The organism is Planktothricoides sp. SR001, assembly GCF_001276715.1.
GTDB lineage: Bacteria > Cyanobacteriota > Cyanobacteriia > Cyanobacteriales > Laspinemataceae > Planktothricoides > Planktothricoides raciborskii.
Genome location: NZ_LIUQ01000039.1, coordinates 1 through 57,671 on the forward strand (window position 1 = coordinate 1; position 57,671 = coordinate 57,671).

Sequence of the window (57,671 nt, forward strand, 5' to 3'; positions counted from 1 at the left end):
TCAATGGCTAATTCTTAGCTAATTTAACTAAATAAATAAAAAAACGCTCTCCTGAAAAGGGGGGCGTTTTTTTATTTTGGCAAGATTAGATAAAACTTATGTAAATAATTCGATTAGGCATATTTTCGGTGGATACAATTTGCCGGGGGATTTAGATTGAGATTCCGGCTGGTCAAAAATAATTTTATACTTTTATACTGAAATGATTGGTTTGCATCTCTCTAATTTCATCTATATATAGATATAGGATAAAATCTAGAATAAATTTTTGGGTTTTTTCCCCATATCCTGCAATCCAAAATCTTTCGACAGTAGAAAGACTTTCTTTTTCAAATTGATTGCTTTCCACTTCACCCACTGGAGCGTTGACTTTCTGTCAATATCGCAATCATTAATTTGCCATAAATTCGCCATTCAGGTTGGAAACCCTGGGGTCTGCTGGGGTCAGTCACCGATGACCAAATCCCTAAAATAAATTCACCCCAAAGCCCAGCATTTATGGGCTTTGGGGTGAATTGACGCCGAATGGTACAGGTCGGCTATGAATAACTGGAAATTAAGGCTTTGGACTGACTTAATGAGGTGTCTTCTTTTAACTGGAGGCGATCGCATGGAATGGTATCAGCCAGCACCGCACCCGCCATACAACTGGTATGAATTTCTAACACTGCCTGACTTGGGGCTTCAAACATCAGCCGTTGGGCAGGAAATACCACTCGTTCAAAATACCAATTAGAGATATTGGTAATTCGGGCTACTTGAATTTGACTTGTGGGATTCACATAGCAGCATAAACGTTTATCAGCGCAGTTGGTGGGTATTGGGTCGATGATTTGAGCCATGTTTAAATAACCTCTTATTATATCAGGTGTCGCCTTACGGATTTCCTTGTCTGCCAGTTAAATATTAACATTTCGTTACATTATCCGATAAAATCTTTAGATTTTGTTAATATTTCTCATTTTTTAGGTGAGAATTTTGTCAGCATTGTCAGCATTCAGAACGGCAGACCGGATCTATCACGGTTGTTCAGCCGATGTAGACCCTACAAGGGGATCATAACCGACTCAACTAGAATGCATCATTAAATTTCGGTCAAAAAAACAGCCCTGGGACTTATTCTGCACCGTAGGGATGTAGCAACAAAATCGATGAACTGCTACTACGGTGCGGCTTTTGGCGGCGATTACCTACCCTACGGGAAGGCGGAACGCCTACGGGATAGCTTCGCTTCACGCCAAATTCCCCGAAGTCTGGTAAAAAAGTTACATAATATGAAGAACGTCAACATATATCACTCTGGATCGAATCAGAGTCAAAGATCATGGGACTACTTGGATTATTTGGAAAAAAACTGACTCTACCCAGTAAGGAAAACGCTTTACCGGGGCGATCGCAGGCAATGCCCGTTCCTGAAAAGCATTTTGTGAACGGCAATCCCATGAAACCCCCTTATGCGGATGGGATGGAAACCGCCATGTTTGGCATGGGTTGCTTTTGGGGGGCAGAACGCAAATTCTGGCAGCAAAAGGGAATTTTTATTACAGCGGTTGGATATGCGGCTGGACTCACCCCAAATCCCACTTACCAAGAGGTCTGTACCGGGATGACGGGTCACAACGAGGTGGTCTATGTGGTGTTTGACCCCAAGGTGATTTCTTATGAAACCTTACTGAAAGTGTTTTGGGAAAATCACGACCCCACCCAAGGAATGCGTCAGGGTAATGACGTGGGCACCCAGTACCGTTCCGGCATTTATGTGTATTCCCCCGCACAACGGCAGCAAGCCGAACTCTCTCGTAACCTGTATCAACAAGCCCTCAGTCAAGCGGGTTATGGGGAAATTACCACAGAAATTCTGGATGCTCCAGAATTTTATTTTGCTGAAGAATATCATCAGCAATACCTGGCGAAAAATCCCAATGGCTATTGTGGATTAGGTGGCACCAAGGTGAGTTGTCCAGCAATGGTCACTTCTTTATAAAGGTAAGGCTACTGACCCCATCAAGTATTTCGCTGACCCGTCTAACCAGGATTTTGGAGTTGTCAAAACTCTCCGAAAGCCTGTGGCAAAGCTTGATTTATTACTTTTTCCTCTGCCTCTCAATGTCTTAAAATTTTTTACTTAAGATGCGAGTGCATTTCTCAACTGACTTTACAGATCAAAATCATTTTCCCAGCTAAAAGTATGTGTCCCTCATTTCCGAAAATTGCTAGCTAGTCCAAGTTGTCTTCTTGGGAACCATAAGTATAGCAAGTCGCGCTGGTCTATTTACAAATCCCGTAACTGAAACTGAGTCCAGGTGAGATGTTCATAAAAACAAAGTGTAACTAGACCAGCGCGAAGCGCTATACTTATCCCTTATCCCATCGTCGATTTCCTTCTATATTTATATACTTCTGGTAAATATTTATGCAGAAGTGTTGAATGTAAATAAAAAAGTGGTTAAAATAGCCACAATGATGTTCTAATAAGCGCGAAAAATTTAAATATTTAACTTTAAGCATGACTAAATATTCATTCTCTATGATTCTCAAAGACATCTTGAGAGACCTACCCAAAAATGACTATCCAGTATTAAAAAGCCGTCTATTTTTCGGGTGCTGGCTATCATTAGTAATGGATAACAGCTTAACCAGTATGCGCGATTTATTTAAAAGAATAAATAATAGGGGTTTTGGCGTAGATATCTCTACATTTTCCAAGGCAAGTTCTCACCGCGACTAAAAACATTTTCAACAAATTTATCAAAAATTAAATCGTAACTATTCAGGTGTCTGAAACACAGCCAGATCAAGGGTTTCAGAATTAATGTGAGGTCTAGACTAACAGATCATTCTCAATAAATACCAAAAAATAAGGGCTTTGGATTTTCTTGTTGATAATGGGTAAACAGGTAGAAAAATTTATAACCCATAATAAACGAGGCTTACAGCCGAACTATTACGACCTGAATGCTTACGTAAGCTTGATAGCTTATCTAATTTTACAGATTGTATCTATTCCCGAACAATGGGGAAATACACTATTAGATAAATTACGCTATTTACAATGTTGTATTTGTCAAAAAATTGGCGTTGCACACTTGTGGTATGCTAAGGATTAACATTAAAAGAAAACATGGCGATAATTTGTCCTGCATCCCAATCTACAAACATTAAGAAAAACGGCCATAAAAGAGGAAAACAAAATCATTATTGTAAGGATTCTGGTCGTCAATTTATTGATAGCTATTCTCCTAAAGGCTATCCAGATGATGTCAAGAAACATTGCCTTCATCTTTATGTTGAGGGAAATGGTCTTCGTCGCAACGATTAACTGGCGTTTGTCATAACACAGTTATTAATTGGATAAAAGCCGCCGCATTAAGCTTGCCAGAACAACCAGATTATCAGGAAATTCCCGAAGTGACTCAAATAGATGAATTACAGACTTATATAGGTAAAAAAAATCAAATCTGGCTGTCGAATGCGGTAAAGAAAGGGTTGGCAGTAATTTTAGCTTATGTAATAGGCGATCGTTCGGCGGCAACATTTGAACCATTATGGAAAATCCTTAAAGGATGGGAATCATTTTTTTATGTGACAGACGGTTATGTTGTTTATCCCCAATTTATTGACGAAGCCGCTCATATTATTAGTAAAACATATATGACTCGTGTGGAAGGGGAAAATACAAGACTAAGACATTACTTGGCTCGGTTACATAGAAAAACTCTGTGTTATTCTAAATCTCTCTTAATGTTGCAACTCTCAGTCAGATTAGTTATTTATTATTTAAGGCATAAAAATGTACCTATTCCATTGACTTACTCTAGAGAGCCATTGCCAACGCGGTCTCTATAGCATACCATCAGTGTGCAACGCCAGAAGAATGTCTTAGGCAGGAGCCACGCACCTACAACAGTAAACAACTGGCTAAAAAACTGGCGGCAGAACGGCAAGTTTACCTAAGTCCAGATCGCCTCAGACGGGTTCTAAAAAAAAGGGAATAATTTGGAAACGAACAAGAATCAGTCATAAAAGTAAGCAAGACCCAGAAGAAAAAAAGATAAAACAAGCCGATCTAGATATGCTGGAATTCGCCGCAGCAGCGGGAGAAATTGACTATCAAGTATTTAGACGAGTCGGGGTTTTGTTTATGGAGTTCAGTCGGTTATACCTATTTTCCGTCCAAGGAACAGAAACGTCAGGAACAAACGCCAAGACGAGGGAGAAGACTGAGCATTTTAGGAATAATGCAACCAAAAGTGAGCTTTAATTATGGCGTTGCCCATTCGTGGTATGCTAAGGATGAACATTAAAATAAAACATAGCGATGATTTGTCCTGTATGCCAATCTCAAAACATTAAGAAAAACGGCCATAAAAGAGAAAAACAAAATCATTATTGTAAAGATTGTGGTCGTCAATTTATTGATAGCTATTCTGTTAAAGGCTATCCAGATCATGTCAAGGAACATTGCCTTCATCTTTATGTTGAAGGTAATGGTCTTCGTCGCATAGAACGATTAACTGGTGTTTGTCATAACACAGTTATTAATTGGATAAAAGCAGCCGCATTAAGCTTGCCAGAGCAACCAGATTATCAGGAAATTCCCTCAGTCACTCAAATAGATGAATTACAGACTTATATAGGTAAAAAAAAATAAAATCTGGCTGTGGACTGCCGTCAACAAAGGGGTAGCCGGAATTTTAGCTTATGTAATAGGAGATCGTTCGGCGGCAACATTTAAACCATTATGGAAAATTCTTAAAGGATGGGAATCATTTTTTTATGTGACAGATGGTTATGTTGTTTATCCCCAATTTATTGACGAGGCCGATCATATTATTAGTAAAACATACATGACTCGTGTGGAAGGGGAAAATACAAGACTAAGACATTACTTGGCTCGGTTACATAGAAAAACTCTAAGAAGATTCTAAATCTCTCTTAATGTTGCAACTCTCAGTCAGATTAGTTATTTATTATTTAAGGCATAAAAATGTACCTATTCCATTGACTTACTCTAGAGAGCCATTGCCAACCCGGTCTCTATAGCATACCACCAGTGTGCAACGCCATTCTTCTACATAAGCTATATCAGCCTCTTTCCACTTCGGTTTGTTTCCGCGCCCCGGTTTGTCCCACAGTCCCCCTAGTCCCTTCTTCTCCCAACGATGCAGTGTGTCCCTGACTCTCTCAACAGACCAGTTAAAGTGACTCGCAATCTTTTCAACATACCATCCATCAGCATTCAACCGGACAACGGAGGCTCTATCTTTTACCCTTTGAGGTAGAGTGGTTGCCTTTCTAAGTTCAAACAAGGTTCGATCTTCTTCCGGGGTCAGAAATACTCTCAGACGAGCGCCCATAATTTTTTCCTCCAACGAGCTGACTGGTCTTTACTTATCTTTACATACTTTTGATTTTTTGTACCTACCTAATTAGTTATGTTCATTGGTTTGAGGAGATGACGTTTTTTTGAAAAATTTATGCTTCAAAGACATAAGTGTAAATTACAATGTAAACTTTTGTATCGAAATTCAACATTTCTGATATTTATGGTTGAATTAATTTTATCTAATAACTTGACATTTGATAGGCTCTTTAAGAGCCTATCAAATGTCAACACGGCATACAACCATCAACCCATTCATTACAATCAAGGGGTAAAAGATGACAGAAAATGTGAATTCTAATGGGCAGACGCTAGCGGAACAGTCGAGCCTGAGTACTCGGGCAGCGAAGCAGTTGGCCACAACCACCAAGACCGCTCCGCAGATGCAGGGCATCACCTCACGCTGGATCAGCAGCCTGCTGCCTTGGGTGCATCTGCGCGGCGGCTCTTATCGCGTCAACCGCCGCTTGACCTATGCGCTGGGTGATGGTCGCGTCACCTTTACGAACGTCGGGTCAACGATTCAGGTAATTCCCCAGGAGCTGCGCGAGCTGGCCTTTCTGCGCGACTTTGAAGACGAAACCGTCTTGAACGCGTTGGCCGACCGCTTTGTGCAGCAGGAGTTTCAACCCGGTGACATCCTGGTAGAGAAGGGAACCCCCGCCGACCAGATTGTGCTGATTGCTCACGGCAAAGTGAGCAAGATCGGTACGGGCAAGTATGGCGATGAGGTGGAATTGGGTGTGTTGATCGATGGCGACCACTTTACCTATCAGGCCATTCTTGAATCCGAAGATGTATGGGACTTCACCATCAAGGCGCTCACGCGCTGTACGGTCTTGGCGCTGACACAAAACTCTTTTGAAGAACTGGTCAACTCCTCAGAATCGCTTCAGGCGCACATCGAGGCGTTTCAAGCCCAACCCCCCAAGGACCAGGATCGGTACGGTCAGGCCGCCATCGATCTGGCCGCTGGCCACAGCGGCGAACCCGTGCTGCCCACGACCTTTGTCGATTACGAGACCTCTCCGCGTGAATACGAGTTGAGCCTGGTGCAGACGGTGCTGCGTGTTCACACCCGCGTTGCCGATCTCTACAACGATCCGATGAACCAGATTGCAGAACAACTCAAGCTAACGGTGCACGAGTTGCGCGAGCGCCAGGAGTACGAGTTGGTCAACAACCAAGAGTTCGGCCTGTTGCACAACGCCGACCTCAGCCAGCGCTTCTCCACCCGCAATGGCCCGCCCACGCCAGATGATTTTGATGAGCTGATCACCCGCCGCCGCAATGCCCAGTACATTTTTGCCCACCCGCGTGCCATTGCCGCCTTTGGCCGCGAGTGCAGCAAGCTGGGTCTCTACCCCGACAGCCATGATATGGGGGGCGAACGAGTCATGGCGTGGCGCAACATCCCGATTTTGCCCTGCAACAAGATTCCCATCAGCAACACCCAGACCACTTCCGTGATCGTTGTCCGTACCGGTGAGGACAATCAAGGTCTGATCGGTCTTCGACCCGCAGAGTTGCCCGATCAGCACGAGCCGGGGTTGAACGTGCGCTTTATGGGCATCAACGAGAAAGGCATCATCTCCTATCTCGTCAGCAACTACTTCTCCGCTGCCATCCTCGTACCCGATGCCGTCGGCGTGCTCGAAGATGTCGAGCTAGGACGCTAGTAAATCCCGGCAGAGGTACCTGAACAGTCAACTGTCAGCATCTTCACCATACACTCATTGAAACACCTATTGAGAAGTAACGCATTCTATAGCCATGCCCCAAAATATCACTGCCGACAATGTTTTGCGTAACGAATATCAAAAGTCGGTTGCCAACTATTGGAACCAAGAAAAAAATCCCGTTAATCTGCTGCTAGGCGACGTTGACGGCTATTACCACCACCACTACGGGATCGGCGATGTCGATTGGTCGGTGTTGGAGGCCCCCGAAGGTGAGCGCGACGATCGGATTATTCGCGAGTTGCACCGGCTCGAACACGCCCAGGCTGCGTTCCTGCTCGATCATCTGGGCGACGTCAAGCCTGATGACCGCGTGATGGACGGCGGTTCCGGTCGCGGCGGCACCAGCTTCATGGTCAATGAACGCTTTGGTTGTCAGGTCGATGGAGTGTCAATCTCAGAATCTCAGGTCGAGTTTGCCAACGACCAGGCGGCGCAGCGCGGCGTGACCGAAAAGGTCAAGTTCCACTTTCGCAATATGCTGGATACAGGCTTCGAGACGGGAGCCATGCGTAGCATTTGGACGAATGAGACCACCATGTATGTAGATTTGTTCAAGCTGTTCGCCGAGTTTGCACGCCTGTTGCAGGATGGTGGTCGCTACGCCTGCATCACGGGTTGCTACAACGACGTTACGGGGGGGCGCTCGCGGGCGGTCAGCCAAATCGATGCCCATTACATCTGTAACATCCATCCGCGCAGTCAATATTTCAAGGCACTGGCAGCGAACAACCTCGTCCCGATTACCGTCACCGACCTGACTCCCCTAACGATTCCCTACTGGGAACTGCGGGCCAAGTCTTCGCTCGTCACCGGGGTCGAGGATTACTTCCTTACGGCATACAAAGAGGGCAGCTTCCACTACCTGCTCATCGTCGCCGATCGGATCATTCGCTAAGGCTTATCCAAAACACAAATCGCATCATAGTGTGGTGCGTAGCGCGCATACCGCACACGCACCACACACCACCACTCTGATACAGGGATAAGACGATGAAAGATACCAACCTGGATAATACGAGTACCCCATTTTTATTCGGTCCGACTGGCCTCGGTACATCCGCCGCTCGCTTTGTGAGCGAGCTAGCCAAGGCTGCTCGTGCCGGTAACCTGGAACCACGGCTGCCCCAGGCAGACCTCGCCCCGGCGGGGGACCTCGATCCGGCCTATGCAGAGAGAGCCTGGGGCGATGGGACTGCCTCGCCGCTCTACTGCCCCATTACCGAGCGATTCAACGAGCCGCTGGCGGACGAGGTAGACGATCGGCTGGCGGCCTGGGCACTAGAGTGCGGGTTCGATGAGGACGAGGTGGAGAAGATTCGTAAGGTACGGTTCGGACGGCTGGTTATGCTGGCCCACCCGGACTGCGACGACCCAGATCGGCTGTTGATCGGTGCCAAGCTGAACATGGCCTGGTGGGCTGCCGACGACTACTACGCCGACGACAGCGATCTCGGTGCGGATCCAATGTTGCTGCCCCCACGTCTCGTCTTGGCGATGACCGCCTTGGACCCGCCACCCCCGGCGGGAGAATTTACCCCACCGGTGGAGGAAGCGATCGCCGAAGATCGGGTGCTGGTGGCCTTCAGTAAGGCCATCGACTACTTGGGCCAGTACGCCACGCCGGAGCAAGTCCAGCGCACCTGTTACGCCACCTTCTCTATGTTTGTCTCTTGGGGTGCCTATGCGGCATGGCGCTACACCGACGAGTACCCGCCAGCTTGGAAGTATCTAGCCGCGCGCCAGCACGACAGCTTCTACACCTCCATGACGCTAATCGACCCCATCGGAGGGTACGTCCTCCCAGGGGATCTTTTCTTCGAGCCGCGCGTCCGTCACGCAGCGTTCTTGGCCGGGATAGCCTCGCTCCTGGTCAACGATCTCCTTTCCGTCAATAAGGATCTGGCAGACGAGCAGCCACCGGTCAACATGGTGCTACAGATTGCGGCGGATCGGGGTTGCTCTATTAAAGAGGCGACAGAGATCACCGTCAAACTCCACAACGACCTGGTTCATGATTTTCAGGAGCGCCACCGGAAACTCCAGACCGTGCCCAACATGGAACTTCAACGCTTCCTGCGCGGGTTGCGCGGATGGATGGGCGGCGGGTTTGAATGGCACAACAGTAGCCCGCGGTATAAGACTAAAACGAGTGAAAAATAAAGGTGAATCATGGTAGAAGAAGTGAATCTTAACGGGCAGGCTATACCGATGCAGTCGAGCTTGAGTACAGATGCGGCGCGCAAGTTAGCCACAACCGCCAAGACTACTCCGCAGATGCAGGGCATCAGCTCGCGCTGGATCAGCCGCCGGTTGCCCTGGGTGGAACTGCGCGGCGGCTCCTACCGGGTCAACCAGCGTTTGACCTATGCGCTGGGCGATGGCCGAGTGACCTTTACCAATGTGGGGTCCACCATACGAGTGATCCCGCAAGAGTTGCGCGAAATGGCTCTGTTGCGCGAGTTTGACGAGGAAATGGTGTTGAACGCGCTGGCAGATCGCTTTGTGCAGCAGGAGTTTCAACCTGGTGATGTGCTGGTGGAAAAGGGAACCCCCGCCGACCAGATTGTGCTGATTGCCCGTGGCAAGGTCAGCAAAATCGGTACGGGCAAGTATGGCGATGAGGTGGAGCTTGCGGTGTTGACCGATGGCGATCACTTCACCTACCAGGCTATCATCGAATCCGGCGATCTCTGGGACTTCACCATGAAGGCGATTACGCGCTGCACGGTGTTGATGCTGACGCAGGGGGCGTTTGAAGAGGTGGTGGCTTCCTCTGAATCGCTGCGGGCCCACATCGAAGAATTCAAGGCCCGCCCGCCAAAAGCCCAAGATACACACGGTCAGGCCGCCATTGCGTTGGCTGCCGGTCATACAGGCGAACCCGTGCTGCCCACGACCTTTGTCGATTACGAGACCTCTCCGCGCGAATACGAGTTGAGCCTGGTGCAGACGGTGCTGCGTATCCATACCCGCGTTGCCGATCTCTACAACGAGCCTATGGACCAGATCGAACAACAGCTTAAATTGACTGTGCATGAGTTGCGCGAGCGCCAGGAGTACGAATTGGTTAATAATCAAGAGTTCGGCCTGCTGCACAACGCCGACCTCAGCCAACGCTTTCCCACCCGCAACGGCCCGCCTCACCCGGATGACATGGACGAGCTGATCGCTAGGCGGCGCAATTCACAGTACATTTTTGCCCACCCGCGTGCCATCGCCGCCTTTGCGCGTCAGTGCAACAGAATGGGTCTCTACCTGGAAAGTATCGATGTGGGTGGAAACCGCATTCCGGCCTGGCGTGGCATCCCCATCTATCCCTGTGGCAAAATCCCCATCAACAAAACGACCCGGACCACGTCGATCATCGTCATGCGTATCGGTGAGGACAATCAGGGCGTGGTGGGTCTTCGGCCTGCGGAGTTACCCGAGCAATATGAGCCAGGGTTGAACGTGCGCTTTATGGGCATCAACGAAAAGGCCATCATCTCCTATCTGGTCAGCAACTACTTCTCCGCCGCTATCCTTGTCCCCGACGCCGTCGGCATTCTCGAGGATGTCGAGATCGGGCGGTAAGAGGTCGGTAGGACAGAACGGGTGCGTTCCACTAAGTAGTTTGGTCTAATAAAGTGGTGATGAGAGAAACTTGTTGTGTCCGAAATCCTGGAATAGCAATATAGTCATTCGTGACAGGTTAAGAAAGTGAAGCGAATGTCAATGAGTGAATATGCTCAAATTAATAGGGAATAATTTTGAGAATATCACCTGGTCGGGGAGAGGGAAAAGGCAATCGCTGATTGCCTTTTCCCTCTCTGTATGATTATCATTATAGCAACCGCCAAGGCGGTTAGGACGTAAACTAAAGCAATATACAAGAATATAGAGAAGCAAAGAAATAGCTGTCCACGGGCTTTTGCCCGTGTTTATTCTCTGTTTAACTTGAAAATCTGTTTAACTTGGCAAAATTTCCCCATGATTCCTAATTTAAAGCAAAAACTGAAAACCCTGAAACGCCAAGAACGCAAATTTTTACAAGTTGTTTCTCTGGTGGGTTTTAGTTTGTCTTTGATTTGGTTAATTTATACGCTTTTTTCCTATGTAAATGGTACGCCATCACCGCCATTGCCTAGCCCGGAAATGGTGGGAAAAAATTATCCTGTTTCTGCGTTAGAAACATCGGTGATTCAGTCGGTAATTCAGTCAGAAAATAATTCGGAAAATATGGTTCAAAATCAGGGATGTGGCAGTCCCAAGGGCGGGTCAAAGGATAATCCGATCGCTACTCAATATGGCCAAAATACTTATCCTTGGACTAACCAAATTAAATGGAATTGTGTCTATAATATTCAAGATTTTTATGGGGCAAATATGAGCGATCGCTTATCGGCGGCGATCGCGGCGGCGGCTGGAGGAGGGGTGATTTATTTTCCTGCGGGAACTTATGAATTTAACGATCATATTTATCTCACTGATAGCGTAGTGTTACGGGGAGAAACCCCAAAGGTGACTGATGCTAAATCTGATAATTATGACCCACCGAGTAAATTAGTCTTTCCTCAATATCAACCCAGATTATCTGGCAATGGCACCCCTAACGATACGGCTTTTAAAAAAATCTTAACCCGTCAGAGCGATCAAGATAGTAATTTAGGCTTAGTCAATCTAGATATTAATCGGGCAGCGATTTCTATTGTCGGGAATTCTGAGACAGGAACTAATAAAAACTTGCTGGTTTTTGGCATTAAAAGCAACAATGTAGCAGCCCCAGACCCCCAGGTGCCGGATGTATCGTTTCAAGCCCCTTGGATGCGGTTTAGCGATCGCTTTGCCACGAATATTAAACTGCAAGCCAAAGAAAATATTTTAGTTGCCAATAATCGGATTAATGATAAGCCAACGGATACTTACGACCAGCCCGGATATCAAATCCAATCGCGAGATCAAAAATCAACGATCGCATTAGAAGATGGCCGCCAAGTTCCCTTTAGCTATACTGACCACTATGGTATTGTAGTGAATCGGTCAAAACCTGGGGGATTTCAATTAGCGGCCACCCCGGATAGTGAACCGGGACTATTTAGAAAAGGTATTGTCATTCGGGATAATTGGGTTTATCACACCATGCGAGTGGGGATTCAAGCATCTGGAGATGGTTTAGTAATTCAAGATAATCAAATTAAAGATAATCCCCGAAAACAAGCTTGGGTACATCCCACCGGACTGCGAGAACCCAGAGGCGCCGATACTTTTGAAAATCGGGCTATTGACTGGTCTGGTTGGAATGTCAAAATTCAGGGCAATCAATATGAAGTGTATCAGCATAGAATCCAGGATTCTAAATATTTTAGTACCGACGGGGAAGGGATTCTGATTCAAGAATGTTGTGGGGGCACCACCGTCAATGGTGCAGAGATTAAAAATAATCGGGGCAAGGGTTATATTGGCTTGTACAAAACTCAAGAGATTAAAAATGTGACCATTCAAGGAAATGAAGTGTTGCATAGTCCCACGAATAATACCCCGCTGATTTATCTTATGGCGGATACGAACAATCGCCCCTATTCTATGGGAGATGTCACCGTAGAAAATAATACCGTTCAGGGCAGTATTTTCCTCAAAGCTAGTGCCGGAGGATCCAGGAACGTGGTGCAAAATAATCAAGGAAGTAATCAGGGGGCGATCGAGGTTTCTTGCCATGTGCAAGTAACCGGAAACCAAGGCTTTGCAGCCAAACCTTGTTGGCGGTGAATTGGTTATTGGTTATTTGTTGTTGGTTATTTGTGGTTGGCGATCGCTCGTCATCAAAACCCATAACGAATAATCAATAACTAATAACAAAAATATTTATATGGTGTAAGATTTCTAGTAAGCTGTTAACTGGTCATGTAGATGACCGCGAAAAGGGACAAGACTTACACGGAAAAACAGGAGTTTGAGTCATGCCGATCACTTGTAGACTACGGGAAATGATGGCGGAGAAGAAATTAAAGCAGTTTGAGGTGGCGATCGCCACTAAACTCAGTCCGACCATTATTGGCAACCTTTATCACAACCAGTTTCGCCGAATTGACTGCAAAACCGCAGAAAAACTCTGTCATTATTTTGATTGTGAGTTAGGTGACTTGTTTCAACTGCTCGATCAGCCCTCAACTTCGTCCGTGGATTCGACCCCATCCAAATCCAGGACTTAAGTGAGGGCAGTGGAGCGATGGCTACTGAGTGTAATCACTTATAATCACTTATCAGGGAATATCAAGGAATATTTTGATTATTTTGAGTATTTTTACCTGCTCTCAAAGAGTTGTCAGGTGAAATTACTCATGGAGGTGGCGATCGCATCCCCCAGGTATCACCGCTCAAGCGTAACAATTCTTAATGAAATTTCTCAGCAAATCATTTTAATCTTATGAGTTAGTGGTTTTCATAAATCTAGCCGCCAGCCGTTTATTTTTTAAGTGTTGAAAAATCTGGATATGAGCAGTAATCTAGCGACTAAATTGCGTGAGGGAACCAAGAAGTCTCACACGATGGCCGAAAACGTTGGTTTTATCAAGTGCTTTTTAAAGGGCGTTGTAGAAAAAAATTCTTACCGCAAGTTAGTCGCCAACCTCTACTTTGTCTATTCGGCAATGGAAGAGGAGATGGAGAAACAGAAAGCACATCCAATTGTTTCTCAGATTTACTTCCCTGAACTGAACCGAAAAGGCAGTTTAGAGCAAGATTTGAGCTACTACTTTGGTAGTAACTGGCGCGATGAAGTGGTACTGTCTCCTGCCGGTGAAACTTATGTGCAAAGAATTAGAGAAATCTCTGCAACCGCACCAGAACTCTTGGTCGCCCATTCCTATACTCGGTATTTGGGTGATCTCTCTGGGGGTCAAATTCTCAAGAAAATTGCTCAAAATGCCATGAACCTGTCGGAAGGACAAGGGACCGCTTTCTATGAGTTTGCGGATATTGCGGATGAAAAGGAATTTAAGAATAAGTATCGTCAGGCGATGAACGACCTCCCGGTTGATGAAGCCAGCGCCAATCGGATTGTAGATGAAGCTAACGATGCTTTTGGCATGAACATGAAGATGTTTAATGAACTCGAAGGTAATCTGATTAAGGCGATCGGTGTGATGCTGTTTAATAGTGTGACTCGACGACGCACTCGTGGCAGCACAGACTTGGCTACCGCTGAAGTGGCCAACACCTAGGCTGTTTTCACGGATTAGGTTTCGCTCTCCGCTATGATAGAGGCGTGGAATTTCCTTCTGTGGGGGAAATTTCGCGCCTTTATCCGTTACCGGGTGATTTGTTACTGGGTGATTTTTTCCGGTGATTCCGGCCCGATAAGATATATTCCCCTTGGTTGACGGCATGATTGGTGGTGGTATTGAAGACTAAGCCGGGAGTTTGGGCATAAATAGCGATCGCCTCTGGTGGCAGACCTTCTTTATTAAAACTAAGTAGGGAATAAAGCAACTGTCCCGCTTTAACTACAGTTCCCAACTCCACCAAATTTTGCACCAATCCACCAGATCCAGCATAATATTCCTGGATTTCACTTTTGCGATGAAATTGGGTTTGATGGGCAGTGGTTTCCGGGAGGGGAAAACCCGGAATGTCTAACATCCTTTTGACCGCTAAGTAATTTTTAATTCCTCGGACGCCATTAGCTACGGACTCTGGCTGGATTTGCTGACCCCCTCCTAATTCTAATGTCCAGGATTCGACATCAAACTGGATTGGCTGACCTAATTCGGCTAAACATTTTTCCAAGGCTAACCACGGTTTGAGAAAGGCTTCATCAAAGGCATCCCAATCATAGTCATTCATTAAGACGGCATGAGGGAATAAAAACCCTTTAGCACTGTCTTCTCGACTGGAAAAACAATAGAGGTAATCTAAGGCTCGATCGGTGGCACTGTGGCAGTCAATGATGTAATTGGCATCGAGACATAAGGATTGTAATTGATATCGATAAAGAATCCGAAAAGGCACACTCAAGGGAGACTGAATTTGTTGATGTCGTTGGGGAAAACTCTGTTGAATTTTTTGTAAATATTGTCGCCGAATGGTTTCTGGGTGCTGATTCAGTTGCGATTGGGCAAAGGCGAAAATATTTTCTTTTTCTTTTTTATAGTCCCAAAAAATTCGATTCCAGTCTCGGCCATCATAAGGATTATATCGCCCGGTAGAAAAGTGATGATATCGCTGATTAATGCTCAGAGGATTACAGAGGGGGACTAAATAAATTTCTCCCATGAGTTGCTTTTGATCTATGCTGATTAAGAATTGAATTAACTCGTGAATTACGGCGTTACAGGAAATTTATGCCCCATGTAAATTGGCTTGAATATAGGCTTTTTTCCCCGGCTGACTGCCGGTGAAGCGATACACTTGTAGCCCTAAGCGATCGCCAGATGCCATTTGCAGTAGCGGCATTGTCAAAATCGTGAATTCCATAATTTTTTTCTCGATGAATTAAAATCAAATTACCATTTTTTATTGCCCTGATTGCCCATATGAAGGATAAGAAAATTCCGGGTAATTGAGGAATTGCCGATTAATTGCCCCCAGAATCGGCACAGGCGATCGCACAAATCTTGGTGAATCAAGGTTGGGGAAAATAATAGCCACTTTTGGCTTTGGTGAAAAGATTAAACATATTAATACGATCCTTAATGGTAGTCGGCCAAAATTTCTGGTCTAGAAACCGGGTTTCTGTATCTGGGAAGAAAACCTGTTTTATCACTCAGACTAGAAACCCGGTTTTTGGCATTATGCTTATAAAATAGAAAGTAATCCCCCCTTGCTGCCCCCCTTGATCCCTCCTTATCAAGGGGGGCAGCATTCAGATTGTCAGGAGATAGTGATGGAAAATCCCCAAAAAAAACATGGAGTGTTCCCCATGTTGCGCCGAAATTTTTTATTTTTTATGATCGTGGGGATGGCGACAGTTTCTAAAGATTTTGTGATCAATGGGTTTCAATTTTTTTGCCCAAAAGCGATCTCCCTATTAAATCGCCGATTAAATCGCCGTCAATTGTTATCAGAACCTCAAGCAGATATAGAAACGGTGACTCCAGGGATTTCCCCGCCAAAAACAGGGTTAACCGATGCCCCAGTCATTGCTGCCGATCCGCCAAAAGCGATCGCCACTATGACCACTTTGAACAAAAAACAACCGATCGCCCTTGAACACAAAACATTAAAAGATATTTCATTTTACCAAGTAACCATTGATTTAAACGATCCAGAAAATCTGCTGACGATTGGTTTAGCTAATAATGCCACGCAAGCGAATAATTCTCGGTCTACAAAAGGCGATGAACCCTTTGCAACAATGGTGGCTCGTTCTCGCGCTGCGGTGGTGGTCAATGGAACTTTTTTTAGCATAGATGCCCAAAAACAAGTGATGGGAAATATGGTAGCGGGAGGCAAATTTCTCAAATATCGACCGTGGGAAAATTATGGCACCACCTTGGGGGTGAAAGCCGGGAATCAACTAGAAATGAAGACTGCGAGAATCGAAGGAAGACCGCAATGGCAAGAACATTGGTTCTCGATTACCAGTGGGCCAAGATTGCTTAAAGATGGCAAGATTTGGTTGGCACCACAAAGTGAAGGGTTTAGAGATCCTAGTGTGTTGAATATTGCTTATCGGACAGCGATTGGATTTTCAACTCAGAAAAAGTTACTCTTTTTGGTGGCATTTTTGGTTCCGTTATCCTTACAAGAAGAAGCAACTATGATGCAGGAGATCGGCTGCGATCAAGCCATGAATTTAGATGGGGGAAGTTCAGAAGCATTAGCCTATCATGGAAATATTTTAATTGCTCCTGAGAGTTTGTTGACGAATGTGATTGTAGCTTACGATCGCAAATTTCCCGCCCCCAAAGCATTAAAAACCTCCTGGGAGCAGTTTCAAAGGGGCGATCAGTCTGAAATTCCCAAGTTTTAACCAGTTACTTTTTGTTGGCCATTAATTTCCAATCAAAAGTCAACCATCAACCATGGAATCCCTACCCATCAACAGTCAAAAGTCAACCATCAACCATAGAATCCCTACCCATCAACCATCAACAAATGAATTAATGAATTGCGGGATTAAGACATCGGAGGTTTAGCATCTCTTTGTAAATGTTGGCGACCATTTTGGATCACCCGCAGCATATCCGTAAGATTATGTTCGAGATTTTGCAAAACGCTATCGGCATATTCATCGGCATCAGATTCAATCGCTTCACATTCGGCGATCGCCTGACGGCGCATTTCTTCTATTTCCTGTTGGGTTTGTCGGCGCAACTGTTCGATTTCCGCAATAGTCTGCTGTTGGGCCGACTCACACTCGGATTGTACTTGTTTTCGCAGAGCTTCTGCTTCTTGTTTTGCCTGACGGACGATGCCAATTTCATCGAGAATTTGCATCGCTCGTTGTTCTGCCGCTTCAATAATTTCCTGAGCATATTGTTCTGCTTGCATCAGGATGTCTTCTTTCTGACGGACAATGTTTTCCGCTTCGGCAAATGCGGTAGGTAAATTCAGACGGATGAAATCGAGTTGATCGAGGAATTGGTCTTCATCCACAAAAAGGCGTCCCGAAAAAGGAATCCGGGGACTATAGACAATAATGTCCTCCAGGTGATTGAGTTCTCGTTGAATATCGAAATTGGTCGATGCATTAGTTGGTGCCTGTGGGGATAATTCCTCGTTAGAAGTTATTCCCTGGGTTTTGGCGTTGATTCGATCTGTGTCTTGGCGTAACATTTATAGATATCGATCGCGACATGTTCAGGAACAAGGTGGTTAATTGAGCCGCCAAATTTGGCGATCTCTTTGACTACGCTACTACTTAAAAAGCTATACTCGTTAGAGGTAGCCAGAAAAACGGTCTCAATTTCCCATGCAAGGGTTTTGTTGATATGAGCCATCTGTAGTTCCATCTCGAAGTCTGAGAGCACTCGCAGACCTCGCAGCAAAATTCTAGCTTGACGCATTTTGGCATAGTTGACCGTTAGACCATTGAAAGTGTCTACTTCCAAGTTATTCAGATGTTTGGTGCTTTGGCGAATCTGTTCGATGCGCTGTTCCACGGCAAACATCGGGTTTTTTTTCGGATTAAGCAAAACAGCTACAATCAGTCGATCAAAAAGCTTGGATCCTCGTTCTATCAGATCGAGGTGTCCTAATGTAATCGGATCAAAGCTGCCCGGATAGATGGCGATCGTAGACACAGGGTTGTCAGAGAATTGAGAGATAACTTACTTATAGAGTAGCTTTAATCCGGTAGTTCTGGCAACTCCTAGGCGGTTCTCGGTGAAAATAGCTGGAAATAGCTGCAAATAGGTGCAAATAGATGCAAGTATTTTAACATTTTCCGTAAAATTGGTATTATAGATCGCAGATTTTTTGGCAAAAAGGTTATATAAATTTTTGCTTTTCCCTTTTATCAGGATTTTTATAGGGGTTAATTTTTATGGTATTCAGAGTTATATCTAGGTAAATATTTGGCATTTTTGCTCGGTTAATCAAGATTTATTAACATTGATTACATTTTGTCTATTTTTAGGATAAATTAGCAGATAAAACATAAATTAATCAAATTTTTTGCTAATTTAAATCCGTTTAAGTTATTTTTATGATTTTCAGATTTTCTGATATTAACGAAAAATTAGCCTGCAAAAAATTAGCAAAAACTTAAGGAAAAAATTAAGATTGCTTCGTCCAGAGTTTAGTCCGGGGAAGATTTATGTTAGTTTATTTGAGAGTTTATTTTAAAAACTAATCTGTAGCACTCAAAGATAACCTCAAAGATAATACTTATGAATGATTGGTGGCACCACACATTATTAGGAGATCAGTCGATTCTGATAATTCTGTCAATTCTGATTGGCGCCCATGCATCTTATACAGCGTTGCAAGGCCAGAGAAAACTCCTTCCAGGGCGATGGTTGCCTAGCTTGGCGATGGGGCTGGGCATTTGGGCGATCGCCTTGACCGGGTTATTGGGAATTCAAGCACCGAGAGAATCGGAGTATTTATGGCTGATTATTTTATCCCTGGGGGTAGCGATCGCCGCTTCTGGTCTGGCTTTATCTCCATTGGCGGATCCATCCATAGAATCATCACCGATCCGGTTATTCCACCAGGGAATTTTTTGGACCGGTGCGATCGCCATTCCCCACTATTTAATTTTGGGGTTATCGGCGACATTAGCTGATTCAAACATTATTTATCAATGTAATCTTTGGCTTTTACTTTTGGGTCTGGGTTTAACCACCGGACTATCCGCCTTAAGTTTATCCCTTGGAGATGAAAAAATACCTTGGACAAGGGCTGGGTTGCTGACTGCGGCAATTCTAGGGGAACAAACCCTCACGAACGCGGCAATTCAAATATTGCCCAATCCAGTTTTGCCCAATCCAGCATTGGATCATCAGGTATTTTTTACCTTCACCCTTAAAGGATCCTGGGTGATTTCCCAACCTTTGGTCATAGAGGCGATCGCGGTTGCTACGGTAATCATCGTTTCTTTGATGCTGGCAACAGTCAAGGGTAACCCCATCAAATCTGGGCAAGATGAGGAAAGAAAAGAGGATAGAGGGGAAAGAAAAGAGGATAGAGGGGAGAGAATAGAGGATAGAGAGGAAAGAATAGAGGATAGAGAGGAAAGAAAAGAGGATAGAGGGGAGAGAATAGAGGATAGAGGGGAGAGAATAGAGGCTATAGGGGAGAGAATAGAGGCTATAGGGGAGAGAATAGAGAAAACAGGGGAATCAGAACCCTTACCGGGCAGCGATCGCTCATCACACCTACTGACTAAAAGTGTACAGTTAGAAAGCCGAATCGCTGCACAAACTGCCGAACTGGCTGCCGCCAAACTGAGTTTAGAAGTAGAAATTGCTCAACGTCAAAAGATGGAAGCGACGTTGCAGCAAACTCAACAGCATTATCAAACCTTAGCCCAGGTAGCACCTGTGGGAATTTTTCACACCAATGCCAAGGGTCAATGCTTATCCGTGAACGATCGCTGGTGCGAAATTGCCCGGATTACCAGCCAGGAAGCATTGGGGGATGGATGGATTAATGCGATTCATCCAGAAGATCGCGAGGCGGTTTTTGCGGAGTGGGATCGCGCCGCCCAAACCAATCAAGTCTTTAGATCCGAATATCGCTTTTTGCACGAAGATGGGACAGAAACCTGGGTTTTAGGGTGGATTGGGGCGCAACGCAATCCATCCGGGGAATTATTGGGTTATCTGGGTAGCATTACGGATATCAGCGATCTCCATCGCATCGAACAACAGCTACAGAAATCTCGACAAGAACTGGAACAACGGGTAGAACAGCGCACCACTGAACTGGCAAAAGCAACCGTAGCCCTTCGAGATAGTCAAGCGCGACTTGATGGTATTTTGGCCTCTCTCGATGATGTGGTTTGGTCTGTTTCCACGGAAACCTTTGAATATCTCTATCTCAGTCCGGCGCTGGAAGGGATTTATGGGCGTCCCGCATCGGACTTTTGGCAAAACCCTCAGTTATGGTTAGAGTTGATTCACCCCAAAGACCAAGCAGAAGTCGTCAAGGGATCGGAAGAGTTACTCAAAACCGGCAGTAAAGATGTCGAATATCGGATTTTACTGCCTAATGGGGAGGTGCGTTGGCTGCGCGATCGCGCTCGCATCTTTTACAACGATGAGGGCAAAGCTATTCGCATTGATGGCATCGCCACAGATATTACTAACCGAAAACTTATGGAAGAGACTTTGCAAGAAAGCGATGAACGATTCCGGAAAATTTTTCGGGAAGGCCCATTAGGAATGGCTTTGATCGGCTTGGATGATCAATTTATTCAGGTGAATGAACGCTTATGTGACATGGTGGGCTATCCCCAAGATGAACTGATCCGCTTGACATTTGCAGATATTACCTACCCAGACGATCTGGAACTCGATATTCAATTAGCCCAACGATTGTTCCGGGGAGAACTTCCTTATTACACTTTAGAAAAGCGCTATCTAAAGAAAAACCAGGAAATTGTCTGGATTAATCTCACCGCTTGTGTGATTCGGGACGAAGAAGAAACACCGGTCTATTATCTAGCAATTATTGAGGATATTAGCGATCGCAAACAATCCGCTGCCCGCCTAGAAAAAGAACACCAACAACTCCAACAAATTATTACCAATGCCCCAGTCGCAATGGTGATGTGCGATCGGGAATTAAAAGTCATTGCCCATAGCAATCAATGGCTCGCCGATTATCATCTCCACGGACAATCAATCATTGGCCAGACCCTAGAACAAATCTTGCCAGATATGCCCGTCCATTGGCAACGAATTCAGCAGCGAGCATTACAAGGAGAAATCATTAATAGTCCTGAAGAAGTCGTTCACCAGCAAAATTATCTAAAAATGTATCTACGCTTGGCCGTCAATCCTTGGTACAATCCAGAAGGAGAAATCGGTGGGATTGTCATCGCCACTAATCGAATTGACGAATTAGTGCAAGCCAGAGAAATTGCCTTAGATAATGCCCGAATGAAATCAGAATTTTTAGCCAACATGAGCCATGAAATTCGCACCCCAATGAACGGAGTTTTGGGCATGGCTGGTTTATTAGAACAAAGTCAACTAAATCCAGAGCAACAAGACTTTGTTCAAACCATTATTATTAGTGCAGAAAACTTACTCAATATCATCAATGACATTCTAGACTTTTCCAAGCTAGAAGCTGGGCAAATGCCTATAGAATTTATTGAATTTAATCTCCAACAATGCATAGAAGAAGTTACGGATCTAATCGCCGGTTCTGCTTATAAAAAACAATTAGAACTTGTAAGCTGGATCAGTCGAAAAATCCCCAAAAAACTGCGAGGCGATGCCGGTCGCTTACGGCAAATATTGCTGAACTTAGTCGGTAATGCAGTCAAATTTACCCAATCCGGTGAAGTGATAGTTCAAGCGTTTTTAGAAGCAGAAACCGAAACGGATATAATGGTGATGTTCTGTGTCAAAGATACAGGCATTGGCATTACTCCAGAAAAGCAGAAAAAATTGTTTCAGTCCTTTTCTCAACTAGATGCTTCCATCACTCGTGAATATGGAGGAACCGGCTTAGGTTTGGCAATTTGTCAGCAACTTGTCAAGCTAATGGATGGGGCAATTGGCGTATTCAGTTTAGGCAATTTTTACCCAGAACCGCCGAAAATTTTGCAGCAGATTGAATTCCATCATTGTTGGGAAAAATCCTGTGCAGAAAACATGGTGACTGTTCCTAAATTTTGTTCCGAAAATGGCTCAACATTTTGGTTTACAGCCCGGCTACAAAAAATATCTAATCCCGCAGAAAATTTAACGTCAATTTATCCAAAAAATAATTTAAATGGTTTGAGAATATTGGTGGTAGATGATAATGATACAAATCGCAAAATATTGCGCTGTCAAGCCCAAGAGTGGGGTATGCAGGTAGATGAAGTCAACAGTGGATTGGAAGCGATGAAACTTTTGGAACTCTCTGTAGAAAAACAGCAGCTTTATGATGTGGCAATTTTAGATATGCATATGCCCACAATGGATGGAGAAACCCTGGGGCGTCTAATTCATGCCAATCCCGATTTTGCGCCGATTAAGTTAATTATGATGACTTCGGTTAATTTGCCCAATGCTAAAGAGCGACTTGAGGCATCTGTATTTTCTAAATATTTAGTCAAACCCGTAAAAGAATCTCGGCTACGCGAGTGTTTAAATGAGCTATTTCCAGGAAAGACAACCGGGGCAGAAATTACCAGAAACTTAGAGAATAAACTATTAGAGAATAAAAGCTTAGAAAATAAAAGCTTAGAAAATAAAAGCTTAGAAAATAAAAGCTTAGAAAATAAAATCTTAGAAAATAAAAGCGCTGATCAAATAGGTAATAGGGAAGAATATCTCGAAAAGATAGAAGAAAAAAATAGCCGATATGACTTGGGTTTATCTCCGCTATCTTCAACCCCGCAATCCTCTGATTTAGGGGCTAATTTAGTAGGAGATATAGTAGGCGATATCCTTAGAGAAGATATTACCGGCATTTCTGAAGAATTTACCGAAAATTCAACTCAATTTGCTGAAAAATTTTCTCCCACAATATTAATGGTTGAAGATAATGCCATTAATCAAAAAGTCCTGCAAAATCAATTAAAACGCTTGGGGTACACCAATATAACGATCGCTGCCAATGGTCAAGAAGCACTGGATTTATTAGAAACCGTGAGTTATGATTTGGTACTAATGGATTGTCAGATGCCTGTTTTGGATGGATATCGAGCCACAGAGTTGATTCGGCAAAAAGAAGCCAACGGTGAGCATACCGTGATTATTGCGATGACAGCCCATGCGATGAAAGGCGATCGCGAAAAATGTTTGGCGGCAGGGATGGATGACTATTTAGCCAAACCTATAGATTTGGCTAAATTCGCCGCAATGTTGAAGCGATGGTCGGAATTTTTAGCCACTAATTCAAAGAACCAAAAGCAGAAGATCGTCCAAACTGAAAGTAAGCTAAATAATACCAGGGATATAAAAGATTTAATTAACTTAGCCCGATTAGAGGAAATTTCCGCTGGGGATTGGCAATTTCAAGAAGAACTTTTGCAAGCTTATCTAGAAGATATGGAAATATTGCAAGAAAAACTCCACTCCGCGATCGCCTCTCAGGATTTTACCGCCATTCGCTCTCATGCTCATACAATCAAAGGAGCGAGTAGCAATATTGGCTGCTTATTCGTGGAAGAAATCGCCAGTACCTTGGAGCAAAAATCTGTTCAAAAGGAATCTGCCTCTGTCCTGATGTCCCTCATGGATGAGCTAGAAAATCGTTTATCATACATTAACGATTTTTTTCTCAATAATTTCATCAAATAACGTAATCAAATAACTTAACCAAATCTCCACCGATGAATCCTAGCCCTAGGACGATTGCTCCCAGTAGCACTTTTATGCCACATTAATCCCATTCAACCAATCATCACCAATTCTAGATTATGCAACCACCAGCCCCAATACTCGCTTTAATCTTTGATGTCGATGGCACCTTAGCCGAAACCGAACGAGATGGTCATCGGGTCGCATTTAATCGCGCCTTTGCTGACGCGGGCTTAAATTGGGAATGGTCGATTAATTTATATGGAAAATTACTCAGGGTTGCCGGTGGCAAAGAACGCATCCGCTATTTTATCGATGAATATCTCCCAGATTTTGCCCCCCCTGATGACCTACCCGGATTTATTGCCCAACTCCACGCCCGAAAAACTCAATATTATGGGGAATTGTTAGCCGCTGGCAGCATTTCTTTACGTCCCGGAGTCCGCCGTTTGTTAACTGAAGCCAGAGACGCGGGGGTTAGATTAGCGATCGCCACCACCTCAGCCCCGGAAAACGCCGCAGCCCTGCTGGTTAGCAACTTGGGAAAAGACAGTCTGGCTTGGTTTGAAATCATTGCTGCTGGAGATATTGTTGCCGCCAAAAAACCCGCCCCAGATATCTATCAATATGTCTTAAACCAAATGGATCTATCCCCAAAAGATTGTCTGGCGATCGAAGACTCTCCCCAAGGTCTCGCAGCCGCGATCGCCTCTGGACTAAAAACCGTAATCACCGTCAACGACTACACTCAACACGATGATTTTACCGGCGCCACCCTAATCCTCAATCATCTCGGTGAACCCAACCAACCCTTTAGCGCGATCGCGGGTCACACCCACAACGCCACCTATTTCAACCTAGCCCTAGCCCAAAATTTAACAATTGTTGATTGTTGATTGTTGATTGTTGATTGTTAATTAAACAGACTGTAGGGGCAAAGCATTCGCGCCGAAATATTCCGGTTTAAACGACAATATCTCTGCGCGAATGCTTCGCCCTTACCAACCACCAACCATCAACCACCAACCACCAACCACCAACCACCAACCACCAACTAATAACAAATAACAAACAAATTATTATTTTTCCGAAAAAGTAAGTTATAATCGTCGATTGTGTCTAACCTCATCACGGAGAATTGCCATGTCACGCAAATGCCAACTAACCGGCAAAAAAGCCAACAACGCCATGTCGGTATCCCACTCACACCGACGCACCCACCGGCGCCAAGAAGTCAACCTTCAAGAAAAGCGCATTTGGTGGCCACAAGGCAACCGTTGGATCAAACTCCGCTTATCCACCACAGCCATCAAAACCCTAGACCGCAAAGGATTACAAGCCTTTGCCAAAGAAGCAGGCATTGACTTAAACAAGCTGTAAAGTCCCCTTCTCTTGACCTCTCCCCTTCCCCTCCCAGTCACCCTGGGAGATTTTTTTTACAACAGATCGCTTTTGATGAAAATCTGGGTAAGCTCAAAATATATAGGCTAAAATAATATAGGCTAAAATATATAGGCTAAAATATAAAATATATAGGCTAAAACTCGCATCAATATGCCGATGTAGGGTGGGCATTGCCCACCCTAATAACCATATTTCTGCTGAAGACGATCGGCAAAAATCACGCAAAAATCACATAAAATGCCCAGAATCAGCAGATTTACTGATGCGTTTTACTCCACTTAAACGTTATAACCAAAATAAGCACCCCCGTCTGCATCTACCATGAGGAGCAGCACCAATGGCGAGAAACAAATTCCTAACCACAATCGCAGGTCTCCTGACTAATTTTTCTAATCGTCGCAAATCCCAAATTAATCCGCCAACATCTGAAGGATATGTTCACCGTCAGAAAAGCGATGGTGAAAATGATTTGACTAGGTATTTGACCAAATACTTAAAGAATTTCCGCAATTTCTACCAATCTTTGCTGCCCTCAGCCGAAAGGCAAAACCGTCAAAACTCTTCACGACGGTGGCGCCGATTGATGCAGCATAAGTTGGGCAAAAGTTTTATTAATTTGCTGCAAACCATTGGTCAATTGGGGCGCTATTTGAGCGTTCCAGCTTTTTATCGTCTGTGGCGCAACTTTTTTGTCGCTTATCGTCAACGCACCCAAGCGGGTTTTGTCCTCCCCGTCACCATGCTGATGGTTGTGGTGATGTTGTTGGTGGTGACATCTTTGATGTTTAGAGCATTTCAACGCTCTGAGCAAGTGATTGGGGATTACCAGTTGCAACAAGTCAAGAATACCTCCACCCCGGCGATCGAACGAGCCAAAGCCAAGATCCAACTGCTGTTGGCTCCTGAAGCAGAAACCGAAGGAGCGTACTATAGTCAGAAATCAGGTATTCCCTCAGAATCGGAAATGGAGGAATTGCTGGCAGGGGATGCTGCTTACACCTGGACAGGAGAAACCAGACTAACACCGGCTAACCTGGGTATCACCGTAACTCCGGATGGGGGTAAGATTGCGGCTTGGAAATTTCAGTCAGACAGTGACGGGGATGGCACCAACGATACCATAACCGCTTATGCCATCTTGGTCAGAAGCGCCCGGAAAGTTGGCAATAAAACCAAAACAATAGATCACCGCTTGGCAGAAAGTAATCCCGCAACTCATGAAGTAATTCCTGATAATGATCCTGATAATGACAGAAGTAAATTATTTGTGGTCAGCAATGGTCCAATTGCTGCGACCAGTTCCGGTAGTACCTCTTGCCAGCCCAAATACCAGTCTGAAACAACCGGTGCCAGCAAGACCGATGCGGAGGGATGGTTCCAAATGGGGGGCGGTGATGCCGTACTGAAAAAAAATATTCAAGTTTATGCCGTTAGTTTGCCCATTGACAACAAAGGCAACCTGAGTAATCCAGTAATCTCTACAGCCCAATACCAGCAAGACCGCAGTGCCGACCGTGGGAATAAGTGGGGGGCTTGGTTCCGGACTGATATCGAAATCAACCCTGCGGCTAATTTTGATTGGAATGGCGCAATTCATACGGAAGGCAGTTTGTATATCATGGGTCAGAAAGATTTTAACGGGAAGTTAATTAGCGAGAAGGAATCTTGTTTCCTCAATCCCAAGCAAAATTCAGACATTACCATTGGTGGCCATTTGGTCAATTCTGAAATGACCAGAAATCAAACGTCTAGTGGAGCAGTCAAGTTTGAACTCTATCCTGATGCAAATCTCTTTCCCGTGACTAATGCCACTGACTCATCGAAGTACACGGGCAGTCCCATCGATCTTTCTATTAATCCTCAAGCAGTTCTGTTGCAAAACAAGTCAGTGGCGCGGGGGGGCGAAGGATTTTGGGAAAACCAGGTAAATTCGAGTTGGGTCAATAGTGATTTAGCCACTAAACGAGTTTCGATTTTACAAAGTGGTCAAGCGCCTCCGTATATTGATGATACTTATCGCGCCGATAACCGCTATGGGCCAAAAGTGGGCTACAGCAGCAAGGTGACAACTCCAGAATGTGTCCTGGGTAAGGCTGTGGGTGGCAGCGGCTGCAATACTGTTACTCCCAGTGTCGAGCAGGTGATTCGCAATGAACCACCGGATCCTGTGCTGCAACCGGATGATTATGGCTTGGATGGCTACTGGGAACGCCGCGCCAGAGGTCAAGGCACTCGAATTATTGTGGGACAGCGCCTGGAGTTGGGGAATGCTTTTGGTTGGGTACAAGATTTGTCAAGTCCCCCAAACGACATAATTACCGAGACTGAAGATAAAAAACGTGGGGATGATCCCCTGAATCCGCCCAGGAATCCGATCGCCAACACAAATATGAATAGTCGGCGGCATGAACTGCGCCAACGTCGGACGCAGTATGACAACTTGGCAGCCGTCCAATCTACTTTGGTCTATCACTACACCGATACAAGCAAAGGTTATGACCCGGTGGCGGCGGTGGCGACGACGGTTCACCCCGGAACAGAGAATACACTCAAAGAAAGCGCGAAGTTTGAAACCATTGCTTTTAAAGACAAGACTGGAACAGAACAAAAACCCATTGCGATCGACTTTTTTAATGGATATGGCACGAATGGCTGGGAATTTGCACCGCCAACTGTCACCAGCACCAGTCTGTCGTCTACCGCCCCTTTGGGCAAAGCATTAAGAAATTTGGCCTATTTTGCGGGCGACCCAGATGGAGCATTTCCACCCAAACAAGAGGCGGGTAAAGTGCATCCTTTACCCCAGTTAACTATGTGGGGGAATTTTTCCAATCTCCGGCGAATTTTTGATCAAAATACCAGTATTACTTTGCCCAAAGCGGGAACGCCTGGTAATATTAGCCTTGCGGATTTAACCACCCTGCAAACCGCATCCGCAAATTTAGGAATGTTGGCTTATAACATTGATTATTTGCAAAGTTATGACTATGCAAATAATCAAACCTATGGTTTAGGTGGCGGTATAGCAAAGCTAGGTGAGGCTCTTTGGAAGTTACAAGATCAGAATTCTACGAATGGTGAGGTGATCGATATTCCCTCGCCAGCGGCAATCAATTATAATCTACCTCCTGATGCTTATATCGCAGCCCTAGAAAGAGAGAAAACTAAGCTAAACATTACCGATGATGTGATTAAACTTGCTCGGTTGGTGATGACTAAGGAGCAAGTAGAACGCGATCGCACCTATGGGTTTAAACATAGTGACGCCAATCATCCTGAGAATCAAAAAGTCACTGGAATTAATCCCTACAAGCTTAGTTTAGTTGACAATCCGAGCCTATTTTATAATCAAACTGTAAACATTGCCTGTGATGTCACCAACTCCTCTACTGGCAACAACTTTTTTGGCATCGGCAAACCAACCATAAAGACTCAAGAACAGCAATTTATCGGCCTCTCTCGCCTTTGCTCCAATAAGCCTAAATTCCCATCCTTGTACTATATTTTCCCGAAAGTGAACCACGGTCACGCGGGAACAGGCGACCATGCACAACCAAATGACGAACCTTATATTAGGGATGCTGACATCACCACTATTAATAGTGGAAATGACCGATACAAAGCCTTAGATAATGCCGATATCGCTACCATTAAGATTAACCCGAAAAAGGCGGATCTGACCGATTGGGTTCTGCCTCAGAGTACCATAACTTTCACGAAGATTGAGGAGAGTCAGGCAGCACCAAACAATAGTCAGAGAGAAGTGATTCAAATTGTTAACGGTACAAACTCTACAAACCGCCGGGTAGCGATTAAAGATTCTGCCTTATTCAATGGTCGGGAAGAAATGAATGTGCGGGTACTCAACCTGGACGTGGATATGTTGCGGTCTGTTTCGCCCCCGAACGACAACACTGAAACTTGGCTCCCCAAGAGTGGGATTATGTATGTGTTCCGGGAAGATGCCGTCCGGGAAGATGCGATCGCCCGTCCAGGAGGATCGCAAATGAATGCTTCTACTCCCACAGACCCGACATTAGACGCCAATGGCATGAGTACCAAGGCGATCGACTACTACGCCGATCCGGATCGCCGTCCTTATGGCTTCCGCTTGAAAAATGGCCAAGACCTCCGACGTAAACCCGGTGGATCGCTGAATAAGTCAATTCTCCGAGGCTTAACTCTAGTCTCCGACAACCCAGTGTACATCCAGGGTGATTTTAACCTGCATACCTCCAACGGCAGTGACACCCTTACAGAGTTGACGGGTCTGTCAACAAAACGTGTCGTAGACTCCAACTTTGCCAACCCAGAGGTGGACTATTGGCGACCGACAGAAGTTCTTGGAGATGCGATTACTGTCATTTCTAATAACTTCTGTGATGGCAGCATTCAAGAAGGGTATTTAAACACTGGCCCGATGACCACTGTCATTGACGATGCTAATACTCAGAAGAAGTATGGTTGCCTAAACAATACACCCCAACGGACTTCATACTCCAACCAAAATCGCCCACGCCCAACAGTGCAATTATTCCCACAAAATTCCATTAGTACCCAATCTTGGGTGTTATCAAATCCCTGGGAAGCTCATCCAACCACCAGCAATTCTCCAAAATCTCCCATTGTGATTAACTGGAATGGTGAAGTTTTAATTACTGACAGGGTGACAAGCACCACCGGCCCCTATATCAAAAATCAGAAAGCATATGACCAGCAATATAATGCCTTTAGCGCTCGTGACTTTAATGCATCCAGCAGCTACATAGGCAGAGCGATCGACACGAAAGCAAATCTCACCATGGTTAATGGCGTGGTTCCGGCACAAACTAACCAAGGAAATGGCGGTTTAATTAACTTTCCCCGAATGCTGGAAAACTGGCGTGTAGATGGAGGAAGTCAAGATAAAACCCTGACAATTCGTGGGTCATTCATGCAATTAAACTTTAGTCAATATGCCACAGGGCCATTTGATCAAGACGCCTGGGAACCGGGAATCGCCTCGGATAGCAACGAACGCATTTTCTATTACCTCCGACCTAACCGGGTTTGGGGTTACGATGTGGGTTTGCAGTACCTTCCCGCCGGTCCGGTTGCTCGACGGATCCTCGTTCCCGGTAATGAACGCAGTGAATTTTACCGGGAACCGAAAGGGGATGACCCATACATTTGCCTACTCAGAACCGCCCTTGGTTTTGCTTGTAATTAATAGGAGGGCCAAATGTGCTTCCAGATGCACCGCTTAACCATCAAAAAAACCGGGTTTCTGCTGTTTGTTTCAAAAGTTATCTGTTTATCGCGAAAAAGAAACCCGGCTTCTTCTGAAAAAGGACTTACCCTCGTGGAATGCTTGGCGGCAATTGTGATCTTTGGTCTGTCCATTACCGCCATCACTTCACCCATCATGTTGGCCATGGCCACTCGTGTCCGGGCATACCGAGTACAACAGGCCATGCAAATTGCCCAAGGAGAAATCGATCGCGTCCGACTGATTCTCGAACGGGGGGATTTATCTCTCGCCCAACTAACCCCCTTGCTGCCGCCGAATGCGGGGGGTGGGGAAGCCGCAGCATTCGGGGCACCGACTGCCGAGGATACAGCCTGTAAAACCACCGCCAGCACCCCCAAACCAACGGCCAGCAACTCTAATCAATGGTGCCGAGTCACCCTGAAAAATGAGGAGTTTGCTGTGCAGACATTCCGTACCAAAACTACAGCATTAAAGGACATTTCACCAGACAGCAAAAGCCAAACCCCCATTGGCTTGATGATGGGGGTCCGGGTTTACCCCATTGCCGCCATAAATAGCAAACAAGCCCTAAGCAAAGAACCCATGTCTCTCGGATTTTCCGCCATCACCACCTCCAGCGCTGCCCCCCTGGTGGCCATTTACACTCCAATAGTTCGGAGTGATTTGGATGAGTCTGCCGAAGTTTACAAAGCGCTTTTAAAGTAAGTTACTGGTTGCTGGTTATTGGTTATTTGTTATTCATAATTGAGCAAGACAAACAACAAATAACCAACAACAAATAACCAACAACTAACAACAAATAACAAAGATAAGAATTATGAGTAAATTAAATCATATTCAAATTATTTACAAAAGATGTCGATCCTATCTAAGTCAAACCAAAGATAGCGGATTTACCCTGCTCGAAGTATTAATGGCGATCACGGTTTCTAGTGTCGTTGTCTATGCCATGCTTTCCTTAGTGGTCAGCTTATTGGAAACAGAAAAAAGAGAAACCGCCAAAACCCAAACTCAAATCGAAATCGGCCAAGCGATCGATTACATTGCTTCAGAAATTGAACAAGCCGCTTATATTTATGAAAGCTCATGCTTAGGCGGTGGGAGACAGTCTGATGGAAATCCCGTCAATGGAGATGAATCTTGTCCAGGATTAAGCAATATTATTACATTTCCCTCTGGGTTGACTCCTGTCCTGGCTTTTTGGAAATTAGAAGCCGTTCCTTATAATACTGCCACTAACAGCAATGAAGCATTGCCTGTATCATGTTTAAATATGCCTACTACGCCTATTAATTTACAAGAAGAATGTTATGGCATAAAAAATAGTCGAAGTAGCTACACCTTGGTCGTCTATGGACTCCGAACTGACACTAATGATACTTGGGATGGCCCAGCCAGAATCACCCGCTATCAAATGCGGAAATATAAAACCGATGATTTAAAAAATTTAACCAAAACCGCTGAATATCTCATCAATAACCAAGACCCGGAAACTACAACATTTCAAAAATGGCCTTGTACTAACTCACCTTGTTCCCCCAAAAAAATTACTCAATACAACGATGATGTACTCGTAGACTTAATCGATGACGATAAGAATCAAAGTACCGGAGGAACTCAGGCCATTTGTGATCAAAATAAATATGTGAACACTACATATAGCCTCAGTCCGGCTGCAAATACCCCTGATGGTTTCTACGCTTGTGTTTCCAGTCCCGGTGGTTCCGGTGGTTATCAAGATGCCGTAATCTTTATGCGGGGCAATGCCGCCGCCCGCGCTGGAGAAGAACCCAAGTCACAAAACCCTGCTTATTTACCAAGCATCAGCAGACGAGTCAAAGCGGGTACTTTATTAAACCGAACACCACCAGAGCCTTCAGAATAATTAATATGGTTATTGGTTATTTGTTATTTGTCCTTGGTCATTTGTTCTTGGCCATTTGTCCTTGGTCATTTGTCCAACAAACAACCCCCCCAACCCCCCCTCAAAGGGCGGGCAACAACCAACAACATGCATAATCCCTACCCAACAACAAACAACCAAAGAATCCCTACCCAATAACAAAAGAATCCCTACCCAATAACAAAAGAATCCCTACCCAATACTATGATTAATCTACCAACTAGGAAAAATTGGCTGAAGCACCACTCTAATACATCTGGCTTTACCCTATTAGAGTTATTAGTGGTCGTACTCATGATCGGAATTCTGGCTGCCCTGGGAATTCCCAGTTGGATCTCCCTAGTCAACAATAACAAAATTAGTAATGCTCAATCAGAAGTATTCCAAGCCATGCGGGATGCCCAAAGCAAAGCCAAGGTGAGAAAGACTACTTGGGAAGCGCGGTTTAAAAATGGCCAAAATGCCAATGGTAACCCTGCGATCCAGTGGTCAGTGAACTCAGCCAGTGGTAGCCCAATATGGCGAACTATTAGTAGTCCAGGAGTTCAAGTCGATACAGCACTGACAGATATGAATAAAATTGGCGAGTCATGGTCAGTCCAATTTGACTACAAAGGTGAAGTCAAGGTTACTGATCAAGGTAAAAAAATTACTGTAGTTATTGGCAATGGCGGTGGGCGGAAAAAATGTGTTTTTGTCAAGACTACTTTGGGCGCACTGAAAACCGCTGAGGGAGATAAGTGTAACAATTAGCTATTAGTTATTGGTTGTTGGGTAGGGATTCTTTGGGTAGGGATTCTTTGGGTAGGGATTCTTTGGGTAGGGATTCTTTGGTTATTGGTATTGCAACAGTGGGAACGAATACAGTGGCTTGGAATGGTAAAGAGGGCAATGGAAATGATGTTCAGCCAAGTGTTCTGGGCTATCGAGTCCAAGTAAAATACGGGGAAGTTCATTTTCCCTTGATTGATCCAGAGTCAAGTAATTATGTCTGATTTAACTAAACCATCAGAAAAGTTGCATTTACTGCGGCATTTAGCGGATTATCCCCCCTCGCTCCCCTTTGAAAGGGGGGAAAGATTAGGGAAAGTTTTCCGGTTAAGAAAAGCCGGAAAAATTTCTGATTCAGGATTTACCGATCGCCCAGATCGATGTAGGGGTGATTCGCGAATCACAGAAACCGGGTTTCTTCTTCGCATCCCACAGTTAACTGCTGATATTCATAGCAGAAACCCGGTTTCTTCTTGGAGAAATGCGAGCAATGCTAGAAATGGAGCGAATAATTTTCTTCCGTCCAGTGGCTTTACGCTTCTAGAGCTTTTGCTGGTGGTTTTTATTATCAGTCTTTTAGGCGCGATCGCGATTCCTAGTTGGCTATCATTGCTAAATACTACTCGAGTGAATAATGCTCAGAGTACCTTATATTCAGCAATGCTCCAAGCCAAGAGCAAAGCCACCGAACAAAAAGTGATTTATCAAGTCAGTTTTCGAGAGCAAAATAATACTGCACAATGGGCGGTTCATCCAGTGACGATAAACCCATTGGATGCGGGTTGGCATGATTTAAATCCCTCAGTAAAAATTGATGCAGCGGAGACGACTTTGTATAAGCATCCTGCCACAGGAGTTTGGCGAGTACAGTTTAATCATAAAGGTCATGCCAATGGTCAGTTAGGCAGAGTCACGGTGGCGCTGCGGGATAGTGGCAAGAAAAAACGGTGCGTTTTTGTGTCTACTTTGTTGGGGGCTTTGCGGCAAGGACAGGAAAATTCTAAGCCCAAAAATGGCCGGTATTGTTATTAGGATTAATAGGTGGGGAACTGTTGTTGGTTGTTGGTGGGTAGGGATTCTTTTGTTGGTTGTTAGGGATTCTTTTGTTGGTTGTTAGTTGTTGGGTAGGGATTCTTTTGTTGGTTGTTAGTTGTTGGGTAGGGATTCTTTGGGTAGGGATTCTTTGGGTAGGGATTCTTTGGGTAGGGATTCTTTGGTTGTTTGTTGTTTTAGGAAATTGTTGTTTGTTGTTTGTTGTTTGTTAATGGTTGACTGGTAGGGGCGAATGGCCATTCGCCCCTACAGACTGTTGACTGTTTCCACCCCCGCTCCTCCGCTCCCCTGCTCCTCCGCTCCCCACACCCCTGGTCAACGATTAACGCAACGCTTCGGGGCAATAGACCGCTAAAATAGAAGCGAATTATCGCTTAGTCGCAAATTGTTGGCCCATGACCACAGCTACACCAGTTAAAACGAAGTACGAAGCCATTATTGGTCTGGAAACTCACTGCCAGGTAAAGTCTGACACTAAGATTTTTTGTCATTGTTCTACGGAATTTGGCACTCCTCCCAACACGAATGTTTGTCCCGTGTGTATGGGAATGCCCGGAGTGTTGCCCGTACTCAATGAGCGAGTGCTGGAATATGCGGTGAAAACCGGATTAGCTCTTAACTGCCAGATTGCCAAGTACAGTAAATTTGACCGAAAACAGTATTTTTATCCCGATTTGCCGAAAAATTATCAAATTTCTCAGTATGACTTGCCGATCGCGGAACATGGTTATCTGGAAATTGAATTAATTGATGATGACGGCAATGCTGCCCGCAAGAAAATCGGCATTACTCGCTTACACATGGAAGAGGATGCGGGTAAGTTAGTGCATGGAGGGAGCGATCGCCTCGCGGGTTCGACTCACTCCTTGGTAGACTTCAACCGCACTGGGGTGCCGTTGATGGAAATTGTCTCGGAACCAGATATCCGTTCCGGGGCTGAAGCAGCGGAATATGGCCAAGAACTCCAGCGCATTGTCCGCTACCTGGGGGTCAGCGATGGCAATATGCAGGAAGGTTCTTTACGCTGTGATGTGAATATTTCCATTCGTCCCGTGGGACAAAAAGAGTTTGGCGTTAAGGTAGAAATCAAGAATATGAACTCCTTTAGCGCTATTCAACGGGCGATCGACTATGAAATCGAGCGGCAAATTGAAGCCCTAGAATCCGGGGAAAAGATTTTCCAAGAAACCCGTCTCTGGGAAGAAGGCAGTCAACGCACGATTAGTATGCGTTCCAAAGAGGGTTCTAGTGACTATCGTTATTTCCCCGAACCGGATCTCGGCCCAATCGAGATACCTGCATACCAGTTAGAAGAGTGGAAGTCCCAACTACCCGAACTTCCTGCGGCCAAACGGCATCGTTATGAGAATAATATCGGCCTTTCTGCTTACGATACTCGCGTGCTGACGGACGATCGCAGCGTTGCCGAATATTTTGAAGCCACTTTACAAGCTGGTGCCGATGCCAAACTAGCCGCTAACTGGATTATGGGCGATATCACCGGCTATTTGAAAAACGAGAAACTGACTATCGATCAAATTGCCCTGAAGCCTGCGGAACTCAGCGAACTGATTTCTTTAATTCAAGCAGGCACGATTAGCGGCAAAATTGCCAAGGATATTCTGCCAGAATTACTCACCGCTGGCGGTTCTCCGAAAGCCCTGGTGGAAAGTAAGGGATTAATCCAAATTTCTGATACCGGGGCTTTAGAAGTCATGATTGCTGAAGTTTTGGCCGCCCATCCTGATGAGTTGGCAAAATATCGTGGCGGCAAGAAGCAACTAAAAGGCTTTTTTGTCGGTCAAGTGATCAAGAAAAGTGGCGGACGGGCCGATCCGAAGTTAACCAATCAGTTGCTTTCCCAGCAGTTAGACGGTTAGTTAGAAACCCGGTTTCTTCAAGAAACCGGGTTTCTCTATTCTATTGCCTAGTTTTCACATATTGCGCTACCACCGGATTTAACGTAAAACAAGTTATTTTGCCCCGTTCTTCTGTTTCCACAATAAATCGCCTCACCAGCGATCGCACAGCATTGATTAACTCGGTAGGAGATAATGTTAATTCGTTTAACAGTTGCGATAATGCCACTGCTTCTGTTGAGTAGGCAAGCTGAGTAATTACCGCAATTTCGGATTCGGTTAATCGCTGAAATTGTTGTTCTAAGCGCCAGCGTAATGACTCATCTAACATGGGCATATCGTATTGCAAAAAATCAGCTACACTGCCGCCAAATAATTCGGCAATTAGAGTCGCCGTTATATTTAACCAGAGAGGATTGCCTTGATACAGATGAATCAGGGTTTCCCACATTGATTCATCGGATAACTGATGCCCGGTTAAAATATCTTTCGCCGCGATGCCTATACCGACTAAAACTAAGGAATGAATCGGATAGTTTGATTTTTCTAATTCGGCAATTTCTCTAGGTTGTTCGGCACTAATTAAAATGAAACAACTATGATGATTTACTTCGGCAACTTGTTGGAAAAATCGCTGATAATCTTCATAACCCGGTTTGTATTGTCCGGCAAGCTTACCTTCACTGAAAAGTGCCTCTACGTCATCGAATACGATTAAGCAACGATGCTGCCGTAAGTAGTTAAAAATTTGACTATTAGCGATTCCCTGCTTGCCCCAAACGGGCGGGGAATTTTCTGCTGATTCGGAGAAAATTTGTAGCAGGTTTGTCAGCATGGTTTCCAGGGGGGGTGAAAACCGGAGGCTGCGATAGATAACGTAATTAAATTGGGTTTTGATTCTGTCTATTAAGCGGATAGCCAAGGCAGTTTTGCCAATGCCACTCATGCCTAAAATTGCTACGAGTCTTGTGGGTATGTTAGGGATATCTCGACTTTTATAGCTATCATTTACGATCCATTGTTCTAGGGTGGCTAGTTCGGTGGTGCGTGAAGCGAAATCACCCCTAGGCGAATCGTAAAAGGTGAAGATTTCCGGTGCGTCACCTAAGTCTATATATAGTGGAGGAGGATTTGCTTGGTCAGGTTGAGTTTCTGTTGGGCTTCGCGCCCTTTCTGAACAATTATTGAGGTGATTATTAATTGTTACATTATCTCTAGCAATAGTTGTTGGTGAATAACTATTATAAAATATTGCCCTTTTCAGTATCGATCTCACATTAACTTTACTAACTTCTTCCCCTAATACGTCAGACAGTATTTTCCAGAGTTCTGCCGCAGCAACTCGAACATAACCTTCAGTGCGATCGCGCTCTTGAGCAATCTTGGCATACTTCTGTCCTTGGAGTGCTTCTGTTAAGATCCCCTCTTGCAAATCGTCCAGGTGTTTCCCGGTTTTGGCAAACACCTTTTCATCGACAAATCTTAAGACTTCCTGAAACTCCATAACTCATATCTGGGGTAATTTTTCCTAATTTTATCTAATTGTTGATCACATTTTACATAATTTTACATAACAAAATCTAACTTTTTGTAACAGACTCAAGGCAGCGGTTGGCCAAATGCAGGTATGGTAAGCTTTTCAGTAAGGTTGAGATCCCTAGACCTGACCGTGTTAAGCTGAAACGCATTTATCTGGCGCCTTAATCTGCTGACAAGGTTTGTCGCTACTGATTCACGAGGATTTCGTAGGACACTTTGAATACGTCCAAGCTTACATCTAGTGCAGTAGAGGATCCAGGCTAATTTTTAGGTGTGAGTTATCCAAATTGCACCATGACGAATATTGGATTTCAAAATACTGCAAAATATTCAAGATGCAATCGACGATCAGCTTCAAGTCTTTTTAATAAAATTTGAAGGAGTTAATATATATGATGATTAGTGAAAATGAAATTCCTCTGGTTAAAGGCAGAACTAGCGCTCAAAGTGAAAGTGTAGAAACAATTGTTGGACGCATGGATAGCGGAGATGTTTATATACCTGATTATCAAAGAGATTCAGATCAGTGGGATGAGCGAAAAAAATCACTATTTATCGAATCTCTATTAAATAATTTAACAATTCCAGCTTTCTTTTTATGTGAGCAAGAAGACTATCGGTATGAAGTGGTTGATGGTCAACAACGTTTAACAACTATTCTTGATTTTATAAAAGATAGATTTTCTTTAAGTCAAGATGAATCAATTGATTATTTATTGCCTCAATCAGTTCAATATAAAGGTAAAAATTTTAGTGATTTAGGTGACAAATTACAAAGAATTTTTAATGGTTATCCGTTGACAATCATCTATCTACCCTCAACTATGCCATTAAGCATAAAGCTTGAGGTTTTCCGAAGAATTAATGAAGGCGGTACTCCTTTAACAGGTCAAGATATTCGTTTAGCATATTACAGTCAGTCTGAAACTGTGACGTTCATCCGCTTGTGTGGACTTCACGCAGATAGTGAGTCTTCAAAGCGAATGATAGAAGCAGCAAAGAAAAGAGAACTTTCCAACCCTTGGCTTGATTTTCCAGAAGCACAAGAGGAATGGTCTTCTTGGTGGAGTGAAAGAGCACAAGCAAAAGGTCAAACTCCATCTTTAATGTTTCTTTGGTATCTTGTATGTCTAGAACGTAAAAAGCTACATAATCTGCTTACACCAGGAGGAACTCAGCATTTAAATATTGTTTTTAGAGGGACAACTGAAGAGGTACTAGACATTTATTGCGCTCAACTTAAATATCAGGAATCTCAACCAGAAAAAAGTAACGAATTTGTCTCCAACTTAAAAGTAATTTCTCAAGAGTATTTTCCTCCTTTTGCTGAGTGGATCAAGGAAATTTTAAGTTATGGACTTACTGGAGTTAGCGTTGATACTTACAAACAATTAGCTTTATTTATTGCCGGTGCTGTTGAATTGAAAGTTGAACCGAAAAATCTTTCTCATAACCAATGGACTTCAATCGGCAATTTTCTTCGCAGACCTCGGCAAGCTAGTAAAGATATTTTAAAAGTAGATGATGGATATCCTGAACCTAAAGGACGTTGGTTGGGTAAGAGAGGGCAGAACGAACAATGTAAGAAGGTTGTTGAAATTGTTAAAGCAATTATAGAAAATAATGACTAATGTTCCGAAAGGTTTAGAAGTCTGCGATCCTCGGCAAAGAAACTTTCCTGTTAGCTGGAAGGAAGCATATTTTAGAATGCACTTCAGAGATGATGTAAAAGGATACGTTTGTCCTCTATGTAAACAAGTGTTTAAAGGTTCTAAAGGCTTCGCTCAATTAAGAGGAGATCACATTCATCCATTTTCTAAAGGAGGATTGACGGTTTGGGAAAATCTTCAACTATTATGTGTTAGCTGTAACTCAAAAAAATACAACAAAGCCTAAAAAGCTATCAGGACTTAAGCATTCCTTATCGTAGTAGAGGCAATTTATGAATTGCTCCTACTACATTTAACGCTAAAGATCGCGCTTTGTTTGCAACTTAGTTCAGAACGTGGCTTGCCGCTTACCGTTGAAACGCATTAGAGGTCATGCTTTTCTCGATTGCCTCAAAACCCCGGTTTTTTCAAAAAAACCGGGGTTCTTTTATTCTAATACCATTTACAAAAATTCATGCAATTTGGGCGCGGGAGCACCCGGATTGGGATCGCCCCTACTGATGGCTAAATCAATCTCGTAATTGTAGCAATAATTTTTCAGGCTTGGTATAACTTCTCAGAGTTAAGTTAAATTGTTTCACCAAAGCCGAAAGGTTACGGTAAGCTTTCGCTATGCTTTTTGGGCTTATCGCCCTTTTTTTCTAATCCCAAGACGGAAAATGCGATCGCTTTAATATACCTCACTGCGATGAGCGATCGCAGTAACAATTACCTGCTTTGTCCCCTCGTCAATGCAATAGACAACTCGATAATCTCCAACGCGATAGCGATAGTATCCGGCTAAGTCTCCTTTGAGTGATTTAATGTTGGGATGACTGCGAGGATCGACTTTCAATCTCTCAAAACATCGGTCTAGCTTGCGTTGCAAAGACGCATCAGATTCTTCAAAAAAATCCCTAGCATCAAAACTTAGCAAAACTGAATAAAAATCAAGGTTTGCATCAGTATGATCGTTTGAGTTGGTCAACGGTCGTCACCTTCCCTGCTGCTACATTTTTTTTAGCTTGATTAAATACTTCTAGAAACCCTGGAATTTTCAATAATTCTTCTGTAGCATCGTTGCTTTCCCGTTCTGCTAAATAAGCTAAGAAATCAGCCGCAACCAGCAGCCGTTCAGGAGATAAGCGATCTATTTTTGATTTAAGTTCTTGATAAGCCATCCCAGAAGATTGTTCGGCTAAATTATCGGGCAAATCGGCTGCGGTTTCTGCGATTTCATCCGGCGGAATTATCTGATTATCCCCGTCTAATTTGCCTCCAAAATTCAGGAGATTATTGAGGTCTTTTAATAAGCGGATTTTATCCACTCTCGTTAGATTTTCAACTTGAGTAAGTACCTCGTTATATGTAGGCATAGACTCTCTGCTTAGTTCTTTTGTGGTTGACTCTATTATAAAGAGAGGAAAAAATTTTGGCAATCAGGTTGGCGGATTGATGAGCGATCGCTCATCTGTTATATCGCATTCCCCCAAAAACCCCCCAAAAACCCCCCGTAGGGACACCGCATTGCTGTGTCCTTTGTGTCCTAAACCTGGGAAAATATTAAGAATGCGATGATATGCGATTCCCCACTACCTCGCGGGGGCAAGCTTCGGAATCCGATCAAAGCGGAATCGCGCTTACCGCCCCCCACCAAAAAAACCATTAAACAACTTGCCCAATCTAATTAAATGGATTCAATATACTTAACCCATCAACTCGCTTAAAATCATCAGTATTGCGAGTTATCAAAACACATCCCTCCACTAAGGCACAAGCTGCAATTACGCCATCAGCTAATTTCAATCGATAATCTCGGCGAATTTGGGCGGCACGATCTAAAACGGATTCGGTCAATGATACGCAGTTCAGCAGCCTCAAAAATTCTCGCATTCCATTGGCTTGTTCTTCTGTCAATTCTGGGTAACAAAGTAACTCTACCCAACTAATCGGACAGTAAAATGCTTCTGCATCTCCCGCATCGATTTCATCAAATATCGACTGAACTTCCGGTTCATCATTGAAATAGTAAATGAGAATATTTGTATCCAGAAGATATTTATGACTCATCCCACTCTTGTCTTAGTTGTAATTGAAATTCTAGTGCATCCACCCGCTTAGGCAAAAAACCACGCCATTTACCTAAATTTTTCCTAGGTAATTGTTGGCTACTCTTTTCCCCTTCGGTTGTCACCTGCTGACGAACCAGACTTGCTAAGTCTTCTAATAGACGTTTTTGCTCATCAGGCGTTAAACTTTGAGCGCGATCGAGTATTTCATTGTAAGTAGACATAGACAATTGAGATTTATGGCTATTTATTATGTATTATACCTTAACTGGAGATGGCGAGATATTCAACGCAGCGATATTTTTTTGATGGCTGGCGATCGCATTCCCCAAAAACCCCTGTAATGACACAACATTGGTGTGTCCTTTGTGTCCTAAACCTGGGAAAATATTAAAGGTGTGACGATATGCGATCGCCTTAAGGAATCAGTTTTGTGGAATCGCGCAAATTAGCAAAATCTTCATCATCAAAGATGATTCCTTCCTGTTCAATAGTAGGGGCGATTCGCGAATCGCCCCTACATTTTTGGAAACCTTCCCAAAAATCCGAACCAGGCTTTTGTTCGTGTCGCTGCCGAATTAATTCAACTAAATAATCTTGTTCTTCAACAGATAAACTATCAAGGGAATCAATCGTCGTTGTTTGTTGGTGGTTGTTGGTTGGTCGTCAACAAACAACAATCAACAATTAACCAACAACAAACCCGGTTTCTTCAAGAAACCGGGTTTGTTTTATCCTAACTTCTCAGAGTTAAGCTAAATTGTTTCACCAAAGCATCGCGGACTTTATTATGAATAGGTTCGATGTCTTGGTCGGTGAGGGTACGATCTCCCACCCGATAGACTAAACGAAATGCTAAACTCCGCTGTCCTTCCGGCACATTTTTGCCTTGATACTCATCAAACAATTGCACCGATTCTAACAATTTGCCCCCGGCTTTTAACATCACCTTTTGCAGGTCTGACACGGACAAATCCACCGGAGAGAAGAAGGCTAAATCGCGGTCAGAAGCGGGGAAAGTGGAATAAGCCGCAAATTTTTGAATGGTATTTTTGCTGGCTGCTTGCACCAATAATCCTAAGTCTAATTGGAAGATATAGACCTCATCAATTAATTCCCGTTGTTGGCGTAATTGGGGATGCAATTGACCAAAAACTCCCAAACATTTGCCCCATAACCATAAGGAAGCGGTGCGTCCGGGATGCAATGTGGCACTGGCAAATTCAGCGCATAATGCCGTAGCTTCTCCATCGCTTTGACCTTTGGCGATTTCTTTCCCCCAGGGGCGATATTCCACCGCAATTCCCATTCGTTCAAAGATACTATCTAGTAATCCTTTGGCTTCATACCAGGTCATCCGTTGTTCTTTGCCACTGCGTACCCAACGATTGACTGTTGGATCGCCGCCCATGATACCCGCGATCGCCTCTTTTTCCTTCAGGGCTTCCCCTTCTTTCCAGAAAATCTGACCAATTTCAAAACCGTTCAGGGCTCCATTACCTTGGTCTTGATTTTGTTGGAAAGCATCAATTAAACCGGACAACATTTGCGTCCGCAGGGCGGAATATTCGGCAAACAAAGGATTCGCTAATTCTATTTGATTGGTTTCCCCAGGTTTCACCAAAGAATAATGCATCAATTCTGTTAAACCGGCGCCGCGAAAAGCTGCCCGTAAATTCCGCAGGGTTTGCTGTTCCACGGACAAACCACCGGCTGCGGTTTTGCTGGGCAAAGTTTCGCAGAAGTTATCGTAACCGTATAATCGGGCAATTTCCTCGATTAGGTCAATTTCCCGTTCTAAATCTTTTGCCCGATAGGGAGGTACGGTGACACTCCACACATTCTTTTGCTTGGTAGGAGAAATTTGACAGCCCAAAGCGTTGAGAATGCGTTCAATGTCATTCGGTTGGAGGCTGCCGGTGCCTTTTAATGCGTTCAATTCTGCTTTGGTTGGGCCTAATACTTGATTCACACGGTCAAGCCGTAAATCAATGGGTTGAGGGGTTAAGCCCGTTCGCTTATCCACCATCTCCTGACCCATTGCCTCGCCCCCAGCTAATTCCAGAATCAGGGCGATCGCGCGTCGGCAAGCTTCCTCTACACCCGCTTGGTTAACTCCCCGTTCATAGCGATTGGAAGATTCGCTGCGGAGTCCCTGCGATCGCGCGGATCTGCGAATTGTGGCCGAATCAAATAGCGCCGCTTCTAATAGAATATTCTGGGTTTCCCCATCCACTTCCGTGGACTCTCCCCCCATCACCCCACCGAGGGCTACGGGGCGATCGTTGGCGGTAATTAATAAAGTTTCTGCTTGGAGTTGGCGATTTTGGCTATCCAAGGTTTTCATAGTTTCCCCAGGTTGGGCAAAACGCACCCCCACCGTGAGGCGATCTCCTCCTGCCACCGCTTTCAACTTATCCGCATCAAAAGCATGAAGGGGTTGTCCCCATTCCAGCAACACATAATTAGTCACATCCACCACATTATTAATCGGGCGAATGCGCGACCCTTCCAGCCGTTGCTGCAACCAAGCGGGAGACGGGCCAATTTTTACCCCAGAAATCAACGTGCCAATATACGCGGGACAGCCTTGAGATTCCTGGATATTCAGCTTCAGACTTGGCCCTGCGGGTTTCACCACTGAAACGGTTTTCGCTTTTGGCAAGCGCACCGTTGCCCCGGTCAGGGCGGCCACTTCCCGCGCTACCCCAACCATACTCAAGGCATCCGCCCGGTTTGCGGTGGCGGTCAAGTCCAGCAGCACATCATCGAGTCCTAACAACGGACGGGCGTCACTGCCTACTTGCAGGTTATCCCCAGAAAAAATATGAATCCCTTCCGACTCTTTGGCTAAACCCAATTCCGCCAAAGAACAAATCATCCCGGACGAAGGCACACCCCGGAGTTTGGCTGGTTTGATGGTTAGATTCACTTTCGGCAAATAGGTGCCCACTGTTGCCACCGGGACATAAATATCTGCCCGGACATTCTGTGCTCCGCAGACAATATTTAACGGTTCCTCTGCCCCAACGTCTACGGTGCAAACACTGAGTTTATCCGCGTCTGGGTGGCGATCGCGTTTCAGCACCTTTCCCACCACTACCCCATCAGCCCAGGATGCACGATTTTCGATTTCTTCCACCTCAAACCCCGCCATTGTCAGGGTTTCCGCTAATTCTTCTGGGGATTGGTTAATATCCACCAGTTCCCGTAACCACTTGATAGAAATCCACATAATTCAGATAGCCTGTATTTTCATTAGCCTGAATTATTTTACAGGGTGGCAACGGATATGGATGGGCAGCGGATAGGATGTATTTTCGTAGGGGCGAAGCATTCGGACAGACAATTTATGGGATAAATCAGCAACTTACGATCCGAATGCTTCGCCCTCATGCCACGGATAGGATGTATTTTCGTAGGGGCGAAGCATTCGGACAGACAATTTATGGGATAAATCAGCAACTTACGATCCGAATGCTTCGCCCTCATGCCATTGAAGGGATGGGCAGCGGATGACGGTTGGCATGAGAAATTTTGATAAAATATATCACCGATAACCATGTTATCAGTGCGTAACGAGTCAGTAATTGGAATCAGGCAATGATTAAAATCAGCGAATTGAGTTCTCTTTATGAGACGGATAATGAGCAATGGTTAGAGCAAACCCTTAAACTGTTGAAGGCAAAAAACCTAGAATCTCTCGATTTAGAGCATTTAATTGAGGAATTAGAATCTGTGGGGCGTCGAGATAGATTAACTGTTGAAAGTTTCCTTGAACAAATTATTAGGCATTTACTCCTTTTGCAGTATTGGCAAGCAGAATATGAGTATAATGCTAATCATTGGCAAGCGGAAATTATCAGTTTTAGAACTCAAATTAACGAATATTTAACCCAAAATTTGCGGAATTATTTAGAGGAAAACCAGTCAAAAGTTTATCAAAAAGCGTTAAAGTATGTTAGGAAAAAGACCGGCATGATGGTTAGCTTTCCTGAAGATTGTCCTTACACCCTGGAACAGTTAATCGATCAAGATTGGCTTCCTTAAATCATAGCGATCGCCCAGGGGACAAGAAACCGGGTTTCTAGCAATATGCTGGCTTGATCACCGAGGTTTACTCAAGAAACCCGGTTTCTAACGAAGATCGCGATCGCCTCTATCCGTTGTCTATTTTAATTTCAAATAGCGATCGCCCAGGGGACAAGAAACCGGGTTTCTAGCAATATGCTGGCTTGATCGCCGAGGTTTACTCAAGAAACCCGGTTTCTAACGAAGATCGCGATCGCCCAGGGGACAAGAAACCGGGTTTCTAGCAATATGCTGGCTTGATCACCGAGGTTTACTCAAGAAACCCGGTTTCTCACGAAGATCGCGATCGCCTCACTACCGTTGCCTATTTTAATTTCAAATAGCGATCGCCCAGGGGACAAGAAACCGGGTTTCTAGCAATATGCTGGCTTGATGACCGAGGTTTACTCAAGAAACCCGGTTTCTAACGAAGATCGCGATCGCCCAGGGGACAAGAAACCGGGTTTCTAGCAATATGCTGGCTTGATCACCGAGGTTTACTCAAGAAACCCGGTTTCTAACGAAGATCGCGATCGCCCATATCCGCTGCCTATTTTAATTTCAAATAGCGATCGCCCAGGGGACAAGAAACCGGGTTTCTAGCAATATGCTGGCTTGATCACCGAGGTTTACTCAAGAAACCCGGTTTCTAACCTCGATCACGATCGCCCATATCCGTTGCCTATTTTAATTTCAAATAGCGATCGCCTCCGGGACGCTGCCCCCATCCGTTGCCTATTTTAATTGGAGAAAATTTGCCCTCACCCCCAACCGACGCCTGCCACCGCGAAGGCGGGGGCGGCTCATGCATGGGATAGGAAAGCATAATATTTCATAAATTATTTAGGATAGCTATAGGACTCAACTATAAGGAGAAAATACTCGCTTAAGACATTATTTGGCTCGCCTTCACAGAAAAAATGTTGTTTAAAATAATTGGAAATGTTAAAACTTTATCTCCGGCTGGTTATTGATTGTTATTGATTATTTAAAACACAAAACTTTCCCCCTTCCTGATTAAATCATACGGTGCCTGTGCAAAGCCAAAACTAGCGGCGACTTTGGATGAAGCGATGCCGCCGCTGCCGTCCCTAAAGATTGGTGAAATCAGCCGCAATCAAGTGCTAGTTTTGGGCGGAAATAATTTTCCAGGCATTTCCAGGCATTTTTCACCGAGGCTACAATAATCCGCGATAACGCACAAAAATCAAGACCGCAGCCCAAGACCCCAACGCCACTTTGAGGGCGACGATGATATTGAGTAAGGGAATTGCTCCACCACTGACCAAAGCACCTAATTCTCCGTGGGGTAGTTGTACTCCTGATAAAGTAATGACCGACAAGACAATAAAAATCAAAACCGAAATTTTTTCCCAAAAAGCGGCTTTCCAACGCTTATAGATTTTTTGCATCAATTCGGGGGACGAGGTAATGGCAATCAACCCGATCGCCGTTCCTCCGGCCACTCCCGCAGCAAAACCACCCCCCGGACTCAGGTGGCCGCGAATGGCCAGTTCAATGCCGACGAACGCGCAAATGGTGGCACCCAGACGGGCTAAAACAATGGACGGTTGATCGGTGAATTGATTCACGTGACCTAAAGGTTGTTCATTGGCGAGGAGAAAATTAGCACCCATAATCGCGATCGTAAACACGACCACTTCAAAGATGGTGTCATACAGGCGATTCATAAAAATGATCCCAGAAACCGCATTCGGTACGCCGGTATCTTTAACCACCACTTCCACAATGGACAAATCAGAAATCTCCGACCAATTCGGAGAGGGATTTTCGATCAACAGCATTTTGACAAAAAGTGCTATACCTGCGGCAATGTAGACCCATTTCATTAATGTTTTTCCCCTGATTCTGCTGGATTAATATAGGTTAAAAGTGTTGTTGGTGAAACCAGTTTAGTTTGGATGATTTCATACAGCCGTTGCAGTCGGATGGTGGTTTGATAGACTGGTGTTTCCGCTGCATTTGTACTTTTTGCTTGATCTGCTTTTGGGTCTAGTTTTCCTTCTACTTTGGCTTCTACTTTTGCCTCTGCTTTGGCTTCTACTTTGGCTTCTAATCGTTGAACACAGGTGGCATGAATTTCTTTTTCTATCAGTGCCCGATGTAAGTCTTCTGGATCCTGATAAGGGACGAGTTCCACACGCATATAATGTTGGCGAAAAATTGCCCGAAATTCTTCAATTAGTTTGGCCAAAGAGTCCTGCCCGTTGGCTAATTCATCTTGAAGCACCCCCAAACGCATTACCAGAGAAGAACGCACGGCCACCGCATAAAGAGTAACTGCCAACATTGTTCCCACTAAAGCTTCAGTCAAAGCCACATCTGCTGCCCCAAACATGGCATAAACTAAAGCGGATACTCCACCTAATATGCCGCGAACCACCAGAGCATGATAGGGATTGACTTGAAACACTACCATGCAACCAGTCAAAGGCATCAAAGCAGTAATTAGATAGATATAAGTTTCATGCTCCATAATCGTCACCCTTTGTATTTTGACCCTTTGTATTTTGACCCTTTGTATTTTGACCCTTTGTATTTTGACCCTTTGTATTTTGACCCGCTATATTTTTACCCTCGATCATCTTCTCCTGTAGTAGGTGCTGGATGGTTATCGGAGGAACAGTAGGCCAAAACATATCCCAGTACCGTATTCCAAATTGCCAAAGAAATTAGGGCTAGGAGTAGTAAAGGCCATTCGCTGGGGATTTTCAGTAGTAGTCCGACCACAATAGCCATAGATCCGAGGGTATCGGCGATGGAAAGACTATGGAGTTTGAACAATACGGAGCGATCGCCGATTAGGGGAAAAGTCCCCCAAAACCAAAAGAAGACTCCCAAACCAATCAAGCCATAACTAATCAGGTCAAGCATGGTTCAACTTTTTATCGCTTATCGATTTAATCTTGAATCAATTAAAACATCATTCATGCGTTTGAGCAGTTGAGCCAGCAGCATCAACCCGGCATTACCCACACTCAGAACGATCACCCCGGCCACACCAATCATCCAATCATCCTGCAATATCGATATGACTAAGATGATAATGGAAGTCTTGGTGGCACTACTGGCAAATGCCAGCATTTTTTGCCAGATATTATCATCTTGACAAGCTTCATAGATCGGGATGAGCAGAGCTAAAATCATTAGCAAAAGTAGCAGGTCGATCATTTTGGCCTCCGTCGCACCCAATGCACTTCATACCAGCCATTTTGGTGATATTTCAAAACAATAGTTTTCGGGGTAAAGGTAATTAAAAAGATATCCAGGAAGATCAGACCGGGAGTTCGGTTTGGTTTGACTTGTTCCATTGTCATATCTTCGTACTTATGGGGGCGGAGGATCATTTCAAATGCCTCCATATAAGCCTGGGGAATGGCTCGCAATGTCTCCCCTAGAGCCCGCAGCCAATCTCCCAAGGGGGCTGGGTGTAAGTGCGTGCGTGGTAACAGCAGGGCGAGCGCGACACCAATAATGATATTGGCGGAACTGAGATCGGAGGTGAGCAAAAACCAAATAGTCAGTCGCAAGATGATATCGAGATATCCAATCATGGCATTACCACTCCCAAAACCATCCAAAACAGAGCGATTAACATCAGACTCATTACTCCGGCTAAATGCTCTAATTGCTCCAGAGTCCGAGGCAGTTTGAGCGCGACTCGTTTAAATAGGATTAAATAGGCCGCCCAACCAATGCCGACCGTGACTAAGGATTTGCCCATATTGGCCAAGGTGTAAGCTTTGTAGTCAAAAGCATTGCCTAAAATTAGTCCGCCAATCAGAATGAGCATGGCGAACCAGAATCCTAGGGGGATTTCCGATTCTTGCTTTGATTTGAGATTCCCGGCTTTCGGATCCTCGGCTTTGTGCAAAAGTTGGGGAGCGATCGGGCCTGTATCTGTCACCAGTTGTCTTTGGTGGGGCAGAAATATGAACTTAGCAAAGTAGATCGCCGTGCCTACGGCGGCCACATTCATGGGGATCTCCTGCCAAGGCAACAGATTTTTCATGGCTACCACTTTCGCCCCAAAGCCGGCTAACAGGGGAAAACCGGAGATGGAAAGACCGGCGATCGCCAGGGGCACCCAGAGTGCTGGTGAAATCCCTTGATTTTGGAGTTCTGAGAATTTGCGGCTGGGTAATTTACCGGCGATCAAGAACAAGCTGGACTTGACCAGACCGTGACTCAGCACATAAAAACCACTGGCAAAGGGCGCCGCCAGGATAAAACCTAGTTGGGAAATGGTGCTAAATGCCAGAGTCCGCTTGGTATCTTTCTCAAATAGGGCGTAGATGACGCCTAAAATTGCGCTGCCCACCCCAAATATTCTAATGAGCGGATCGATTTCTGGCATCATCAGGGCAAAACGCACTAGGGGATAGACCCCGGCTTTGACGACTACGGCGGACAGTAAGGCAGAAACGGGGCTTTCCGCTTCGGAGTGGGTTAAAGGCAGCCATAGTCCCAGGATAAATACTCCCGCTTTTGCCAGGATTGCCATTAAGATCAGGGCGATCGCTTCTGGGGGCGACCCACGTAACCCGGTAAAGGCAAAAGAATGATGGGCTTGATAGACCAGGGCTACTCCCACCAGATAAAACAGCATCGCGGTGTTGCCGATAAACAGATAGCGCAAAGCTACCCAAATGGAGCGATCGGTGCGAGCATAGGCAACCAAAAGACAAGAGGCAATACCGATTACCTCTAAAGCCACATATAAACTAATGAAATCGTTACAGATAAATGTGGCATTGACGCTGCCATGCAAAACAATCGCTTGGCTATAAAAAAAAGCGCTTTTATTCTGCTGCCAACAGTAGCAAACCACTGCCGCTGTCACCAGCCCATTGGTCAAAATAAAATAGCCGCTTAATTCATCAACTAATAATGTGACCCCGAAATTATCCAGTAATTGCGGAGCCAATGACAACTTGGTCAAAAGTAAGTAAAACCCGTAGGCGCTAGAAAAAATCGCGACTCCTAGGGCGAGGTATCGGTCAAATTTGGGGAGCAAATAAATGCTAAACCCCATAAACAACGGAAGGGCGAACGATGCCAGCGCGATGGTAGTCATGGGGTATTATTTCTCTCGATTTCGTTGCTTTCCAAGGTGGGGTTATTTTTAGCCAGCTTCATCACGCCGACCAGCATTAACGCTTGAATCGAAAAGCCGATCACAATCCCAGTTAATATCACCGCTTGCAGCACTGGATCGGCGTAAGTCCCATTATTTTTGGCATTACCAATAATGGGTGTCACCAAGCCGTCTCGCGATGCCATCAGCACATAATAACCAATCACTCCGGTACTCATCACATCCATTGAGACGATCTTCATCATCAGGTTCTTTTTCAGGATGATCCCGAAAAAACCGCACATCACTGTTGCAAACGTGAATGCCTCTAATACGATCATTGTCTGGGAAGTAAGGGGTTGAGCTTAATTATATTTTATACTACCAATTAGTCAATCAAAAAAAAAATTTTTTTTTTGATGATAATAATTATTTAGCCTTATGGTTTTATTTTTCAATTAAATTTAATTAATTGTACTCGATGACTTTGTGGCTGTTTTTTAATATTCAAATATCTTGGCTGATTTGATAAATACTTTAAATTTATATTCCGTCTTTATCTCTTTATTTCCGCCAGATCACCTTAGATAAATTGAGTTTTTGTTATTCAATCAAAATTGATAAAAAATATTTTTCAAAATTTTTTACAAATTTAATCATATTTAAAATATTAATTTACATAAATGCCTAGAGCATATCCTCGCTAATCAAAATAAATTATAAATTCGGAATTTCTGCATCAATTTGCCACGGACTAAGCCGCTCATGCGATATTTTGGATTAAATCCAATGGTCAGTTAAGTTATGCCAATGAAGCCGCTAGTCTTTTGCTGGTTTATCGCAAAGAAGAACTGCTGGATTTAACAATTTACGAGATCGATCCGGGATTTTCCCCGCAGATTTAGTCCCAACATTGGCAAGCGTTTCAGCAATCTCATCGGTTAACTTTTGAATCCACCTATCATACTAATCAGGGTACGACTATCTTTGTCGAAGTTATAGTCAATTACCTGGCATTTCAAAGGGATAAATATTATTGTGCATTTGTCCGGGATATCAGCGATCGCAAACAAGCGGCGCAAGCTTTACAAGAGACCAATGAGCAACTTCACGCCGTGTTAGATGCTGTCCCTGGATTAGTTTCTTGGGTGAATGCGGATTTGCGTTATCTTGGGGTGAATCAGCACTTAGCCAACGCTTTTAATTTCCCATCACACAGTTTTATCGGACAAGAAATTGGCTTTATGGAAAATAGCACTAAGTTTTATGACTTAGTGCAAAAATTCTTTGCCACATCCCACATCTGAATCAACTATCTCTACAGAGGTGAATATTTCTTTTGCTCAAGGTTATCGCAATTATTTGATTGTGGGGCAAAAATATCATCAAGGACAAAAAGCCGTGTTTGTGGGTTTGGATATTAGCGATCGCAAACTTATGGAAGCTGAACTGCGTCACTCGGAAGAACAAACTAGGCAGCAAGCGATCGAACTAGAAAAAACCCTAGAAGAACTGCACCGAACCCAAACTCAATTAATTTATACGGAAAAAATGTTTTCTTTAGAGCAAGTCGTCGCTGGACTAGCCCATGAAATGAATAACTCTATCAGCTTTATTTATGGTAATATCGGCTATGCTCGCCAATATTTCGAGGATATCATAGAATTGGTTAAAATTTACCAAAAAAAGACGAGTCTCTCGGATCCCGATCTTCAAGAAATGTTAGAATAAATTGACTTTTATTTTATTACTCAAGACTTTGCCAATATTTTATCGTTTATGCAATTAGGGGCTGACCGAATTCGTCAAGTTGTGCTTTCCCTGAGAACATTTTCCCAAGTAGATCAGTCTCAGAAAAAAGCCTTTGATATTCAAGAAGGAATCGATAGCACCTTACTGCTGTTGCAAAATCGCTTGCAAGCCAAAGCTGGACGACCGGGGATTAAAGCTATTAAAGAATATGGAGATTTTCCCCCCATTGAATGCTATGCTGGACAAGTGAATCAAGTATTTATTAACCTCTTACATAATTCCATTGATGCCCTAGAGCAAAAATACCGCAAAAACCCAGATAAAACTACTTTATACGATAGTATCATTAGAGTGTAAACTGAAATCCTATTTGAGGAAAATTTACCCCAGATAGCCGAAACGGGTGCCTTGGGTCACGGTTATTTAGCCCCGATCGCCCCTAAGTCTAACCTCAACAAATTTGCTCTGATTCTTATTTATGATAATGGCTTGGGCATGAGCGAACAAGTCTAAAGCCATTATGAACCGGGCTTTAGCACTAAACCGAAAGGCAAAGGCACCGGGTTGGGATTAAAAATTAATCGGCAGATTATTGTGGATAAACATAAAGGAGATTTAACTTGTTATTCAAAAAAAGATCAAGAAAGGGATTAAAATCCCTCTTAAACAAAAATAAACGGTGATTTTTAATCCGTGAAAGGGTTGATTTGACCCCCAGGGCTAACATCCCTTTTCATTTTTTGCTATTAATTCAAAAAACACAGAAAATATGCTAAATAATCGATTATTATCACAATTTTTATCACCAGCTTGGTTAGAAGTATCTAACTGGAAATTTGCCATCGCAAATTTAGCCCTTGTTAGTGGCATTTTTTTCGCGATCGCTCCAGGCAGTTTAGGCCACACAGAATCAGTAGTATTTGCCGATATTCCAGGTAAGCTTGAAGAAACAAAACCCATAAAAATTGCCGCTGGCCATGATTCCCACACGATGGAAGAACTCCTAGATGAAAGAGATTTTATTCATGCGGTTCAAACAATTGAGCAACAGTGGTTGAATGAATATGTCAATTATTTTCAAAAGGAATTACCAGAGATTTCTCTGAAGGCTGATGAAATAGCGGATACTCTGGCGGTGCGGGGAGAGCAAACTGGCCAAATTCCCGCCCTGATTTATTTGTTGCCAACCGCCAATCAACTGGAGATTTTGTTAGTATTGCCGAATCGTCAAGTGATTCGGCAAAGTATCCCAGAAGCGCAAAAAGAATTGCTGGTTAATACAGCTAATCAGCTACGGTCAGAAATTACTAATCCGATTAGAAGAAATAGCCGGACTTATTTAGCATCAGCCCAACAACTTTATCAATGGATAATTGCTCCTGTGGAGTTAGAATTACAAGCACAAGGGATTAATACTTTGGTATTTTGTGTGGGGGCAGGTTTGCGGACTCTTCCTTGGGCGGTTTTGCATGATGGGCAGCAGTTTTTAGTGGAAAAATATAGTCTGGGATTGATTCCGGCGTTTAATTTAACGGAAACCGTTTATGAAGATATTAAAGATTCCCCAGTGATGGCAATGGGGGCTTCAGAATTTGCAGATTTATCCCCGTTGCCAGCGGTGCCATTAGAGTTACAGCAGATTTCCCAAAATTTATGGTTTGGGGAGTATTTTTTAAACGAAGAGTTCACGATCGCGAATTTGCGATCGCAGCATCAAAGCAACCAATTTCCCATTATTCACTTGGCTACTCATGCGGAATTTTTACCGGGAGATCCGAGTAATTCTTATATTAAATTTTGGCAGGATAAATTGACCTTAGATCAAATGGCAGAACTCCAGTTAAATCAGCCTCCGGTAGAGTTATTAGTCCTGAGTGCTTGCCAGACGGCGATCGGGGATGAGGATGTGGAATTAGGCTTTGCGGGTTTAGCGGTGAATAGTGGGGTAAAATCAGCGTTAGCCAGTCTTTGGTATGTCAGCGATATTGGCACTTTAGCTTTGATGACTGAGTTTTATCAGTCTTTACAAACAGCCCCAATTAAAGCCGAAGCATTGCGAGCAGCGCAAATCGCCATGTTGCAGGGAAAAGTTTATATTGAAAACGGAGAACTGCGTGGGACAAATTCTCGCATTGTCCTGCCACCAGAGTTAAAGAATTTGCGCCCAGAACATTTATCCCATCCCTATTTTTGGTCTGCTTTTATCATGGTTGGCAATCCCTGGTAATGTCCCTGGTAATTGGGGGCAATTCTTGATTTTCTTGATTTGATTTTCTTGATTTTTCTTGATTATTGATAGTTTTCGCCCGTGGTTGGAGGAAGTTCTATCACCCCAGCGATAAGTTTCCCACAAGGGTCATCCCCTTCCCAGTTGCGCGATCGCCAAGGCATCCTTGCCATTGACTGCCAAACAAGCTCACAAAACAAAAAAATTGGGTTAGCGGATAGTGGCAACCATCCGCGAAGCAATCCTCAATGCGGGAGTAATTTCAATCCACAACCCTGGCAATATTTTGCCGTTACTGGGTTCTGGGGTTTCTGAGAATTAAGACAGTAGTAGGGGCAGTGTCCCCGTGCCTGCCCCTGAATTTACTCCCCCGTGCCTGCCCCTGAATTTACCGGATTAAATGTTATTATTTCTTAATAATTAGTTATTTTGGCAAAAGATTATGGTTCATCGAGGGGTTTGGGCTGGTCTGGTGGCGATCGCATTCGGTACAGGTGGAATAGCGGTCGGGGTAGAGTTGCCGCAACGAAAGGGGATCGAAGAGGCTGAAGCGTTGGCGACTCAAGCAGAGAAACTAGAAACCCTTTCCGATCTGAACAGTCTCACCACGGCTTCTGATTCCCTGAAAGCTGCGATTAACCGAGACGATGATGACGATGATAATTTCCATCGGCGGAAAACACTGCGAATCCGCCCCAATATTACTATTAATTATCACACCGAAACCAAAACCGAAACCAAAACGGAAACCAACAATCCTCCCGTCCCGCGAAAATCACTCGTCCTCGTAGTTCTGTAGTGCGGAGAAGTCGGAGCAAAAGATAATATTTACACCAATTCTCACTGAAATATTACACCATTCTCAACAAGTCTCTGTGTAACCCCGCTATGAGGCGGGGATTTTAATCCCCGCCTCATAGCGCAAGTCGGTTAAAACCGACTAGGAACTGTAAATGGTATAAAAACCAATCTAAAAACCGCTGTAATTACCCGAAATATTGCGCCCTTATATCTTTCGATTTATCTGAAAAATGCTAAAAAAAATCTTTAAATCTTGCCAAAAAACATAGAGACGCGATATATCGCGTCTCTACATATCCCCCCTGCCCCTCTGCCGACGGCGGGCTCCTCTGCTCCCCTGCCCCTCTGCGGCAGCTTTACCCTGGAGTCTTCTGTGATTCGGGGCGTTCTTCCGCTATAATTGCGCCGTCTACGGGGCAGACTTGTAAACAAATGCCACAGTCAATACAAGTGGCAAAATCAATCCAATACCAGTCAGTTCCTTTGCTATTTTTTCCCGGTCCTTCGTGAATACAGGCAACGGGACAAGCATCAACACAATCGGCAATTCCTTCGCAAGTATTAGTAACAATCGTATGTGGCATTGTGTTTCCTCTCGTGAAACTTTCTAATAATGAGTAGTAGCAAGTATTCTTAGGTTGGGTTTTGTTCCTCAACCCAACCTACAGTTTTAGCTACAGTTTTAGCTACAAATTAAACCGGATTTTGTGTTATACCGTTTCCAGTTCTGCGGTGGAGTCAGGACTGACCCAGGCAATTTGACGGATCTGGCGACTCCGGGCATAGTCACGCACGGTTTCCTCGGTTTGTCCAGCTTCCAGGTTCATCTCCACCCGGACAACTTGACCGTTTTCGCCGCTTTGCCGCAAGGTTTGGGCGAAGGTAAAAGCCGCTGCTTGGGCTTGAGGCACTTTGGGCGCCACCAGATATTGCGTCGGGGGTGTTTGTTGCGGTAGTTGACCTGTAGACCGCAAGACTCGGTGCAGTCCTTCAATATTGAAACAAAATCCAATCCCCGGAATCATTGTCCCTTCTGGGTGATAGAGGCTTAAGAGTTGGTCGTAGCGACCCCCTTGCCCTAAGATTTGTTGTCCACTGGGGGTATTGTTGACCACTTCAAAAATAATCCCCGTGTAATAGTCAAAGGGTCGAATTAAGCTTAAATCCAGAATTAACGCATCCGTTCCTGGGGCGCTGGTTTGGTTACAGCTAGAAGATTCTTTGAGCAAATCCACCAAGGATTTCAAGTTTTCCAGGCTGGTTTGTTGGGCAGGATCGAGGGGTAAACTGGCCACTTTTTGCAGCACATCTTCCGGTTTGCCCCGCAGATCGAACAGCAATAACGCCCGTTCTCGCTGTTCTGAGGACATGGGCAGGGTTTCCAAGGTTAAGCGATCTAAATGGGCGATCGCCTCGCGAATTTTGCGGCGCAAGGGCTCGGGAAACGGTGACAACAATGAGGCAGTTAAACCCGCTTCACCTAAAATAATTTGCCACTGGTTTAAGCCCAAACTGTGCAAAGAATTAAACAGAAGTAATAATATCTCCGCATCCGCCAGTAATCCCCCGGCGCCGAGTAATTCCACCCCCGCTTGAAAGAACTCTTGCTGTCCCCCGTGACCGACTTCGGGCGATCGCCGAAATACGTTGCCATTGTAATAAAGCCGCAGGGGATAGCTGCTTTCGGCCATGCGAGTCACCGCTGCCCGGGCGATCGAAGCGGTCAACTCTGGACGTAAACCCAAAGGGATATCATCTTCCCGGTCTTCTAATTGAATCACCGTTGACTGCTGAATCGTACCCCCAGCCATCAGCGTATCCAAGCGTTCCACCGTCGAAGTAATAATCCGGTGATAGCCCCATTGTTGAAACACAGGTCTCAATCTTTTTTCAATCCAACGTTTTTGCGCCACATCTAGAGGCAGTAGATCCCGCGCACCGCTGGGTGGTTGATGTATCATTATTTTTTCTTCCCAAAAAGACCAAATAATCCGCCACCGGAATTATCTTGTTTACCGGCTTTATCCTTTGATTTACCGCTGCTTTGATCCGCTGGTTTTTCTAGTTCTTTTTTAGCTTTTAAAGCCACTGGTTCTTGAGGATTTAATTTCAAAGCTTGGCCAATGTGAACTTTAGCCATACTTGCCTGATTTTGCTTCAAATAAACCATGCCTAATAAAGCATGACATTTACTGTTTTTTGGTTCAAGT

Annotated in this window: 52 protein-coding genes and 6 pseudogenes (1 of these 58 running past the window's edge); 33 read left to right on the forward strand and 25 right to left on the reverse strand. The window is 44.5% G+C overall.

Going from position 1 to position 57,671, the window contains the following annotated elements; translation table 11 throughout:
* Nucleotides 1-184 precede the first annotated feature (184 nt).
* Both AM228_RS33120 and AM228_RS20025 read right to left on the reverse strand, forming a co-directional pair.
* Nucleotides 185-358 (reverse strand): hypothetical protein, encoded by a 174-nt coding sequence (locus tag AM228_RS33120; RefSeq protein WP_156331928.1) that lies wholly within the window; start codon nt 356-358, stop codon nt 185-187.
* A 181-nt stretch (nt 359-539) separates the two neighbouring features.
* A complete protein-coding gene (locus tag AM228_RS20025) occupies nt 540-842 on the reverse strand; it encodes a DUF1830 domain-containing protein (protein WP_082348966.1) in 303 nt (100 codons plus the stop codon).
* Between the two features lie 482 nt (nt 843-1,324).
* Here AM228_RS20025 and msrA point away from each other — a divergent pair, with 482 nt between their 5' ends.
* From msrA to AM228_RS29975, 5 genes and pseudogenes are all read left to right on the forward strand, one after another.
* On the forward strand, nt 1,325-1,984 hold the full coding sequence (msrA, locus tag AM228_RS20030) for a peptide-methionine (S)-S-oxide reductase MsrA (RefSeq protein ID WP_054468567.1): 660 nt from the start codon (nt 1,325-1,327) through the stop codon (nt 1,982-1,984).
* Between the two features lie 543 nt (nt 1,985-2,527).
* A pseudogene (locus AM228_RS35510) lies at nt 2,528-2,725 on the forward strand (IS4 family transposase); the annotation flags it as partial.
* A gap of 402 nt (nt 2,726-3,127) precedes the next feature.
* Nucleotides 3,128-3,846 (forward strand): annotated as a pseudogene (locus tag AM228_RS20040) (IS1 family transposase).
* A gap of 23 nt (nt 3,847-3,869) precedes the next feature.
* Nucleotides 3,870-4,301, forward strand: a pseudogene (locus AM228_RS20045) (IS630 family transposase); the annotation flags it as partial.
* 17 nt (nt 4,302-4,318) lie between these two features.
* A pseudogene (locus tag AM228_RS29975) lies at nt 4,319-5,043 on the forward strand (IS1 family transposase).
* 26 nt (nt 5,044-5,069) lie between these two features.
* Here the strand turns inward: AM228_RS29975 and AM228_RS20055 are convergent.
* Nucleotides 5,070-5,357, reverse strand: a pseudogene (locus tag AM228_RS20055) (helix-turn-helix domain-containing protein); the annotation flags it as partial.
* 304 nt (nt 5,358-5,661) lie between these two features.
* Between AM228_RS20055 and AM228_RS20060 the strand changes: the two are divergent.
* The 7 genes from AM228_RS20060 to AM228_RS20090 all read left to right on the forward strand — a co-directional run bounded on the left by AM228_RS20060 (nt 5,662) and on the right by AM228_RS20090 (nt 14,324).
* Nucleotides 5,662-7,062 carry a family 2B encapsulin nanocompartment shell protein gene (locus AM228_RS20060; RefSeq protein WP_054468578.1) on the forward strand — a complete coding sequence of 467 codons (1,401 nt, stop codon included), beginning with the start codon at nt 5,662-5,664 and terminating at the stop codon, nt 7,060-7,062.
* Between the two features lie 94 nt (nt 7,063-7,156).
* Nucleotides 7,157-8,020, forward strand: coding sequence for a geranyl diphosphate 2-C-methyltransferase (locus AM228_RS20065; protein ID WP_054468579.1), 864 nt, complete (start codon nt 7,157-7,159; stop codon nt 8,018-8,020).
* 95 nt (nt 8,021-8,115) lie between these two features.
* Nucleotides 8,116-9,285, forward strand: coding sequence for a family 2 encapsulin nanocompartment cargo protein terpene cyclase (locus AM228_RS20070; RefSeq protein WP_054468580.1), 1,170 nt, complete (start codon nt 8,116-8,118; stop codon nt 9,283-9,285).
* A gap of 9 nt (nt 9,286-9,294) precedes the next feature.
* Nucleotides 9,295-10,698 carry a family 2B encapsulin nanocompartment shell protein gene (locus AM228_RS20075; RefSeq protein ID WP_054468581.1) on the forward strand — a complete coding sequence of 468 codons (1,404 nt, stop codon included), beginning with the start codon at nt 9,295-9,297 and terminating at the stop codon, nt 10,696-10,698.
* 396 nt (nt 10,699-11,094) lie between these two features.
* Nucleotides 11,095-12,870, forward strand: coding sequence for a hypothetical protein (locus AM228_RS20080; protein WP_054468582.1), 1,776 nt, complete (start codon nt 11,095-11,097; stop codon nt 12,868-12,870).
* A 191-nt stretch (nt 12,871-13,061) separates the two neighbouring features.
* Nucleotides 13,062-13,313, forward strand: a complete 252-nt coding sequence (locus AM228_RS20085) for a helix-turn-helix transcriptional regulator (protein ID WP_054468583.1) — start codon at nt 13,062-13,064, stop codon at nt 13,311-13,313.
* 282 nt (nt 13,314-13,595) lie between these two features.
* Entirely contained in the window at nt 13,596-14,324 is a 729-nt protein-coding gene (locus AM228_RS20090) for a heme oxygenase (biliverdin-producing) (RefSeq protein ID WP_054468657.1), read from the forward strand.
* 79 nt (nt 14,325-14,403) lie between these two features.
* Here the strand turns inward: AM228_RS20090 and AM228_RS20095 are convergent, their stop codons facing one another.
* A complete protein-coding gene (locus AM228_RS20095; RefSeq protein WP_322096583.1) occupies nt 14,404-15,441 on the reverse strand; it encodes a succinylglutamate desuccinylase/aspartoacylase family protein in 1,038 nt (345 codons plus the stop codon).
* Nucleotides 15,442-15,576 (reverse strand): hypothetical protein, encoded by a 135-nt coding sequence (locus AM228_RS36895; protein ID WP_313890664.1) that lies wholly within the window; start codon nt 15,574-15,576, stop codon nt 15,442-15,444. It abuts the gene before it with no gap.
* 409 nt (nt 15,577-15,985) lie between these two features.
* Between AM228_RS36895 and AM228_RS20100 the strand changes: the two genes are divergently transcribed.
* Nucleotides 15,986-17,074: a phosphodiester glycosidase family protein gene (locus AM228_RS20100; RefSeq protein WP_054468584.1), complete on the forward strand. Its 1,089-nt coding sequence runs from the start codon at nt 15,986-15,988 to the stop codon at nt 17,072-17,074.
* Between the two features lie 146 nt (nt 17,075-17,220).
* On the opposite strand, the gene AM228_RS20105 is transcribed toward AM228_RS20100, so the two are convergent.
* Nucleotides 17,221-17,880, reverse strand: coding sequence for an ATP synthase F0 subunit B (locus tag AM228_RS20105; RefSeq protein ID WP_054468585.1), 660 nt, complete (start codon nt 17,878-17,880; stop codon nt 17,221-17,223).
* A complete protein-coding gene (gene coaD, locus AM228_RS20110) occupies nt 17,832-18,347 on the reverse strand; it encodes a pantetheine-phosphate adenylyltransferase (RefSeq protein ID WP_156331929.1) in 516 nt (171 codons plus the stop codon). The genes AM228_RS20105 and coaD overlap by 49 nt, the downstream gene beginning before the upstream one ends.
* A gap of 588 nt (nt 18,348-18,935) precedes the next feature.
* Between coaD and AM228_RS34385 the strand changes: the two genes are divergently transcribed.
* The 9 genes from AM228_RS34385 to AM228_RS20155 all read left to right on the forward strand — a co-directional run bounded on the left by AM228_RS34385 (nt 18,936) and on the right by AM228_RS20155 (nt 34,375).
* Nucleotides 18,936-24,014, forward strand: coding sequence for a PAS domain S-box protein (locus AM228_RS34385; protein WP_054468587.1), 5,079 nt, complete (start codon nt 18,936-18,938; stop codon nt 24,012-24,014).
* Nucleotides 24,015-24,133: 119 nt separating this feature from the next.
* Nucleotides 24,134-24,910, forward strand: a complete 777-nt coding sequence (locus AM228_RS20120) for an HAD family hydrolase (RefSeq protein WP_054468589.1) — start codon at nt 24,134-24,136, stop codon at nt 24,908-24,910.
* 247 nt (nt 24,911-25,157) lie between these two features.
* Nucleotides 25,158-25,394, forward strand: a complete 237-nt coding sequence (gene rpmB, locus AM228_RS20125; RefSeq protein ID WP_054468591.1) for a 50S ribosomal protein L28 — start codon at nt 25,158-25,160, stop codon at nt 25,392-25,394.
* 361 nt (nt 25,395-25,755) lie between these two features.
* Nucleotides 25,756-30,627: a hormogonium polysaccharide biosynthesis protein HpsA gene (hpsA, locus tag AM228_RS20130; protein WP_054468593.1), complete on the forward strand. Its 4,872-nt coding sequence runs from the start codon at nt 25,756-25,758 to the stop codon at nt 30,625-30,627.
* A gap of 12 nt (nt 30,628-30,639) precedes the next feature.
* Complete coding sequence (locus AM228_RS20135) at nt 30,640-31,374, forward strand: prepilin-type N-terminal cleavage/methylation domain-containing protein (protein WP_156331930.1); 735 nt, start codon at nt 30,640-30,642, stop codon at nt 31,372-31,374.
* A gap of 112 nt (nt 31,375-31,486) precedes the next feature.
* Complete coding sequence (locus AM228_RS20140) at nt 31,487-32,554, forward strand: prepilin-type N-terminal cleavage/methylation domain-containing protein (protein ID WP_054468597.1); 1,068 nt, start codon at nt 31,487-31,489, stop codon at nt 32,552-32,554.
* Between the two features lie 222 nt (nt 32,555-32,776).
* On the forward strand, nt 32,777-33,325 hold the full coding sequence (locus AM228_RS20145) for a Tfp pilus assembly protein FimT/FimU (RefSeq protein WP_054468599.1): 549 nt from the start codon (nt 32,777-32,779) through the stop codon (nt 33,323-33,325).
* A gap of 98 nt (nt 33,326-33,423) precedes the next feature.
* Nucleotides 33,424-33,567, forward strand: a complete 144-nt coding sequence (locus tag AM228_RS33145) for a hypothetical protein (protein ID WP_156331931.1) — start codon at nt 33,424-33,426, stop codon at nt 33,565-33,567.
* A complete protein-coding gene (locus AM228_RS20155; protein ID WP_054468603.1) occupies nt 33,560-34,375 on the forward strand; it encodes a prepilin-type N-terminal cleavage/methylation domain-containing protein in 816 nt (271 codons plus the stop codon). Before AM228_RS33145 ends, AM228_RS20155 begins: the two co-directional genes overlap by 8 nt.
* Before the next feature lie 114 nt (nt 34,376-34,489).
* On the opposite strand, the gene AM228_RS33150 is transcribed toward AM228_RS20155, so the two are convergent.
* Nucleotides 34,490-34,636 (reverse strand): hypothetical protein, encoded by a 147-nt coding sequence (locus tag AM228_RS33150; protein WP_156331932.1) that lies wholly within the window; start codon nt 34,634-34,636, stop codon nt 34,490-34,492.
* A 155-nt stretch (nt 34,637-34,791) separates the two neighbouring features.
* On the opposite strand from AM228_RS33150, the gene gatB reads away from it, so the two are divergent.
* Nucleotides 34,792-36,276, forward strand: a complete 1,485-nt coding sequence (gene gatB, locus AM228_RS20160) for an Asp-tRNA(Asn)/Glu-tRNA(Gln) amidotransferase subunit GatB (protein ID WP_054468605.1) — start codon at nt 34,792-34,794, stop codon at nt 36,274-36,276.
* A 40-nt stretch (nt 36,277-36,316) separates the two neighbouring features.
* Here the strand turns inward: gatB and AM228_RS20165 are convergent, their stop codons facing one another.
* Nucleotides 36,317-37,759, reverse strand: a complete 1,443-nt coding sequence (locus tag AM228_RS20165; protein WP_054468607.1) for an NB-ARC domain-containing protein — start codon at nt 37,757-37,759, stop codon at nt 36,317-36,319.
* A gap of 427 nt (nt 37,760-38,186) precedes the next feature.
* On the opposite strand from AM228_RS20165, the gene AM228_RS20170 reads away from it, so the two are divergent.
* On the forward strand, nt 38,187-39,425 hold the full coding sequence (locus tag AM228_RS20170) for a DUF262 domain-containing protein (protein ID WP_054468609.1): 1,239 nt from the start codon (nt 38,187-38,189) through the stop codon (nt 39,423-39,425).
* Nucleotides 39,418-39,690 carry an HNH endonuclease gene (locus AM228_RS20175; protein WP_054468611.1) on the forward strand — a complete coding sequence of 91 codons (273 nt, stop codon included), beginning with the start codon at nt 39,418-39,420 and terminating at the stop codon, nt 39,688-39,690. Before AM228_RS20170 ends, AM228_RS20175 begins: the two co-directional genes overlap by 8 nt.
* 444 nt (nt 39,691-40,134) lie before the next feature.
* Here AM228_RS20175 and AM228_RS20180 read toward each other — a convergent pair whose 3' ends face one another.
* From AM228_RS20180 to pheT, 5 genes are all read right to left on the reverse strand, one after another.
* Nucleotides 40,135-40,431 (reverse strand): type II toxin-antitoxin system RelE/ParE family toxin, encoded by a 297-nt coding sequence (locus AM228_RS20180; RefSeq protein WP_054468612.1) that lies wholly within the window; start codon nt 40,429-40,431, stop codon nt 40,135-40,137.
* Nucleotides 40,406-40,819: a hypothetical protein gene (locus AM228_RS35515; protein ID WP_231636881.1), complete on the reverse strand. Its 414-nt coding sequence runs from the start codon at nt 40,817-40,819 to the stop codon at nt 40,406-40,408. Before AM228_RS35515 ends, AM228_RS20180 begins: the two co-directional genes overlap by 26 nt.
* Before the next feature lie 307 nt (nt 40,820-41,126).
* A complete protein-coding gene (locus tag AM228_RS20190) occupies nt 41,127-41,513 on the reverse strand; it encodes a type II toxin-antitoxin system VapC family toxin (protein ID WP_054468614.1) in 387 nt (128 codons plus the stop codon).
* On the reverse strand, nt 41,503-41,736 hold the full coding sequence (locus AM228_RS20195) for a hypothetical protein (protein ID WP_054468616.1): 234 nt from the start codon (nt 41,734-41,736) through the stop codon (nt 41,503-41,505). The genes AM228_RS20190 and AM228_RS20195 overlap by 11 nt, the downstream gene beginning before the upstream one ends.
* Nucleotides 41,737-42,248: 512 nt before the next feature.
* Nucleotides 42,249-44,747 (reverse strand): phenylalanine--tRNA ligase subunit beta, encoded by a 2,499-nt coding sequence (pheT, locus tag AM228_RS20200; RefSeq protein ID WP_054468618.1) that lies wholly within the window; start codon nt 44,745-44,747, stop codon nt 42,249-42,251.
* Nucleotides 44,748-44,824: 77 nt separating this feature from the next.
* Here pheT and AM228_RS20205 point away from each other — a divergent pair, with 77 nt between their 5' ends.
* Nucleotides 44,825-45,031: a hypothetical protein gene (locus tag AM228_RS20205; protein WP_054468620.1), complete on the forward strand. Its 207-nt coding sequence runs from the start codon at nt 44,825-44,827 to the stop codon at nt 45,029-45,031.
* Between the two features lie 84 nt (nt 45,032-45,115).
* Nucleotides 45,116-45,562, forward strand: a complete 447-nt coding sequence (locus AM228_RS20210; RefSeq protein ID WP_054468622.1) for a DUF29 domain-containing protein — start codon at nt 45,116-45,118, stop codon at nt 45,560-45,562.
* A gap of 1,199 nt (nt 45,563-46,761) precedes the next feature.
* Here AM228_RS20210 and AM228_RS20215 read toward each other — a convergent pair.
* From AM228_RS20215 to AM228_RS20245, 7 genes are all read right to left on the reverse strand, one after another.
* Nucleotides 46,762-47,433, reverse strand: a complete 672-nt coding sequence (locus tag AM228_RS20215) for a Na(+)/H(+) antiporter subunit B (RefSeq protein ID WP_054468624.1) — start codon at nt 47,431-47,433, stop codon at nt 46,762-46,764.
* Entirely contained in the window at nt 47,433-48,080 is a 648-nt protein-coding gene (locus tag AM228_RS20220) for a DUF4040 domain-containing protein (RefSeq protein WP_054468625.1), read from the reverse strand. The genes AM228_RS20215 and AM228_RS20220 overlap by 1 nt, the downstream gene beginning before the upstream one ends.
* 95 nt (nt 48,081-48,175) lie before the next feature.
* Nucleotides 48,176-48,478, reverse strand: coding sequence for a monovalent cation/H(+) antiporter subunit G (locus AM228_RS20225; RefSeq protein WP_054468628.1), 303 nt, complete (start codon nt 48,476-48,478; stop codon nt 48,176-48,178).
* Nucleotides 48,479-48,496: 18 nt separating this feature from the next.
* Nucleotides 48,497-48,775, reverse strand: a complete 279-nt coding sequence (locus tag AM228_RS20230) for a hypothetical protein (RefSeq protein ID WP_199317500.1) — start codon at nt 48,773-48,775, stop codon at nt 48,497-48,499.
* Nucleotides 48,772-49,158: a Na+/H+ antiporter subunit E gene (locus AM228_RS20235; protein ID WP_054468630.1), complete on the reverse strand. Its 387-nt coding sequence runs from the start codon at nt 49,156-49,158 to the stop codon at nt 48,772-48,774. The genes AM228_RS20230 and AM228_RS20235 overlap by 4 nt, the downstream gene beginning before the upstream one ends.
* Nucleotides 49,155-50,681 (reverse strand): cation:proton antiporter, encoded by a 1,527-nt coding sequence (locus AM228_RS20240; protein ID WP_054468632.1) that lies wholly within the window; start codon nt 50,679-50,681, stop codon nt 49,155-49,157. The genes AM228_RS20235 and AM228_RS20240 overlap by 4 nt, the downstream gene beginning before the upstream one ends.
* Complete coding sequence (locus tag AM228_RS20245; protein WP_054468634.1) at nt 50,678-51,022, reverse strand: NADH-quinone oxidoreductase subunit K; 345 nt, start codon at nt 51,020-51,022, stop codon at nt 50,678-50,680. Before AM228_RS20245 ends, AM228_RS20240 begins: the two co-directional genes overlap by 4 nt.
* A gap of 609 nt (nt 51,023-51,631) precedes the next feature.
* Here AM228_RS20245 and AM228_RS36900 point away from each other — a divergent pair.
* The 5 genes and pseudogenes from AM228_RS36900 to AM228_RS20265 all read left to right on the forward strand — a co-directional run.
* Nucleotides 51,632-51,757 (forward strand): annotated as a pseudogene (locus tag AM228_RS36900) (PAS domain S-box protein); the annotation flags it as partial.
* Nucleotides 51,758-51,796: 39 nt separating this feature from the next.
* Nucleotides 51,797-51,988 (forward strand): hypothetical protein, encoded by a 192-nt coding sequence (locus AM228_RS35520; protein WP_054468635.1) that lies wholly within the window; start codon nt 51,797-51,799, stop codon nt 51,986-51,988.
* Entirely contained in the window at nt 51,969-52,412 is a 444-nt protein-coding gene (locus AM228_RS20255; RefSeq protein WP_156331933.1) for a histidine kinase dimerization/phospho-acceptor domain-containing protein, read from the forward strand. The genes AM228_RS35520 and AM228_RS20255 overlap by 20 nt, the downstream gene beginning before the upstream one ends.
* A 48-nt stretch (nt 52,413-52,460) precedes the next feature.
* A complete protein-coding gene (locus AM228_RS20260) occupies nt 52,461-52,790 on the forward strand; it encodes a HAMP domain-containing histidine kinase (RefSeq protein ID WP_054468638.1) in 330 nt (109 codons plus the stop codon).
* 412 nt (nt 52,791-53,202) lie between these two features.
* Nucleotides 53,203-54,660, forward strand: coding sequence for a CHAT domain-containing protein (locus AM228_RS20265; RefSeq protein ID WP_054468640.1), 1,458 nt, complete (start codon nt 53,203-53,205; stop codon nt 54,658-54,660).
* Nucleotides 54,661-54,905: 245 nt separating this feature from the next.
* Here the strand turns inward: AM228_RS20265 and AM228_RS36905 are convergent, their stop codons facing one another.
* A complete protein-coding gene (locus AM228_RS36905) occupies nt 54,906-55,022 on the reverse strand; it encodes a 4-Cys prefix domain-containing protein (protein ID WP_354636404.1) in 117 nt (38 codons plus the stop codon).
* An 80-nt stretch (nt 55,023-55,102) separates the two neighbouring features.
* Between AM228_RS36905 and AM228_RS20270 the strand changes: the two genes are divergently transcribed.
* Entirely contained in the window at nt 55,103-55,459 is a 357-nt protein-coding gene (locus tag AM228_RS20270) for a hypothetical protein (protein ID WP_054468642.1), read from the forward strand.
* A 358-nt stretch (nt 55,460-55,817) separates the two neighbouring features.
* On the opposite strand, the gene AM228_RS20275 is transcribed toward AM228_RS20270, so the two are convergent.
* From AM228_RS20275 to AM228_RS20285, 3 genes are all read right to left on the reverse strand, one after another.
* On the reverse strand, nt 55,818-56,045 hold the full coding sequence (locus AM228_RS20275) for a ferredoxin family protein (RefSeq protein ID WP_054468643.1): 228 nt from the start codon (nt 56,043-56,045) through the stop codon (nt 55,818-55,820).
* Between the two features lie 126 nt (nt 56,046-56,171).
* Nucleotides 56,172-57,422: an ATP phosphoribosyltransferase regulatory subunit gene (locus tag AM228_RS20280; protein WP_054468645.1), complete on the reverse strand. Its 1,251-nt coding sequence runs from the start codon at nt 57,420-57,422 to the stop codon at nt 56,172-56,174.
* A protein-coding gene (locus AM228_RS20285; protein ID WP_054468647.1) for a J domain-containing protein crosses the window boundary here: on the reverse strand, nt 57,422-57,671 show its 3' portion. It continues 719 nt past the right edge of the window; 250 of the gene's 969 nt are visible here — the last part of the coding sequence; its start codon lies off the right edge, out of view; its stop codon occupies nt 57,422-57,424. Before AM228_RS20285 ends, AM228_RS20280 begins: the two co-directional genes overlap by 1 nt.

What these genes read in the sequence shown, in the direction of transcription:
- AM228_RS20025 (WP_082348966.1), bottom strand. Translation starts at nt 842, where the DNA reads ATGGCTCAAATCATCGACCCAATACCCACCAACTGCGCTGATAAACGT.
- msrA (WP_054468567.1), top strand. Translation starts at nt 1,325, where the DNA reads ATGGGACTACTTGGATTATTTGGAAAAAAACTGACTCTACCCAGTAAG.
- AM228_RS20060 (WP_054468578.1), top strand. Translation starts at nt 5,662, where the DNA reads ATGACAGAAAATGTGAATTCTAATGGGCAGACGCTAGCGGAACAGTCG.
- AM228_RS20065 (WP_054468579.1), top strand. Translation starts at nt 7,157, where the DNA reads ATGCCCCAAAATATCACTGCCGACAATGTTTTGCGTAACGAATATCAA.
- AM228_RS20070 (WP_054468580.1), top strand. Translation starts at nt 8,116, where the DNA reads ATGAAAGATACCAACCTGGATAATACGAGTACCCCATTTTTATTCGGT.
- AM228_RS20075 (WP_054468581.1), top strand. Translation starts at nt 9,295, where the DNA reads ATGGTAGAAGAAGTGAATCTTAACGGGCAGGCTATACCGATGCAGTCG.
- AM228_RS20080 (WP_054468582.1), top strand. Translation starts at nt 11,095, where the DNA reads ATGATTCCTAATTTAAAGCAAAAACTGAAAACCCTGAAACGCCAAGAA.
- AM228_RS20085 (WP_054468583.1), top strand. Translation starts at nt 13,062, where the DNA reads ATGCCGATCACTTGTAGACTACGGGAAATGATGGCGGAGAAGAAATTA.
- AM228_RS20090 (WP_054468657.1), top strand. Translation starts at nt 13,596, where the DNA reads ATGAGCAGTAATCTAGCGACTAAATTGCGTGAGGGAACCAAGAAGTCT.
- AM228_RS36895 (WP_313890664.1), bottom strand. Translation starts at nt 15,576, where the DNA reads ATGGAATTCACGATTTTGACAATGCCGCTACTGCAAATGGCATCTGGC.
- AM228_RS20100 (WP_054468584.1), top strand. Translation starts at nt 15,986, where the DNA reads ATGGAAAATCCCCAAAAAAAACATGGAGTGTTCCCCATGTTGCGCCGA.
- AM228_RS20105 (WP_054468585.1), bottom strand. Translation starts at nt 17,880, where the DNA reads ATGTTACGCCAAGACACAGATCGAATCAACGCCAAAACCCAGGGAATA.
- AM228_RS34385 (WP_054468587.1), top strand. Translation starts at nt 18,936, where the DNA reads ATGAATGATTGGTGGCACCACACATTATTAGGAGATCAGTCGATTCTG.
- AM228_RS20120 (WP_054468589.1), top strand. Translation starts at nt 24,134, where the DNA reads ATGCAACCACCAGCCCCAATACTCGCTTTAATCTTTGATGTCGATGGC.
- rpmB (WP_054468591.1), top strand. Translation starts at nt 25,158, where the DNA reads ATGTCACGCAAATGCCAACTAACCGGCAAAAAAGCCAACAACGCCATG.
- hpsA (WP_054468593.1), top strand. Translation starts at nt 25,756, where the DNA reads ATGGCGAGAAACAAATTCCTAACCACAATCGCAGGTCTCCTGACTAAT.
- AM228_RS20135 (WP_156331930.1), top strand. Translation starts at nt 30,640, where the DNA reads ATGTGCTTCCAGATGCACCGCTTAACCATCAAAAAAACCGGGTTTCTG.
- AM228_RS20140 (WP_054468597.1), top strand. Translation starts at nt 31,487, where the DNA reads ATGAGTAAATTAAATCATATTCAAATTATTTACAAAAGATGTCGATCC.
- AM228_RS20145 (WP_054468599.1), top strand. Translation starts at nt 32,777, where the DNA reads ATGATTAATCTACCAACTAGGAAAAATTGGCTGAAGCACCACTCTAAT.
- AM228_RS20155 (WP_054468603.1), top strand. Translation starts at nt 33,560, where the DNA reads ATGTCTGATTTAACTAAACCATCAGAAAAGTTGCATTTACTGCGGCAT.
- AM228_RS33150 (WP_156331932.1), bottom strand. Translation starts at nt 34,636, where the DNA reads ATGGCCATTCGCCCCTACCAGTCAACCATTAACAAACAACAAACAACA.
- gatB (WP_054468605.1), top strand. Translation starts at nt 34,792, where the DNA reads ATGACCACAGCTACACCAGTTAAAACGAAGTACGAAGCCATTATTGGT.
- AM228_RS20165 (WP_054468607.1), bottom strand. Translation starts at nt 37,759, where the DNA reads ATGGAGTTTCAGGAAGTCTTAAGATTTGTCGATGAAAAGGTGTTTGCC.
- AM228_RS20170 (WP_054468609.1), top strand. Translation starts at nt 38,187, where the DNA reads ATGATGATTAGTGAAAATGAAATTCCTCTGGTTAAAGGCAGAACTAGC.
- AM228_RS20175 (WP_054468611.1), top strand. Translation starts at nt 39,418, where the DNA reads ATGACTAATGTTCCGAAAGGTTTAGAAGTCTGCGATCCTCGGCAAAGA.
- AM228_RS35515 (WP_231636881.1), bottom strand. Translation starts at nt 40,819, where the DNA reads ATGCCTACATATAACGAGGTACTTACTCAAGTTGAAAATCTAACGAGA.
- AM228_RS20190 (WP_054468614.1), bottom strand. Translation starts at nt 41,513, where the DNA reads ATGAGTCATAAATATCTTCTGGATACAAATATTCTCATTTACTATTTC.
- AM228_RS20195 (WP_054468616.1), bottom strand. Translation starts at nt 41,736, where the DNA reads ATGTCTACTTACAATGAAATACTCGATCGCGCTCAAAGTTTAACGCCT.
- pheT (WP_054468618.1), bottom strand. Translation starts at nt 44,747, where the DNA reads ATGTGGATTTCTATCAAGTGGTTACGGGAACTGGTGGATATTAACCAA.
- AM228_RS20205 (WP_054468620.1), top strand. Translation starts at nt 44,825, where the DNA reads ATGTATTTTCGTAGGGGCGAAGCATTCGGACAGACAATTTATGGGATA.
- AM228_RS20210 (WP_054468622.1), top strand. Translation starts at nt 45,116, where the DNA reads ATGATTAAAATCAGCGAATTGAGTTCTCTTTATGAGACGGATAATGAG.
- AM228_RS20215 (WP_054468624.1), bottom strand. Translation starts at nt 47,433, where the DNA reads ATGAAATGGGTCTACATTGCCGCAGGTATAGCACTTTTTGTCAAAATG.
- AM228_RS20220 (WP_054468625.1), bottom strand. Translation starts at nt 48,080, where the DNA reads ATGGAGCATGAAACTTATATCTATCTAATTACTGCTTTGATGCCTTTG.
- AM228_RS20225 (WP_054468628.1), bottom strand. Translation starts at nt 48,478, where the DNA reads ATGCTTGACCTGATTAGTTATGGCTTGATTGGTTTGGGAGTCTTCTTT.
- AM228_RS20230 (WP_199317500.1), bottom strand. Translation starts at nt 48,775, where the DNA reads ATGATCGACCTGCTACTTTTGCTAATGATTTTAGCTCTGCTCATCCCG.
- AM228_RS20235 (WP_054468630.1), bottom strand. Translation starts at nt 49,158, where the DNA reads ATGATTGGATATCTCGATATCATCTTGCGACTGACTATTTGGTTTTTG.
- AM228_RS20240 (WP_054468632.1), bottom strand. Translation starts at nt 50,681, where the DNA reads ATGACTACCATCGCGCTGGCATCGTTCGCCCTTCCGTTGTTTATGGGG.
- AM228_RS20245 (WP_054468634.1), bottom strand. Translation starts at nt 51,022, where the DNA reads ATGATCGTATTAGAGGCATTCACGTTTGCAACAGTGATGTGCGGTTTT.
- AM228_RS20260 (WP_054468638.1), top strand. Translation starts at nt 52,461, where the DNA reads ATGCAATTAGGGGCTGACCGAATTCGTCAAGTTGTGCTTTCCCTGAGA.
- AM228_RS20265 (WP_054468640.1), top strand. Translation starts at nt 53,203, where the DNA reads ATGCTAAATAATCGATTATTATCACAATTTTTATCACCAGCTTGGTTA.
- AM228_RS20270 (WP_054468642.1), top strand. Translation starts at nt 55,103, where the DNA reads ATGGTTCATCGAGGGGTTTGGGCTGGTCTGGTGGCGATCGCATTCGGT.
- AM228_RS20275 (WP_054468643.1), bottom strand. Translation starts at nt 56,045, where the DNA reads ATGCCACATACGATTGTTACTAATACTTGCGAAGGAATTGCCGATTGT.
- AM228_RS20280 (WP_054468645.1), bottom strand. Translation starts at nt 57,422, where the DNA reads ATGATACATCAACCACCCAGCGGTGCGCGGGATCTACTGCCTCTAGAT.